Consider the following 55236-nt stretch of genomic DNA (forward strand, 5'->3'; position numbering starts at 1 on the left):
TGCAGATAGTTGCGCTCAATCGTCCGGTCATAGCTGTTGTCGCGCATCGGATCGTCCTCCGCTGGAGCGATCCAATCAGCGAATTAGTGAACATGCACAATTGCGAGGAGCACTTGCGACGAAGCAATCCAGACTGCTTCCGCGGAGGGATTCTGGATTGCTTCGCTGCGCTCGCAATGACGGCAGCGACGACCGTCAATTCGGCATCACATACGCATAGATCTTGCCGCGCGAGACCGGCGCCTCGCGGACGCGGTTGCCATTGTTGCCGGAGATCATGATCGGATTACCCCGCGCATCGATGCCGCTGATGATCCCGACATGGCCGCCGCGGCCGCCGCGCGACATCACCGCGATGGCGCCGACCTGCGGACCGGAGATGCGCGTGCCGTAGCGCGCGAACGAGCTCGCCATATCGGAGCCCGTGCCCTGATGCCCAGTATGTTGCAGCACCATGTTCATGAAGCGTGCGCACCACAGGCTGCCGCGTCCCGTGGGATTGCCGCCGAGATAGCGGCGAGCCTCGGACACGAGGCCCGATCCGCCGCCGAAACCGCCGCTGCTCATGGCGTTATTGGCCAAGCCGCTAGGGGCTATTCCATTAGTGGCCATGCCGCCGCTATTGGCGTTCGGATCATAGCTCGCCTGGGTGTTGGCGAATCCACTCGCCTGCAATCGCGCCGCGCTGCGCTCGAAGCGCGAGCTGCGGGCATGGTGGCGGTAGTGATGATGTCTGGCGTGGTGCACGTAAGCGTGCCGCTCTGCGCTATGGCGATGATGCGGCCGCGCTGAGGCCGGAGAAACGAACGCGACGACCGCCGCGAAGAAGAGCGCCAGCGCGACAACACAACGCGACAGGCGAGACGCAAACAACTCGAACATTCTTCATCCTTCGTTACACCCCCACTTCCCCGATCGGCCCGTGCACGGCCGACATCTACTTTGCGTATCAGAATCCCGATGTGGCGAGATCAAGACACGTCCTGGGAGATTTTGCGCGGAGGTTAACGGTGCTAGAACCCTCATGCGCGAACTGCAGAACGGCATTCCAATGCCGCAGCACTCTCAGGGAGAACCGCATGCCTTACGCCGTGACGAAGGATGATTGCCGTCTGTATTTCGAGGAAGCCGGCGCCGGCACGCCGATGATCTTCCTGCACGAGTTCGCGGCCGACTACACCAATTGGGAGCCGCAGATGCGCTACTTCTCGCGCGGCCATCGCTGCATCACTTACTCTGCGCGCGGCTACACGCCGTCCGACGTGCCCGATGGCGAGGCCTACACCTACACGCATTTCTACACCGACGCGCTCGCGGTGCTCGATCACCTCGGGATCGAGCGCGCGCATCTCGTCGGCCTGTCGATGGGGGCCTACTCCTCGCTTCAGATCGGGCTCAATGCGCCACAGCGCGCATTTTCGATGACGCTGGCCGGCGTCGGCTCGGGCTCCGAGATCGATAATCTCGACGCCTGGCGCAGGCAGTGCCGCGCCAATGCCGAGCAGTTCGAGGCGCTCGGCTCCGCGGAAGTCGCAAAGGTCACGCGCGAGGCGCCGAGCCGGATTCCCTTCCTGGTGAAGGACCCGCGCGGCCATACCGATTTCTACGCTGCCCTTGCTCGCCACGATGCCAAGGGATCGGCGCGCACGATGCGCGGCTTCCAGGGCGGCCGTCCCTCGATCTATACTATGACGGATGCGATCAGAGGCGTTGCAACGCCGGCGCTGATCATCTGTGGCGACGAGGACGATCCGTGCGTCGGACCGAGCCTGTTCCTGAAGAAGCATCTTCCGGCCGCAGGGCTCGCGATGTTTCCGAAGTCGGGCCACGTCCTCAACCTCGAAGAGCCCGCGCTATTCAACGAGAGCGTGGAGCGGTTCGTCACGCTGGTGGAAGCGGGCCGCTGGCCGGTGCGCGATCCGAGGTCGGTGGCAGCGCATTAGCGTATTGACGAAAGCCAATGCGGGCGCGCTGTCATCCCCCGCGAAGGCGGAGAATCCAGTACGCCGCGGCCTATCGTTTAATTACTCCCGTCTCGGCGCACCGGATCGCCCCGGTCCCGGCTCCGCCAAGGCTACGCCGAGGCCCACAGGAGTGCTCGGCCCGCCGAAGCCTTGGCGAAGGCGGCAAGCCGGGCGATGACAGTTGAGCGCGTTGATGGGGCTCGCCCAAATCTCGAATGACGAGAAACTATTTGCCCCCGCCCCTGCTCAGCAGAAACACGCCCTGCTCGCCGAACATGTTCCACACCCACCATGGCAGGTTCAGCGGCACCGGGCGGCCGTAGAGGTCGAGCGCGACCGAGCGCTCCATCTTGACGTTGATCTGGTCGCAGAGCTCGACAAAATCCTTGATGGTGCAGAAGTGGATGTTGGCGGTGTCGTACCAGGTTGCCGGCAGATTCTCCGTACGCGGCATGTGACCGCCGATCAGGAGCTGGAGCCGCATCTTCCAGAAGCCGAAATTCGGAAACGACACGATGGCGCGGCGGCCGATGCGCAGCAGGTTCTCCAGCACCACCCGCGGCTGCCGCGTCGCCTGCAGCGTCTGCGACAGGATCACGTAATCGAAGGCGTCGTCGGGATAGTTGACGAGGTCGGTATCGGCATCGCCCTGCACCACCGCGAGCCCCTTGGCGACGCAGCGGTTGACGCCCTCGCGCGACAGCTCGATGCCGCGGCCGTCGATCCCACGCGTTTCCAGCAGCTGGAGCAGATCGCCCTCGCCGCAGCCGACGTCGAGCACCTTCGAGCCCGGCTTGACCATCTCGGCAACGAGCAGATGATCGGCGCGAAACTGACCGGACGGCCCCGTCGCAACGCCGTTCAGCGGCAGCACCTCCTGTACCGACATCTTAGCCACCTTTGCCGTTGAGACCGCGGGCCTTGCCCGCGGATTGCAGGAAGGCCCGCGAGATGTCGAAGAATTCGGGGACGTCGAGCAGGAAGGCGTCGTGGCCGCGATCGGTCTCGATTTCGGCGAACGACACCCGAGCGCTTGATGCATTCAGCGCGTGCACCAGCGCGCGCGATTCCGATGTCGGGAACAGCCAGTCGCTGGTGAAGGAGACCACGCAGAAGCGGGTCTTGATGCCCACGAACGCCTTTGCCAGCACGCCACCATGATCGGCGGCGATGTCGAAATAATCCATCGCGCGCGTCAGATAGAGATAGGAATTGGCATCGAAGCGCTCGACGAAGGACGAGCCCTGATAGCGCAAATAGGACTCGACCTGAAAGTCGGCGTCGAACGAAAAGGTCGGCAGCTCACGGTCCTGCATGCGGCGGCCGAATTTCCGGTGCAGCGCAGCGTCTGAGAGATAGGTGATGTGCGCCGCCATCCGTGCCACCGCGAGGCCGCGATGCGGGTGGATACCATGGTCGGCATAGCCGCCATTGCGCCAATCGGGATCGGCCATCACGGCCTGGCGGCCGAGCTCGTGGAAGGCGATGTTCTGCGCCGAGTGCCGCGTCGAGCACGCGATCGCCAGCGCGGAGTACACGCGGGCAGGATAGGCCGCGGTCCATTGCAGCACCTGCATGCCTCCCATCGAGCCGCCCACCACCGCGAACAGCGTGTCGATGCCGAGCCGGTCGATCAGCATCGCCTGCGCGCGTACCATGTCGGGAATGGTGATGACGGGGAAATCGAGACCCCAGACCTTGCCCGTCGCGGGATTGATCGAAGCCGGCCCGGTCGAGCCCATGCAGCCGCCGATCACGTTGGAGCAGATGATGAAGTAGTGTTGAGGATCAAGCGGACGGCCGGGGCCGACCAGCGTCTCCCACCAGCCGGGCTTGCCGGTGACCGGATGCACGTTGGCGACATGCTGGTCGCCGGTCAGCGCATGGCAAACCAGAATGGCGTTGGAGCGATCGGCGTTCAGCTCGCCATAGGTCTGGTAGGCGATCTGGAACGGGGAGAGATCGATGCCGCAATCGAGCCGCAGCGGCTGATCGGCGCCGAAATGCATAACCTGCGAACTCGGATGATCTACCTCGTGCGATCGATCGTCGGCGCTGATCGCGGGACTCGGAATCGACTTGACGCTACCCATCTGAGCATCGACCTCGTTTGCGATCAGACTTACGACCGCAGTGACATCAGGCCATGAAAAACCCGGCCTGAACGATAGGTTCGGCCGGGATCGGAAGCGTCCCCGGCCTGTTTAGCGAGTTTTTTAACGTGGCTGCAAGCCGGCCGGCTCAAATGACCACGGAACAGGCAAAAACTTACTGTCTGGAGCGGTCTTCGTCAAGCCGCGGTCCGGATTAACCCAATTCGTCCCTGATACGTCGCCTGAAAAGGCCCAGCTTCTCCTCGCATTTCTCTTTGCTTTCGCGGCCTATCCTGCCTAATCAGGACATCGACCGCAGCGGTGACGGCACTGACCGATCCGCATTGGAACGCCTCTGAACAGCCGTTGTCAGTCATGTCCCAACGTCCGCCCGCGCCGCCATCGCTTCAGGAATTGCGCAAGGAGATCGACGCGATCGACGAGGGCATGCATCGCCTCCTGATGCAGCGCGGCGACATCATCCACCGCCTGATCCAGGTGAAGCAGACCCAAGAGGTCGGCTCCGCATTCCGGCCGGCGCGCGAGGCCGCCATGATGCGCGACCTCGTCCAGCGTCATCGCGGCATCCTGCCGCTCGACACGGTCGAGAGCATCTGGCGCGTCATCATCTCGACCTTCACCTATGTGCAGGCGCCGTTCTCCGTGCATGCCGACATCTCGGTGAGCGAGCCGGCGATGCGCGATTCCGCGCGCTTCCACTTCGGCTTCACCGTGCCCTACGTCGCGCATTTCAGCGCGCAGGCCGCAGTCGAGGCGGTGGCGAAATCCAAGGGCGACCTGGCGCTGGTCTCGGCGACCTCGAGCCGCACGCCGTGGTGGCTGGAGCTGGAAGCCGACGGCGCGCCCAAGATTATCGCGCGGATGCCGTTCGTCGAGCGCGCCGACCATCCGGCTGCACTGCCGGTGTTCGCGATCTCGCGCGTCGCCGACAGCGCGCTGGTGACTGAGGTCGAGACCTTCAGCGTGCGCGTCTCCGGCTGGAACGCCGAGGTCGCGCGCGCCCTGTCGCCGCTTGCCGAAATCGTGGCGGTGCCCGATACTGCCTTCGACGGCGCCGCCCTGCTGGTTTCGGTCACGAGCGCGACCAGCATCGACAAGATCAGGGCTGCCCTGATCGAGGCAGGGGCCTCGGTGCGCTCCACGGCCCTCGTCGGCAGCCACGCAACGCGCTATACGGTGCCCCCGACAGGGCCGAAATCGTAAGTCGCGAGCCGTCCCGCCAATCCGGAGTTGAAGATGTCCCGCCCCGTGCCGAATCCCGGCATTCTCGATATTGCGCCCTACACGCCCGGCAAGAGCCCGGTGCCGGAGCCGGGCCGCAAGGTGTTCAAGCTCTCGGCCAACGAGACGCCGTTCGGGCCCTCGCCGAAGGCGATCGAGGCGTTCAAGCGAGTGGCGGATCATCTGGAGGATTATCCGGAAGGCACCTCGCGCGTGCTGCGCGAAGCGATCGGCCGCAGCTTCGGTCTCGACCCCAACCGCATCATCTGCGGCGCCGGCTCCGATGAGATCCTCAATCTGCTCGCGCACACTTATCTCAGCCAGGGCGACGAGGCGATCTCGACCACCCACGGCTTCCTGGTCTACCCGATCGCGACGATGGCGAACGGGGCCAAGAACGTGGTGGCGCCCGAAACCAACTTCACCGCCGACGTCGACGCCATCCTCAACGCCGTGACACCGCGGACAAAGCTGGTCTGGCTCGCCAATCCCAACAACCCGACCGGCACCTATCTGCCGTTCGACGAGGTCAAGCGCCTGCGCGCCGGACTGCCGTCGCAGGTGCTGCTGGTGCTGGACGCCGCCTATTGCGACTACGTCTCGCGCAACGATTACGAGATGGGAATCGAGCTCGTCGCCACCACCGAGAACACGGTGGTGACGCACACCTTCTCCAAGATCCACGGACTTGCGGCGCTGCGCATCGGCTGGATGTTCGGCCCCGAGCACATCATCGACGCAGTCAACCGCATCCGCGGTCCCTTCAACGTGTCGACGCCGGCGATGTATGCCGCGGTCGCCGCGATCGAGGACACCGCGCACCAGGCGATGTCGAAGCAGTTCACCGAGACCTGGCGCAACCGGCTGACCGAGGAGATCGGCAAGCTCGGGCTGAAGGTGACGCCGAGCGTCGCCAATTTCGTGCTGATCCACTTCCCGACCGACAAGGGCCAGACCGCGGATGATGCCGACGCCTTCCTCACCAAGCGGGGCCTGGTGTTGCGCGCGCTGAAGAATTACGGCCTGCCGCATGCGCTGCGCATGACCATCGGCACCGAGGAGGCCAACCGCCTCGTGGTTGAGGCCTTGCGCGACTTCATGGGCGGCAAATGAGCGCGCAGGCGCACTTCCAGCGCGTCGCGCTGATCGGCTTCGGCCTGATCGGCGGCTCGATCGCGCGCGCTGCGAAGCTCCAGGGCTTGGCGGGTGAGATCGTCACCACCGCGCGCTCGGAAAAGACGCGCGCGCGGGTCGCCGAGCTCGGCATCGTCGACCACGTCGTGGCGACCAACGCGGAAGCGGTGAAGGATGCCGATCTCGTCATCCTCTGCATTCCCGTCGGCGCCTGTGGCGAGGTCGCGCGGGAGATCGCCGCGCATCTCAAGCCGGGTGCGATCATCTCCGATGTCGGCTCGGTCAAGGGCGCGGTGGTCAGGGACATGGCCCCGCATCTGCCGCAGGGCGTTCATTTCGTGCCGGCGCATCCGGTCGCGGGCACCGAGCATTCGGGTCCGGATTCGGGCTTCGCCGAGCTCTTCATCAACCGCTGGTGCATCCTCACGCCACCGGAAGGCGTCGATGCTGCTGCCACCGATCGCCTGCGCGCGTTCTGGGCGGCAATGGGCGCCAAGGTCGAAATCATGACGCCGGATCATCATGATCTCGTGCTCGCGATCACCAGCCATTTGCCGCATCTGATCGCCTACACCATCGTCGGTACCGCCGACGAGCTGGCGCAGGTGACGGAATCCGAGGTGATCAAATTCTCCGCCGGCGGCTTTCGCGATTTCACCCGCATCGCGGCCTCCGACCCGACGATGTGGCGCGACGTCTTCCTCGCCAACAAGGAGGCCGTGCTGGAGATGCTCGGCACCTTCACTGAGGACCTCGCCAAGCTCACCCGCGCGATCCGCCGCGGCGACGGCGAAGCTCTGTTCGACCACTTCACCCGCACCCGCGCCATCCGCCGCGGAATCGTCGAGATCGGCCAGGATTCGGCCGCGCCCGATTTCGGCCGGCCGCACGCTGCGCTGAAGAAGCCGTAGCTTCGCTCCCGTCATTCCGGGGCGCGCGAAGCGCGAACCCGGAATGACGAGATTTGCGGCTCGAGATTCCGGTTCATTCGCTTCGCAAATGCTCCGGAATGACGGCGAGTCAATACAGCGGCGGGATCTGGCCGACCTTGACCGGACCGAGCAGCACGGCGCCGTCGACGAATTTTAGCGGAAAGCTTCTCGCCTTCTTGCCCTCGAGCGTGCTCTCGGTGCCGATCGAATTGATGCCGGCGGCGACGCCGGCATTGGCGTTCTGCTTGATGACCTTGCCGAGGCCCGGAACGGCGCGGTCGAGGGCGCCGAAGAGATTGTTGAGATCCTGCGACTTCACGCCCGGCGCGACGCGGTCGAGCGTTGCCTGCGGTACACCCTCCTCCAGTATCTTCTCGATGCCGAGCGCCGGGATCACGCGCTCGAGGCCCGTCACCGTCATCTGCAATTCGCCGTCGAGCCGGCCACTGGCCGAGAGGCCGAGCGTGCCGGCCGCAACCGCGATCATCTCGCCCTGCTGGATCCGCGACTGCACGATCTCGATATGGCCGCCGGCGGCCTGGATCTCGCGGAAGCGCTGCGGCCAGGGTTTTGGCGTGACGTCCGTAAGGCCCGTGACCTTCGCGCGCGTGTCCGCCTCGAACGGCTCGGCGAGCAAGGGATGAACGCCCTGGATGCTGCCCTGCGCGACATGGAGCACCGTCTCGATGACCGGATGATCGGACGACGATCCGTCCGCGAGGCGGCCGTGCAGCTCGACCTGCTTGGCGCGCGCGAGCGGCACCTGCACGCTGCCGTCGAGACGGTTGAGGCCGGGATCGTCGAACACGATGGAGGCGCGATCCGGCACGGCCGGCAGACCGACCACGCTGGCGCGGCCCTTGCTCCAGTTCACCACGAAGGTGTTTTGCGTGACGCCGTCAGTCAGCGTCGCCGGCGCGGAGAACTCCGCGATGACGAGCTTGGGGTCGTAGACCTGGGCGACGACCAGGATGTTGTCGAGCTTCGCCGTAAACGGCGTCTTGCTCGCATTCTGCGACACCAGGGCGACGCTGGCGCCGGAGCACTGGACCTCGAAGCGGAACGGGAATCCCGCGATCGAGCGCTTGGCGCAATCATAGACGCGTCCGGATTTGGCCTCCTGCGCGCGCCAGGCGTCTGCGGCGATTTCGGCCTGCGACGCCGCGTAGAACCAGAAACAGCTCCAGGCGACCGCGAGGATCAGGACGAGAGCGGGCGCGATGAAAAGGCCCCAACGGGAGCGACGGCCTGTGGCAACGGTCATATTGGACATGCGGCGACCCTTTGACCCCAGATTCAGGCAAATGTAAGCGAGGTCCGCCCCCGACGAAAGGCGGAGAATCCGCTTCGCTTGGGGGCACGGTTCTGCTAAAGCGCGGCGCGATTTGGAAAAATCGTCATCGCGCTTTAGCTCCTTGTTTGAGCATGATCTTTTCGGAAGACCGCTTCACACTTTTCCGGATCATGCTTTAGCCGTGCCCGAAATGTCGGAAATCACCCTCCCCTCCGTCACCACCGCCAAGGGCGACCTCTGGGTGTTCGGCTACGGCTCGCTGATGTGGCGGCCGGGGTTCGAATTCGAGGAGCGCGTCCCGGCGCGGCTGGTCGGCGAGCATCGCGCGCTGTGCGTCTATTCCTTCGTGCACCGCGGCACGCCGGAAAAGCCGGGCCTGGTGCTCGGGCTCGACCGCGGCGGCGCCTGCCGCGGCATCGCCTTCCGCGTCGCCGAGAAGAACCGCAGCGAGGTCGTCGCCAATTTGCGGGCACGCGAGCAGGTCACCTCGGTCTACCGCGAGGTCATGCGCTCAGTATGGCTGGAGAACGATGCGCGGCAGCGCGTCTCCGCACTCACTTATGTCGTCGACCGCGGTCATGTCCAATATGCCGGCCGGCTCTCGCTCACCGAGCAGCACCGCCATGTCATCCAGGGCCATGGCCAGTCCGGCGCCAATCGCGACTACGTCACCGCGACGGTGAAAGCGATCGAGGCCGAAGGCTTTCGCGACACGCAGCTGCACCAGCTTGCGACGATGCTGCACGGCGATGCGCATTCCCTGCACGCGCCGGCGCCGACCGAAGATCGAGAGAACCGCTAACTGTCCGACCGCGCGTAGCTCGGCGCGGAGCCGATCAAGTGCTCCTGCTCTTTCCGGCCGGCTTCGACGAGACGGCCGGTCGCGTCTTCGATCGCCGTCTGCACGCGCGCGCGAAACTCGTCCTTCGGCAGGCCCGACGGCAGTGGATCGAGGAATTCCACCACCAGCGTGCCAGGATAGCGCATGAAGGTGCGGCGCGGCCAGAACAGGCCGGAATTGAGCGCGACCGGCAGGCACTGCACGCCGCAGGAGGAGTAGATCTGCGCAAACCCTGTCTTGTAGGCGGGGGCAGCGCCCGGCGCACGGCGCGTGCCTTCCGGAAAGATCACGAGCTGGCGGCCGCCGCGCACGGCCTCGCGCGCCCGCCGCGTCATGTCCAGCAGCGCCTTCACGCCGGCATTGCGATCGATCGCGATCATGCCGGTCTTGACCAGGAATTGACCAAAGACCGGGATCTGCATGAGCTGGCGCTTGAGGATGAAGATCGGGTGATCGAAAAAGCCGGGTAGCACGAACGTCTCCCAGAACGACTGGTGCTTTGCCACGACCAGCAACGGTCCCTGCGGGATCTTCTCGACCCCGCGGAATTCCACCTTGATGTTGCAGATCACGCGCATCAGGATCAGCGTCGCCTTCGCCCACCATTCCGCGACCGTCAGCATGGCGCGCGGCGGCAATGCGAAGGTCGGCAGCGCCACGATCGCCAGGCACACCAGCACGGCGTAGAACAGCACGTTGAACACGAGCGAGCGCAGGAAAATCAGGAACATCGACGATCCGATCAATTGCCGGTCAATTGGCCTGTGCTGTGGCGGGCCGCTTCGGCTGCACGCCCACAGGCTGCTCCGACACTTCGGGCGAAAGGTCAATCCCGAAATTCTCCAGCCGCACCCTGAGCTCGGCCGCGACGTACTTGGCGTATTCCGACAGCAGCAGCCGCAACGTCGGCGCCGAAGTCCACCACGGCTCCTCGCGCCATTTGTCCCCGACCACCGCGAACGGGATCAATGTGGTCTGCGGCATCGCATGGGAGAATTCCACCAGCGCGCGGGGCATGTGATAGTTCGAGGTGACCACGATCAGCGATTTGAACTGGCGCCCCTCGGCCCAGCGCCGCGCCTCCGCCGCATTGCCGCGCGTCGAGAGCGCGGTGCGGTCGAGGTCGACGCAGCAGGTCATGAAGGAGTGGTTCTCCGGCAGGGTGCGGGAGATGTCGCTCGCCGTCGAAGTCGGATGCACGCCCGATATCAGGAGCCTCCTGCCGTAGCCGGCAGCGAGCAGCTCCATCGCGTCCGACACCCGGGAGGAGCCGCCGGTCAGCACCACGATGCCGTCCGCCTTGCGATCCGGCACCATCTCGGCGCCGCGCAATTGCGACAGGAACGCAACGAAGCCTGCTGCCGCGCCGATGAAGGCAAGCGCGATCGTCGACACGATTGCCGCGCGCAGCCAGCCGCGCGGCAGTTTTGGCGATCGATCGTCGGTCGGCGAGGTCATGCGATGTCGGTGATCCCTTCCCAGAGGTGATTTTAAGACGTTTTGAGGCGAAGTGGAGTCTGGTTATTGGGCTCTGCGAGCGGAAGGCACACCTCCTCTCGCCGCGTCGCCAGTGCGCTCCCGCTCCCCGCCAGCGGCGAGAGGCGAAGAAGCCGCTATCACCCAACACTCAATCGATATCATTCAGCGTCGCGAACAGCGTCTGGCGGGAGGCGACCGCGGTGATGGCGCCGATCAGCACCGCCTGGACCGCGAGCACGATGTAGCCGGATGGCCGCAGCGAGAAGGTGCCGAGCAGCGCGGCGAACTGATCGCCGACAGGGGTGCCGGAGAACCAGCCGGCGATCGACTCGGAGAAGCCGAACACCAGCATGGCGGCGCCGCCCCCGATCACGCCGCCCTCCAGGCCCAGCCTGAGGAAGTGGCGCAGGAAGCGGTTGGCGATGTAACGGTCGCCGGCGCCGACGAAATGCAGGACCTCGACGATCGGGCGGTTCGCCGCCATGGCGCCGCGGGTCGCGAACGAAACCGAGATGATGGTGGCGATGATGACGAGGGCGAGAATGCCGATGCCGGCGAGCACGGTGGCGTTGGTCATCGAGCGCATGCGCTCGATCCAGGCGCGATGATCGTCGACACTCGCGCTCGGCGCCACCTGGGTGACCCGCGCGCGCAGGACGCCGAGATCGAGCGGCGTGCCCGGCTGCACGCGCGCGATGATCATGCGCGGCACCGGCAGATCGTCCATCGACAGGCCGGTGCCGAGCCAGGGCTCGAGCAGCTTGCCGCTTTCGTCCTTGCTGAACGGCTTGACCTCGACGATGCCGGCTTGCGCGCGCATCGCCTCCGTCACCGCCGCGGTATCGCGTTCGAGATCGCGGCCAGCCTGCGGACGGACCTGGATGGTGATTTCGCTCGCGACCTCCGACTGCCATTCGGCGGCGGAAGCGCTGACCAGCAGCACCGTGCCGGTCGTCATCGAGGCGAGGAAGGTCATGATGGCGACGACGGCGACCAGCGCGCGGCCGTGGATCGAGGCACGCGGCACGATCGGCGACATGTTGCGCGCCTGGGCCGGAAGCTGCGGACGCTCCTGCCCGAGGTCAACCAGCACGCCGCGCTCGTCGGTCCTACTCATAGACGTGCAGCCGTCCCTGATGCAGCACCAGGCGCCGCGCCTCGTACTGGTCCATCAGGCCGATGTCATGGGTCGCGATAATGACGGCCGTGCCTGATTTGTTGAGCTCGATGAACAGCCGCAGCAGGCGGCGGCCGAGCGTCGGGTCGACGCTGCCGGTCGGCTCGTCCGCGAGCAGCAGCTGCGGGCGCGAGATCACGGCGCGGGCGATCGCCGCGCGCTGCTTTTCGCCGCCGGACAGGATCGGCGGCAGCGCATCCATGCGATCGCCGAGGCCGACCCAGCGCAGAAGATCGATGACCTCCTTGCGATAGCTCGACTCGCTACGCCCCATGACGCGGAATGGCAGCGCGACGTTTTCATAGGTCGTCATGTGGTCGAGCAGGCGGAAATCCTGGAGCACGATGCCGATGCGCTTGCGCAGGTCGGCGATCTCGTCCTTGCCGAGCCGCGAGATGTCCTGGCCGAACAGATTGACGAGGCCCCGCGTCGGCCGATGCGACAGGAACAACAGGCGCAACAGCGAGGTCTTGCCGGCGCCGGACGGTCCGGTGAGGAACTGGAAGGAATGCGCCGGGATCTGGAAGTTGAGGTCGCGCAGAACCTCCGGCCCCAGACCGTAACGCAATCCGACATTTTCGAACCGAACCAAGCTCAGCTCCGTTCGAGAAGGGGCGCGGGCCACACGGCTGCACCCCGCCAAACGCGACTAACGGGTTTTGCGACCGTTATGGTTTCCGGTTCGTTAACGCTCGCCCGGTAGCATAAGAGCAACCCGGTTCTCCGCGACCGTGACATCGTCAAGACCAGTCCATGCATCAAGGCTCGTCCATGCATATCGTCTGCCCTCATTGTACGACATCCTACGCCATCAAGCCTGCGAGCCTGGGTGCGAACGGCCGGACAGTGCGCTGCTCCCGTTGCAAGGAGACCTGGGTCGCCCATGCCGAGGATGCGATCGAGGAGGCGTCCATCCCGGCCATGGCTGCGGCAAGCCAGGCCGAGGACCAGGCCGACCTCGCCGCGCAGTGGAACTCATACGCCAAGGACGATAGCACCCCCGACACTCCGGTTGTCGAAAGCCCCTCGATCGCCAGCGACTGGCCGACCGAGGACACCAAGGAGATCGAGGACGAGTGGTCGGCGGCGGCCCGGGCCGTCGAGGAGGACGTCGCCGGCGCGCAGCACCAGTCCTGGTTCCGCGGCCTGTTCCGTCGCCGCGGCGCGCGGGTCAGTCGCCCGGCCGCCACCGCGGCGCCGCGAAAATCCCATTTCGGCCTGCCGACCGGCTGCGCCGCCATGGGCGCGCTGGTGCTGGCACTGGTGATCTGGCGCGGCGACATGGTGCGGCTGCTGCCGCAGACGGCGGCGTTCTACAAGATGGTGGGGCTCGAGGTTAATCTGAGAGGGTTGGCCTTCAAGGACGTCAAACTATCCAGCGAGACCGTGGACGGTAAGCAGGTGCTGGTGATCGAGGGCGTGATCGTCGGCGAGGGCAAGAAGCCGCTCGACATCCCGCGCCTGCGCTTCGCCGTGCGCGACGCGCAAGGAGCGGAGATCTACGCCTGGAACACGGTGCTGGAGCAGACCGTGCTGCGGCCCGGCGAGCGCGCCTTCTTCCGCTCGCGCCTGGCCTCGCCGCCGCCGGAAGGCCGCAATATCGACGTTCGCTTCTTCAACCGGCGCGACATTGCCGGCGGCAGCGTATAATCAGCCTCACAAGATCCGCGCGGGAGTTGGTCCCGAGGTTTGTCTGATGCCGAAAATCCTGATCGCCGACGACGAGGATTCGATGCGCACGCTGGTGGCGCGCGCCATCGCCATCGACGGCCACGAGACCGTCACCGCGCAAGACGGCGCCGAGGCGCTGGAGATCCTGACCCGCGAGGACGGGGCGTTCGACCTGCTGCTTACCGACATCCAGATGCCCGTCATGGACGGCATCGCGCTCGCCCTCTCCGCCGCGCGCGATTTCCCCGACCTGACCATTCTCTTGATGACCGGATTTGCCGACCAGCGCGAGCGCGCCTCGAACCTCAATGCGCTGGTGCATGACGTCGTGACAAAACCGTTCTCGGTCGCCGACATCCGCACCGCCGTGGCGGATGCGCTGGCGGCGAGGAAGGGGTAGCGGGCGGCATTAGCCAAGCATACCGCTGTCATGCTCCGCGAAGGCGGGGCATCCAGTACGCTGTCGCCTATCGTTCGGATCACAATTGTGTCGGAATACTGGATGGCCCGCCCCAGTGCGCAAGCGCACAAGGCGGGCGATGACATCGAGTGTGAGGTCAAAAATCCTTGAGCAGGCGCTCGATATAGTCGAGCTCGATCTGCGGGCGCGAGGTATCGCCTAAGCGGCGGCGGAGCTCTTCGAGGATGCGGCGGACACGCTGGGCGTCGATCTCGCCGGGGATCTTGACGGTGTAGTCGTCGCTGAGATCGCGGCCGTGAAGCGGACGGCCCAGCGGATCGGTCTGATTGGCGCCGCTCTGCTGACGGCCGGCCCGATTGCCGGGACCATCGCCCTGCCCGTCGCCGTCGCCCTGCTGCATGGCCTCGGCCATCTTCTGCGCGCCCTTGCGCAAGGCATCGAGGGCCTTGCCCTGCGAATCCACGGCGCCGTCGGCGTTGCCCTCGCCGAGTTTCGACCCGGCATCGCCCATGGCCCCGTCGGCGTCGTCCAGACTGCTGTCTTCGTCGCCCTGGTCGCCGTCCTGATCGCCATTCTGGCCGGGCTGGCCCTGGTCGCCCTGCTGACCCTTCTGCCCTTTCTGACTCTGACCTTTTTGTCCCTTCTGCGCGAGGCCGCGCTTGGCGAGTTCGTCCTGCAACTTCTTCAGACGGTCGCGCAGCGCCTGCTGGTCCTGCTGGAGGTCCGACATCGACTGGTCGCCCTGCTGCTTGCCGCGCGAGCGGTCGCGCCGGGAGTCCTGGCCCTGCTTGAACGTCTTGTCGCGCAATTGCTGCTGCTTGCGGATCATGTCGCTGAGCTCGTTGAGCGCCTGCTCCATGTCGCTGTCGCCGGATTGCCCGGGCTGCGCCATCTGGAGATTTTCCATGATCTGCGCGAGCTGCTCGAGCATGCGCTGGGCCGCCTCGCGGTTGCCTTCGCGCGCCGCCTTCTCGATCTGCCTCAGGAGGTCGTCCAGATCGCGCTGCGTGATGACATTGCGATCGCGGCTGGAGGATTGGCTGCGTTCCGTCGCCCGCTTGTACTCCTCCAGCTTCTGGATGGCGTCAGACTGATTGCTCAGGCTCTTGCCGGATTCCTTCTGCCTGAGGCTGTCGCCGGACTCCTGCATCGCCTTTTCGGCGCTGTCGAGCAGCGCGTCAGGATCCTGATCCAGCTGGGCAGCGACCGGCGAGACGCCGCAGAGCAGCAGGGCGACACATGCGATCGACATCGCCTTTAAGACTGGCACGCGTGCTAGCTTCCGCATTTCCGGTCCCGCGTAAACTGGTTGGTCTTGTCGTCCCCCGTCTTGTTGGCACGGCTGCTTGCCGACTTCCGATAGGCCTGAAGCTGCTCGCGCAATGTGTCCTGCTGCTGCGCCAGCTCTTCGAGCTGCTCGGGCGTCGCATGCTGGGTCTTCTGTCGCAGCTCGATCGCCTTGTCGAGGATGAGCTGGACCTCCGCGGGGAACGGCTGCCGCGCTCCGAGCGGATTTTGCTCGGCGCGCCGGGCGAGGTCGCGTACCTTGCCGGCCATGGCCTCGCGGAGCTTTTGCGTCAGCACCCTGATCTCGTCCTCGCTGGCGCCGCGTTCCAGCGCCGCCTTGAGCGCGTCCTGCGCCGAACGCAGCGCCGCGTTGACGCTGCCGGCGACGCCGTCGTCCTCGATGGTGACCGCGAACGCCCACATGCTCGCCACCACCTCGCGCAGCGCCTCGTCGGTGCGGGCCGCCTCGAGCTGGGACGCCAGGCTGCGCAGGCCGAGATAGCAGCCGGCATCCGGCGTGAACAATTCGGGCGCGATCATCAGCGCGTCGAGCGCGGTGTAGACGTCGGAATTCCTGTTGGCGTCGAGCGCGAGGATGCGGCGCTGCTCGATCAGCGCGCGCGCGAGCGAGTTCGTGAACAGCCGTTCGGGCAGGCGCATGTTGAAGGGCTCGCTTCGCGCCTCGTTGCCGGCCTCGTCCTTGGCGGTGAGCGTCAGCGTGACCTCGGCGCCGGCATAGGGATCCTCGCTGAGGTCCTTCACCGTCTGGCCGACGCCGTTACGGGTGCGCGCGTTCGGCAGCACGAGCGGGAATTGCGGCGGCTGGAACAGCGGCCGCGCCGCGCCTTTGCCGTCGGCGTCCTTGCTGTTGTCCTTGTTATCCTTGGCGGTATCTTTGGCGCCATACTTGCCGGCATCCTTGGCGTCGGCGGGGCGCAGCGCAATGTGCGCGTCGGCACCGGTGACGCCGTAATCGTCCTCGATCTTGTAGGAGAGCTGGAGCGCGCCGCGTGCCTGCCGCTCGGGGTCCTTGGCGAGCGCGATTGTCGGGGGACGGTCCGGTGTCGCCGTGAAGGTCCATTGCGGCTGGCCGGAGGGCGCGCGGACATGCGCGGTGCCGTCGGCGGCGATGGCAAAGTGCTTTTCGTTGGTGCCCTTGGGCGCGGCTTCCACCGGGGCGACCTCCTTGAGGCCGCCGGAGACCGCGACATCGAGGCTGCCGCCGGAGGAGCGCACGATCAGGGTCGAGCCGGCGGGGACGGCAAGCGGTCCGCTGGCCGGCAATGCCGCGGCTTCCTTGTTGGCGGCCGACAGGATGACCGGCGGCTTGCCGGTGTAAAGCGGGGGCGTCACCCAAGCGTCGACGCGAACATTGGTCGGGGCCAGCACGCCATTCCAGTCAAAGGCGGCCCGGAGCCGCATCGCGCGCTCGTCGCCGGCGGCGAAGAAGGTCGCAACCAGCATCACCATGACGAGTGCACGCAGCGCCCAAGGATCGTGAAACGCGAGCCGCGGATGCGGCAGACCGGCGCGGATGCGCTTGAGCGAGGCCAGCGTGCGCTCGCGTTGCGCCTGCCACAGCGCCTTGGCAACCGGGTCTTGTGAGCTCAGCGTGTCCGTGAGCGTGGTGGCCGGGCGGTGACGGATGCCGGAGCCACGGTCGAGCCGGCTCAGCGCCTCATCACGGCCTGGCCAGCGAAAGCGAATCAACGGGAACAGGGCAGCAATCGCGATGCCGGCGAAGATGACGAGACCGATCGCGCGGGCGACAAACGGCAAGGACAGCCAAAGGCCGGCCCAGGACACCACCAGGAAAAGGCCGGCGACAGTCAAAAGCCGCGCCAAATTCGGCCAAGCACGCTCCCACGCGATGGCATAGGTCGCCCGATCGAGGGCCTGCGCCAGCTTCAGCCGCGACAGAGCGTCGCCCTCGCGGATCGGGTCTGACGGGTCGGGGGTGACGCCGTTCAATCAGCTCTCCAGGTTGCCCGGTAGAGCGAAGCCTACCACAACGGCAGCACTGAGGCATCCATTCCGGCACGGGAGACACCCCTTTTCCCGCATAACACGAGGACGTGACTGGCCCGGCGCAACCCCGTAATTTCCGCGACGCCATTCCGAGGAAAACGAAGGAAACGCCATGGACAAGAAGATGCACGACAAGGGCCTGGAAGTCCGCAAAGCAGTGCTGGGCGAGGCCTATGTCAACAACGCCCTGACGAACGTCGACGATTTCAACCGTCCGTTCCAGGAGATGCTCAACGAATATTGCTGGGGCGCGGTGTGGGGCCGCGAGGAACTGCCGCGCAAGACCCGCAGCATGCTCAACATCGCGATGATCGCGATCCTCAACCGCCAGCACGAGCTCCGCGCGCATCTGAAGGGCGCACTGACCAACGGCGTCACCCGGGAGGAGATCCGCGAGATCCTGATGCAGGTCGCGATCTATGGCGGCATGCCGGCCGCCGTCGACAGCTTCCGCATCGCGCGCGAGGTGTTTGCGGAGATCGATGGGAAGGCGTGAGGGCGAGCCACCGCCGCCGTCATCCCGGACAAGCGTCAGCGCAAATCTCGATCGGCGCGCGCTTGAGCCGCGCTTGTCCGGGACGACTCCGAGGGTGGAGTGCGCATCTTTCACGACAACGAATAACAAACCCAAGGAAACAGCATGGACATCGGATTCATCGGGCTCGGAAACATGGGTTTCCCGATGGCGCGACGGCTGATTGAGGCCGGACACCAGCTCGTCGTGTTCGACACGCGCAAGGAGGTCGTCGACAGGCTGATGGCACGCGGCGCGACGGCTGCGACATCACCCAAGGATGTCGCCGACCAGGTCGAGACGGTGATGGCGAGCCTGCCATCGCTGCAGGCCTCGCTCGAGGTCGCGACGGGCGCAAACGGCGTGATCGAGGGCAGGCGCGCGAAACGCTTCGTCGATCTGTCGACGGTCGGCTCGCAAATGGCTTCGAAGATTCACGGCCTGCTCGCCAAACGCAACATCGTGCAGGTCGACTGCCCCGTGTCCGGCGGGGTCGGCGGCGCCGAGAAAGGCACGCTGGCGGTGATGGTCTCCGGCCCGAAAGCCGAGTTCGAGCTGCTCAAGCCGGCGCTCGACGTGATCGGAAAGGTGTTCTTCATCGGCGAGAAGCCGGGCGCAGCGCAGACCATGAAGCTCGCCAACAATTTCCTGTCGGCCACGGCCATCGTGGCAACGTCGGAAGCCGTCGTGATGGGTGTCAAGGCCGGGCTCGATCCCGCCGTGATGATCGACGTCATCAATGCGGGCTCGGGCATGAACACGGCGAGCCGCGACAAGTTTCCGCGTTCGGTTCTGCCGCGCACCTTCGACTTCGGTTTCGCCACGGGATTGATGGTGAAGGACGTGCGGCTGGCGCTGGAGGAGATGAAGCAGCTCGGGCTGTCGATGGAAGTCGCTGATGCCGTAGGACGGTTGTGGGAGACGGTGATCAGCGCGGAAGGCGCCGAGTCCGACTTCACCGCGGCAATCAAGCCGATCGAGAGGAAGGCGGGGGTTGTGGTTGGAGCGAAGGGCGAGTTGACGGGGAAGTAGCGAAGTGCAGATGCAGCACCCGCCACTCGAGGGAGAGGTCTGGCGAAGATTCGTCGTTAGCAGCTTCGCGCGACACGCCCTCGGGGATTATGGATCCTGGCTGTCGCACGACGACACTGAATTTGTGGCGGCCCGCCGTCGTGCTGTCACAGCCAAGGCGCCGGCGTATCCATCGCGATCAGCTGTTCGACCTCGATGCGCGGGCGCACCACGGCGTATTGCTCGCCCTTCACCAGCACCTCCGGCACCAGCGGCCGCGTGTTGTAGGTGCCCGCCTGCACCGCGCCATAGGCGCCGGCGGTCATGATGGCGAGCAGATCGCCCGCCTTTGGCGTCGGCAGCGTGCGGTCGAGGGCGAGATAGTCGCCGGTCTCGCAGACCGGGCCGACGACGTCGGCCGTGATGGTGGCCGCGTCCTTGGCGGGCTGCGTCACCGGCAGGATGTCGTGATGCGCCTCGTACAGCGTCGGGCGGATCAAATCGTTCATGGCAGCGTCGATGATGACGAAATTCTTGCCGTCGCCATGCTTCACGTAGATGACCTTCGTGACCAGGATGCCGGCATTGCCGACGATCATGCGCCCCGGCTCGAACATCAGCGTGCAGCCGAGATTGTGGCTGACGCGCTTGACCATGGCGGCGTACGCGTCGGGTGCCGGCGGCGCCTCGCGATCCATGTAATAGGGAATGCCGAGGCCGCCGCCGAAATCGACATGCGAGATGTTGTGGCCGTCGGCGCGCAGCGTCTGCACGAACTCGGAGAGGATCCGGAACGCGGTCTCCATCTTGGAGAGGTCGGTGATCTGGCTGCCGATATGCACGTCGGTGCCAGTCACCTCGATGCCCGGGAGTCTTGCGGCGCGGGCATAGACCTCGCGGGCATGAGCGATCGGAATGCCGAACTTGTTCTCGGACCTACCGGTGGAGATTTTTGCATGCGTGCCGGCATCGACGTCGGGGTTGACGCGCACGGAGATGCGCGCGGTCTTGCCCATCTCGGTCGCAAGTCGCGACAAGAGCTCGAGCTCGGGCTCGGATTCGACGTTGAGACAGAGGATGTCGGCGGCAAGCGCAGCGCGCAATTCGGTTTCCGTCTTGCCAACGCCCGAGAACAGGATCTTAGCTGGGGGGATGCCCGCGGCCAGCGCACGCTTCAACTCGCCGCCCGAGACGACGTCGGCGCCGGCGCCTAACTTGGCCAGCGTGCGCAGCACCGACTGGTTGGAGTTCGCCTTCATGGCGTAGCAGACCAGCACCTTCTCGCCGGCGAAGGCCTCCGTGAAGACGCGGTAGTGCCGCTCCAGCGTCGCGGTCGAATAGCAATAGAAGGGCGTGCCGACGGTTGCGGCCAGCTCGGACAGGTTCACCGCCTCGGCGTGCAGCACGCCGTTGCGATAGTCGAAATGGTTCATGGCGCAGGCTCGGTTGTCCCGGCTTATTTCCGGCCGGGAGGTTCGTCCAGGAGCGGGTCGAGAATAAACGATTTCTTCCTGCCCTTGGCCGCCGCGGGCGCGGCGTCCACACCGTAGGTGGGATTGAACACGCTCGGCGTCCCCTGGGCTTCGGTCTCGGTGTCGGTCGGCGCCGCACCGTTGGCCGTGGGCGCATTGGAGGCGGTCGGCGGCAGATCCAGCGGACCCTTGCGTCCGCAGCCGGCGAGCGCCAGCGCCGTCAGACTAAGGACAATGATGGCCCACCCCGAGCCGGCCGGGCGAAACTTTGACGTCACGACGAAATCCCCACTACGCGGCGCGCACCATACAGAGATTGGTGCGCTCTGGCGAGAGCCCGCATGACCATGAAAAACAAGCCAAATTTTGCCATTAGCCCGCTTTTCGCTGCTTTTCCAGCCGCTTCGCCCAAGCCTTGGCCTGCGACGCCACGTTCTTCGGCGCGGTGCCGCCAAAGCTGGTCCGGCTCTTCACCGACGATTCGACCGAGAGCACGCCGAGCACGTCTTTGGTGATCTTGGGCTCGATCGCCTGCATCTCCTTCAGCGGCAGCTCGTGCAGCGCGACGCCGCCTTCGGCGGCCTTGGCCACGATCCGGCCGGTGACGTGGTGGGCCTCGCGGAACGGCATCTTCAGCGTCCGCACCAACCAGTCGGCGAGATCGGTCGCGGTGGCGTAACCCTCGCCCGCGGCCGCCTTCATCCTCGCTTCGTCGGGCGCGAGGTCGCGGACCATGCCGGTCATCGCGCGGATCGCCAGCGACAACGCGGCAAAACCTTCCATCGCGCCCTGCTTGTCCTCCTGCATGTCCTTTTGATAGGCGAGCGGCAGGCCCTTCATCACGATCAGAAGACCGTTGAGCGCGCCGATCACGCGGCCGGTCTTGGCGCGCACGAGCTCGGCGGCATCCGGGTTGCGCTTCTGCGGCATGATCGAGGAGCCGGTCGTGAATTTATCGCTGAGGCGGATGAGGCCAACCAGCGGCGAGGTCCAGATCACGATCTCTTCGGCAAAGCGCGACATGTGCACGGCGCAGATCGAGGCTGCCGACAGCGTCTCCAGCACGAAGTCGCGATCGGACACCGCATCGAGCGAGTTCGCCATCGGCCGGTCGAAGAGGAGCGCCTTCGCGGTGGCGTGGCGGTCGATCGGGAACGAGGTGCCGGCCAGGGCGGCCGCGCCCAGAGGCGATTCATTGAGCCGCTTGCGCGCGTCCTGAAAGCGGCCGCGGTCGCGCGCGGCCATCTCGACATAGGCAAGCAGGTGGTGGCCGAAAGTGACGGGCTGCGCAGTCTGCAGATGCGTGAAGCCGGGCATCACGGTCGCGGCGTGCTCCAGCGCGCGCTCCACCAGCGCCTGCTGGAACGCGGCCAGCGCAGCATCGGTCTCGTCGATGACGTCGCGGACGAACAGGCGAAAATCGGTCGCGACCTGGTCGTTGCGCGAGCGCGCCGTGTGCAGCCTTCCGGCGGCGGGGCCGATCAGCTCGGACAGCCGGCTCTCGACATTCATGTGAATGTCCTCGAGCGCGCGCTTGAACGCGAAGCCGCCCTTGCCGATCTCTGACAAAATCGTGTCTAGACCCTTGCCGATATTTTTCGCATCAGAGGCGGTGATGATGCCCTGGCTGGCGAGCATCGCGGCGTGGGCCTTGGACGCGGCAATGTCCTGGGCGAACAGGTGACGATCGACGTCGATAGAAACGTTGATCTCCTCCATGATCTCATCGGGACGTTCCGAGAACCGGCCGCCCCACATCTTGTTGCTCATGATCCCCTGCTCACGCCTTGCCTGTCGCTAGTCACGTTTGCTGGCCGCGGCCAGCCGTATTAAGAGGCCCCTGATAGCCACATCTGCGACCGGATGACAAACGATATGCTCGACAAGACGCCCTCCGCCACGCGCCGAATCCCCCTCGTCATCGCCATTGTGGCGATCGGGGGTCTGGCGGGCTTCGCCGCGCTGTACGGGCTGGGCCTGAGCCGGGCGCCGTCAGGCGATCCGGTCTGCCGGTCCGCGGTGGCGACCGCGCAGAAGATCGCCCCGCTCGCCCATGGCGAGGTGGCGGCGCTGACCATGGCGAGCGTCCCCTTCAAGCTGCCAGACCTCGTCTTCGAGGACGCCGACGGCAAGCCGAAGAAGCTGTCTGATTTCCGCGGCAAGACGCTGCTGGTGAACCTGTGGGCCACCTGGTGCGTGCCCTGCCGCAAGGAGATGCCGGCGCTGGATGAGCTCCAGGGCAAGCTGTCGGGCCCGAATTTCGAGGTGGTGGCGATCAACATCGACACCCGCGATCCCGAGAAGCCCAAGACCTTCCTGAGAGAGGCCAATCTGACCCGGCTCGGCTATTTCAGCGATCAGAAAGCCAAGGTTTTTCAGGATCTTAAAGCTGTAGGCCGGGCCTTGGGGATGCCGACATCGGTGCTGGTCGACCCGCAAGGCTGCGAGATCGCGACGATTGCGGGGCCGGCGGAGTGGGCGAGCGAGGACGCGCTCAAGCTGATCCGGGCGGCGACGGGCAAAGCTGCCGCGTCGCTTTAGAGAATTTAGGCCGTGACGTTGAGATTGCCGCCGACGCCGGGGCCTACATTGGCGAGCGAAGGCTGGCCGGCGCCCATCAGCGTCAGGACGGTGGATTTCTCCATGTCCATGTTCTGCTTGGTCAGCGTCGCCGCGATATTCGATTGCAGCGCGCCTTGCTGAGCGGCCAGCATGGTGCTGACCATTGCCATCATGTCCATTACGCGAACCCTCGTACGGCCCTAACCTAGGCGTGAGGGGTTAATGAGAGGTGAGCGAGTTTCCGTGTCCTGGCTCGGCAGCGCTCCGCGCTGCGCCCGGGGCACGAGAGTACCTTACCGCGTCGGCACCGGCTTGGCGCCGCGATAGTCGTAGAAGCCGCGCTGGGTCTTGCGGCCGAGCCAGCCGGCTTCGACGTATTTCACCAGCAGCGGGCACGGGCGGTACTTGGAGTCGGCCAGCCCCTCATGCAGCACCTGCATGATGGAGAGGCAGGTGTCGAGGCCGATGAAATCGGCGAGCTCTAGCGGGCCCATGGGATGATGGGCCCCTAACTTCATCGCGGCATCGATCGCCTCGACATTGCCGACGCCTTCGTACAGCGTGTAGATCGCCTCGTTGATCATCGGCAGCAGGATGCGGTTGACAATAAAGGCCGGGAAATCCTCGGAGACTGCGACCTGCTTGCCGAGCCTGGCGACGAATTCCTTGGATGCCTCGAAGGTCGCATCATCGGTGGCGATGCCGCGGATCAGCTCGACCAGCTCCATCAGCGGCACCGGATTCATGAAGTGAATGCCGATGAAGCGCTCCGGCCGGTCGGTGGCGGCGGCGAGCCGCGTGATCGAGATCGACGACGTGTCGGAGGCGACGATCGCCTCCGGCTTCAACACCGCGCACAGTTCGTGGAAGATCTTGCGCTTGACCTCTTCCTTCTCGACCGCGGTCTCGATCACGAGGTCGCAGTCGGCGAGGTCGTCCAGCTTCTCGGCAAGCTTGATGCGCGCGAGCGCCTTGGCCTTGTCGTCTTCGGTGACGGCCTTTTTGGAGACCTGTCGCGCCAGATTGCCGTTGATGGTGGCCATGCCCGACTTGAGGCGGTCGGCCGAGACGTCATTGAGCACCACGTCGAAGCCGGCCAGCGCCGCAACATGCGCAATGCCGTTGCCCATCTGACCCGCGCCGATCACGCCGACCTTCTTGATCACTGCCGCCATCATGTCATCCACCGGAACGGCGCGCGACGAGCGCGCCCTGCCTATCCCCTCGAGCCGGGAGATCCGATTTAATCAGAACCCTGGCTCGAAACCTAGATTGGATCGCCTCGAAGGCGTGCCCCACGCCAAAGAATACGCCTCAGAAAAGCAACACCGGCCGGAGTTTATAGCTCCGGCCGGTGTTTTTAGCCCGTTTTACTTGCCGAGCTTGCCGAGTTCGGCCGTCAGCTCCGGAACCGCTTGGTAGAGGTCCGCCACCAGGCCGTAATCGGCGACCTGGAAGATCGGCGCGTCCTCGTCCTTGTTGATCGCGACGATCACCTTGGAGTCCTTCATGCCGGCCAGATGCTGGATCGCGCCGGAAATGCCCACCGCGACATAGAGCTCGGGAGCCACGACCTTGCCGGTTTGGCCGACCTGCCAGTCGTTCGGCGCATAGCCCGCGTCGACCGCCGCGCGCGAGGCACCGACGCCGGCGCCCAGCTTGTCGGCGAGCGGCTCGATGTACTTTGCGAAATTCTCGCGGCTCTGCATGGCGCGGCCACCAGACACGATGATCTTGGCCGAGGTCAGTTCCGGACGGTCGCTCTTGGCGACTTCCTCGCCGACGAACGTCGACAGGCCCGGATCGGCGGCCGCCGCGACGTTCTCGACGGGCGCACTGCCGCCCTCGCCTGCTGCGGCAAAGGTAGAGGTGCGCACCGTGATGACCTTCTTGGCGTCCTTCGACTTCACCGTCTGGATGGCGTTGCCGGCATAGATCGGGCGCTCGAAGGTATCGGGGGCGACCACCTTGATGATCTCCGAGACCTGCATGACGTCGAGCAGGGCTGCTACACGCGGCATCACGTTCTTGAAGCGCGAGGTCGCGGGCGCGACGATCGCGTCATAGCTGGACGCCAGCGACACGACCAGCGCGGCCAGCGGCTCGGCGAGATCGTGCGCGTAGAGCTCGCCATCGGCGAGCAGCACCTTCTTGACGCCGGCAAGCTTGGCGGCGGCATCCGCCGCGGCCTTGGCGTTCAGGCCGGCCACCAGCACCTCGACCTCCGCGCCGAGCGCGGCAGCCGCAGTGAGCGCCTTGTTGGTCGCATCCTTCAACGACGCATTGTCGTGTTCGGCAATCAGAAGCGTCGTCATCAGAGCACCCCGGCTTCGTTCTTGAGTTTCGACACCAGCTCGGCGACGTCCTTGACCTTGACGCCTGCCTTGCGGCCCGCCGGCTCCGTCGTCTTGAGAATCTCGAGGCGCGCAGCGACGTCGACGCCGTAATCGGCGACGGTCTTTTCCGCGATCGGCTTCTTCTTGGCCTTCATGATGTTGGGCAGCGAGGCATAGCGCGGCTCGTTGAGACGCAGATCGGTGGTGACGATCGCCGGTCCCTTCAGCTTCACGGTCTGGAGGCCGCCATCGACTTCGCGCGTGACCTTGAACTCAGAACCTTCGACCTCGAGCTTGGAGGCGAAGGTCGCCTGCGACCAGCCGAGCAGCGCGGCCAGCATCTGGCCGGTCTGATTGGAGTCGTCGTCGATTGCCTGCTTGCCGAGGATGATCAGGCCCGGCTGCTCTTCTTCGGCAACCCTCTTCAGAATCTTGGCCACCGCGAGCGGCTCGACGTTGCCATCGACCTTCACCAGGATGCCGCGGTCGGCGCCCATGGCGAGGCCGGTGCGGATCGTCTCCGACGCCTGTGCGGGTCCGATCGAGACCACCACGATCTCGGTCGCTTTGCCGCCTTCCTTCAGGCGCAGCGCTTCCTCGACCGCGATTTCATCGAACGGGTTCATGGACATTTTGACGTTGGCGAGTTCAACGCCCGATCCATCGCCCTTGACGCGGACCTTGACGTTGTAATCGACCACCCGCTTTACCGGCACTAAGACCTTCATCGATCCTCTTTCACTCAATTTGGGAAGGGGTTATCAACTGGCGCGGAACCTAAAGGCCTGATCAGGCCCGGTCAACGCGCGAAGGGCCAAATTTTAGACCTTAGAAACGCTCCGCCCAAATGGGTCAGCGGTTCTGGCCGGGAACCCAGAGTACGTCGCCGGCACCGTCCCCATTAGCGGCTCGGCTGGCCACGAACAGGAAGTCCGACAATCGGTTCATATATTGGATGCCAGCCGCGCTCACCGGTTCGCTGGGCCGGGCCGCCAGCTCTACCATCACTCGTTCCGCCCTGCGGCATATTGTGCGGGCAACATGGAGATGAGCCGCGGCCGGCGTGCCGCCCGGCAGCACGAAGGAAGTCAGCGGCGCGAGCTTGTCATTGAGTGCGTCGATGTCGCGCTCGAGCCGCTCGACCTGGCTCGCCACCACCCGCAGCCGCTCCGCTTTGCCTTCACGCTCGGGCACCGCAAGGTCGGCGCCGAGATCGAACAAATCGTTCTGGATGCGGCCGAGCATCGCGTCGAGCTCGGGCATATCCGAGGTGTGGAGCCGCACCACGCCGATCGCGGCATTGGTCTCGTCCACGGTGCCATAGGCCTCGATGCGCAGATCGTATTTCGGACGACGCTCGCCCGAGCCGAGCGCTGTCGTGCCGTCGTCACCGGTTTTCGTATAGATGCGATTCAACGTGACCATTTAGCGCCCCATGGCCCAGACTGCGAGCATGGCAATGATGATCGCCACAAACTGAAGCAGCACGCGCCAGCGCATCAGCTTCTGCGAGGTGTTGGGCGAGCCGCCGCGCATCATGTTGACGAGACCGAGCAGCAGCACGAGAGCCACGGCGCCGACCGCGATCGGCAGGATGAAAGTACTCAAGATAGATGCCATCCGAGGGTAGATAACACCGTGCGCGCCGGTCCGCCATGGCATCGCCGATCTGGCTTTTAACCCAATAATATCAGAAGCTAGCTGGATGATCTTGGATTCGATGCAGCCGCCCTTCGCCGCTCCCCGCTTGCGGGGAAAGGTCGAATTCGATCGCAGATCGAATCCGGGTGAGGCGGGCTCTCCGCGAATCCAACTCTCACCGTCCCCGCGAAGGCTCCCCCTCACCCGCCGCGCTCTGGCCCGCAGTTGCGCTGCCGAGGGCGTCGACCTTTCCCCGCAGGCGGGGCGAGGCGAACGACGCCGCGCGCGTAGGCGAAGGTCGACAGCCAATACGGGTGGCACGTGAAAGCGATCCGCTACATCTACGTCGTCGTGATGGACGCCTTCTACACGTTCCTCGCCGACGACGGCTGGGCGATCGCGAGTCACATCGCATTGTCGACGCTGATGGCGCTGTTCCCGTTCCTGATCGTGCTGACCTCGCTCGCCGGCTTCTTCGGCTCCAAGGAACTCGCCGACCAGGCCGCCAGCCTGATGCTCCAGGTCTGGCCAAAGCAGGTCGCCGACTCGATTTCCGGCGAGGTCCACGACGTGCTGACCACGACCCGCACCGGTATTCTGACGATCGGCGCAGCGCTGTCGGTCTATTTCGCCTCCAACGGCGTCGAGGCGCTCCGCGTCGCGCTCAACCGCGCCTATGCGGTGGTGGAGATGCGGCGCTGGTACTGGCTGCGGCTGGAATCGATTGCCTACACGTTGATTGCCGCCTTCACTGCACTCGCCATGGCGTTCCTGATCGTGCTCGGTCCGCTGATCATCGAAGCGGCACGGCGCCACATTCCCTTGTTCGTCGAGTCAAACGAAAGCATTCTCACCTGGCTGCGCTACGGCATCTCCATCAGCGCGCTGGTGGTGGCGCTGCTCATCCTGCACGCCTGGCTGCCGGCGGGACGCCGCAGTTTTCTCCAGATCCTGCCCGGCATCGTCTTCACCATCGTGGCGTCGCTGATCTCGAGCATCGTGTTCGGCCAATATCTCGCGCGCTTCGCCAACAACTATGTGACGATGTATGCTGGGCTGGCCTCGGTGATCATCGCGCTTGTGTTTCTGTATTTCATCGCCGCGATTTTCGTGTACGGCGGCGAGCTCAACGCGGCGATCATCAAGTCGCGACTGCCTCACGGCGTCTCGCTTCAAGCAGCGCAGTCGCTAAGGCCCGCGGGGACACAGGCTTGACTAGGAAGGCGTCGGCACCGGCCTCGCGCGACGCCGCTTCGTCTTCGCCGCGACCTGACACCCCGATAATCGGAATCTGCGCCAGCGGCGGCGCCATGCTGCGTATCCGCCGGATGGCCTCGACGCCGTCGATTCCGGGCAGCACCATGTCCATCAACACCGCATCGAAGGAGCCCTGCGCGAGCCGGTCCACCGCGTCCTCGCCGCGGCCGATGAACTCGGCATGATGGCCGAGCTCGGTCAAAATGGTGTTGAGCACCACGCGGCCGAACGGATTGTCCTCGACGCTGAGCACGCGGAGGGCGGCCATCGCCTCGGGCTCACTACCGTCCTTCGCCTTGCGCGATTTACCCGATACCATCGCATCCAGCGACACCGTCAGTGTGAACGTGGCGCCGCCGCCGCGCCGCGCAGCGACCGTGATGTCGCCGCCCATCGCGCGCGCCAATTGCTTCACCGAGGATAGCCCCAGGCCGGCGCCACCGAAGCGCGAGGCAATGGTGACATTGGCCTGGGTGAACGGGCGGAACAGCCGCTTGATCTCGGCCATGGTAAGGCCGATGCCGCTGTCAGACACGGCGAAGGCGATGCCGACCCTACCTTTACCCTTTGCTTTACCCTTTGCTTTACCCTTTGCTTTACCCTTTGCTTTGCCCTTGCGCTCGTCCTTGACGGGGCGCCAGGGCGCCACCGCAAGCGCCACGCCGCCCTGGTCGGTGAATTTCACGGCATTGTCGATCAGGTTCTCGAGCGCAGCGCGCAGGCGGACCGGATCGCCGACCACCAGCCCCGGCAACTTCTCGGAGATAACGACCTGGGCCCGAAGACCCTTGGCCGCGGCGCGGCCGGCCAGCGAATCGCCGGCGCTGCGGGCAAGCGTCCGCAGGTCGAACAGGTCTTGCCGGAGCGCGTGTCCACCCTTCCCGGCCCGCTTTCCTGTCCGGACCGCGTCCACAAACAGCGTGGCAAGGCTCGCCAGATGTTCGGCGCCGGCCTTGATGGTGTCGGCCCAGCGCCGCTCCCGCTCGCCAAGATCGGAGGTCGCGAGCAGGTCGCTGATTGCCAGTATTCCGGTCAGGGGGGTGCGGACCTCATGGGCAAAGGCGGCGAGCGCGGCCTGGACCACGTCCGGCGCGACCGCCTTGGTGCTGCGCTTGCGCAACCGGCCGCCCGCCCTGGACCGCTTCCGAGGCGGTCGCTTGGACGTCCGCGTGGTGCGCACTGGGCGCGTTTTCGCCGCCATGATCCCCTTCGAACCCCGGGCTATCGGGGGAAGCATGGCACGGCAGAACGCCCGGAGTCACGGCGGCGTTTGGCTAACCCCCAGAGAAACTTAACCTAATCCCACCGATCGGCGGATACTAGCCGGCGTGGCGCCCGCGGCGCGCAAGTCCCGCAGGCCGGTCGAGCGGCTCGATTTCGACAGCTTCCGCCCCTCGCCGTCGCGGATCAGAGCATGGTGGCGATAAGCGGGTTCCGGCAGGCCAAGCAGAACCTGCAGCAGGCGGTGCACCGATGTGGCATGAAACAGGTCCTGACCCCGCACGATCTCGCTGACGCCCTGGAGGGCGTCGTCGACCACGACGGACAGATGGTAGCTGGTTGGCGTCTCCTTGCGGGCGAGAATGACGTCGCCCCAGGCTTCCGGTCGCGCCGGGACGATGCCGCGCTCGCCATCCGGTCCCGCGCCGAGTTCGTTCCAGGTCAGGCCGGCGACGCGCCGAGAGGCGGCCACCATATCGAGCCGCAGCGCATAAGGCGCGCCGGACGTCATCAGTTGCTCGCGCTCGCCGGCCGACAGCAATTTGGCGTCGCCGGGATATAGCGGCGCGCCGTCGGGATCGTGCGGCCACGGCCCATCCACCTCGCGCGCGGCGACGAGCCTTGCGATCTCGGCGCGGCTTTCAAAGGCGGGATAGACGAGACCGAGCGCAGAGAGCTTTTGCAGCGCGGCGCGATAGTCGGCAAGATGCTCCGACTGCCGCCGTGCCGGTGTCTCCCAGGAGATCCCGAGCCAGGCGAGATCGTGGTAGATCGCCGACTCATAGTCCGGACGGCAGCGCGTCGCGTCGATGTCCTCGATCCGCAGCAACAGCCGCCCGCCGGTCTCGCGTGCGCGCTCGAAGTTCAGCAGCGCGGAATAGGCGTGGCCGAGATGCAGGAAGCCGTTCGGGCTCGGGGCAAATCGGAAAACGGGTGGCATGAGTTCTCGGTGTATTCGTCACTGCCGGGCTTGACCCGGCAATGCATCTTCCAGGACTCTTGTGAGGAGATCGATGCGCCGGTCCCGCCTACGCCGAAGGCTTCGGCGGGCTTTACGGCATTGGGCCGGCGTAGCTGTAGCAGAAACGGCGAGCCCGCGCATGACGAGTTGAGCAAAGCAATGGCCATCCACCTCGAATCCCAGTCCGATCTCGAAGAGGCCGTCCATGCGCTCATCAAGCGCGATCCGCGCCTCAAGCCCGTGCTGGAAATTGCCGGCATGCCGGCCTTGCGGCGGCGCGAGCCAGGTTTTGCGGGCCTTGCCCATATCGTGTGCGGGCAGCAGCTGTCGACGGCGAGCGCGGCGGCGATCTGGGGACGGCTGGCCGCCGCCTTCGATCCGTTCGACCATGAGGCGGTCCGGCGCGCCCGCACCGACCGGCTGGGGCGGCTCGGCCTGTCCGCCGCCAAGATCAAGACGCTGAAACACCTCGCGCGCGAGATCGGCGCGCAGCGGCTGAACCTCGAGGTGCTCGCCGAAGAGGATGCCGACGCCGCGCATCACACGCTGATCTCGCTGCCCGGCATCGGGCCCTGGACTGCCGACGTCTACCTGCTGTTTTGCCTCGGCCATGGCGACGCCTGGCCGGCCGGGGACCTCGCTGTGCAGGAGGGGATCAAGATTGGGCTCGGCCTGAAGATGCGGCCGACGGAGAAGCAGATGGCGCCGCTCGCCGAACCCTGGCGTCCGCTGCGCGGCGCCGCGGCGCATCTGTGGTGGAGCTACTATCGCGCGGTGAAGAAGCGCGAAGGCGTGCTCTCGGCCTGACGGGCGTATTCCGCCCGAGCAGGGCCACATGCTTTCGCTGCTCGGGTAAACCGCTTTCGACGAAAGCTCATCCAGTATAGCGTCGAGCTCTATATCAGAGCATGATCTGTTCGGAAAACCGCTACACACCTTTCCGGATCATGCTCGCGAGCAAACGCCGCGAAGACGGCCACGAGGTCGCGCATGCTGGACAGGACGAAGGATATTTCCGTCTCCGCACAGGCTTGGCTCGATGAATTCGAGCGCACATTGGGCCGGCCCGAGCCCGCTGCGCTGGACCGCCTCTTTCTCACCGACAGCTTTTGGCGCGATGTGCTGGCACTGAGCTGGAATCTGCAGACGCTCGCAGGCCGCGATGCTATCGCACGGGAGTTGACCATCGTCGCACCGAAGGCGGCACCGACCGGTTTCAAGATCGCGCCAAACCGAGCGCCGCCGCGCTGGGTCACGCGCGCCGGCACCAACACCATCGAAGCGATCTTCGATTTCGAGACGGCGATCGGACGCGGCAGCGGCATCGTGCGGCTCGTTCCCGATACTGCCAATGGCGACCGCCTGCAGGCGTGGACGCTGCTCACCGCCCTCGACGAGCTCAAGGGGTTCGAGGAGCAGCTCGGCACGTCACGGCCCCGCGGCCAGGCCTATTCGCGCGACTTCCGCGGGCCGAACTGGCTCGACCATCGCAACGCCTCGCGTCACTACGCCGATCGCGACCCGGCCGTGCTGGTGGTCGGCGGCGGCCAGGCCGGGCTCGCCATCGCGGCGCGGTTGAAGCAGTTGAATGTCGACACGTTGATCGTCGATCGCGAGATGAGGATCGGCGACAACTGGCGCAAGCGCTACCATGCGCTGACCCTGCACAACCAGGTGCAGGTCAATCACCTGCCCTACATGCCGTTCCCGCCGACCTGGCCGGTCTATATTCCAAAGGACAAGCTCGCCAATTGGTTCGAAGCTTACGTCGAGGCGATGGAGCTGAATTTCTGGACCGGCACCGAACTCGAGGGCGGCGTCTATGACGAGGCGAAGGGGCGCTGGTTGGTGACGCTGCGCCGCGCCGACGGCAGCAAGCGGACCATGCATCCGCGCCATGTGGTGATGTCGACCGGAGTCAGCGGCATCGCCAACATGCCCGACATTCCGGGCCTTGCCGATTTCAAGGGCACGCTGCTGCATTCCAGCCGCTATGAGGACGGCGAGAGCTGGACGGGCAAGCGCGCCATCGTGATCGGCACCGGCAATAGCGGCCACGACATCGCGCAGGACCTTCACTCCAGCGGCGCGAAGGTGACGCTGGTGCAGCGCTCGCCGACGCTTGTCACCAATATCGAGCCGTCGGCGCAACTGGCTTACGCGACCTACAATGAGGGCACGCTCGAGGACAACGATCTGATCGCGGCCTCGATGCCGACACCGCTCGCGCGGAAGACCCATGTGATGCTGACGGAGCAGTCGAAGGAGCTCGATAAGGAGCTGCTGGACGGCCTGCGGCGCGTCGGCTTCAAGCTCGACTTCGGCGAGGCCGGCACCGGCTGGCAATTCAAATACCTCACCCGCGGCGGCGGCTATTATTTCAACGTCGGCTGCTCCAACCTGATTATCGAGGGCGCGATCAAGCTGAAGCAGTTTACCGACATCGAGAGCTTGGTCGCCGAGGGAGCACGGATGAAGGACGGCTCGATCATTCCGGCCGATCTCATCGTCCTCTCCACCGGCTACAAGCCACAGGAATATCTCGTGCGCAAATTGTTTGGGGACGCCATCGCCGACCGCGTCGGGCCGGTCTGGGGTTTTGGCGATGGCTTCGAGCTGCGCAACATGTACACACGCACGAAGCAGCCGGGTCTCTGGTTCATCGCAGGCAGCCTCGCGCAGTGCCGGATCAACTCGAAATATCTCGCGCTCCAGATCAAGGCGATCGAGGAGGGGATATTGCGGGCGTGAGGTGGTGCCACATGATCCAGCCGTCATTCCGGGGCGCAACGAAGTCGCGAGCCCAAAATCCATTGCGTCGCATATTGGCGGATGGATGGATTCCGGGCTCGCGATAACGCGCGCCCCCGAATGACAGGAGGAGGAACCCATGCCAGCCATTCTCGGCAGCGGCGAGCACCGCTACCGCGTGGTCGAAAACTTCGCCAAGCTGCCGGACAGCTGGCAACTCACCGACGTCGCCTCGGTCGCGGTCGACAGCAAGGACCAGATCTACGTTTTCAACCGCGGCGCTCATCCGATGGTGGTGCTCGACCGCGAAGGCAATTTCCTGCGCAGCTGGGGCGAAGGCCTGTTCTCGCGCGCGCATGGCCTGCATATCGACGCGGAGGACAATCTCTACTGCACCGATGACGGCGACCACACCGTGCGCAAATGCACCACTGAGGGCAAGGTACTGCTGACGATCGGCATTCCCGAGAAGCCAGCGCCGTTCATGAGCGGCGATCCCTTCCACCGCTGCACCCACACCGCGCTGTCGCCGAAGGGCGAGATCTACGTCTCCGACGGCTATGGCAATGCGCGCGTGCACAAGTTCACCCCCGACGGCAAGCTGATGAGGAGCTGGGGCGAGCCGGGGACCGATCCCGGTCAGTTCAACATCGTGCACAATATTGCCACTGACGCCCACGGCTGGGTTTACGTCGCCGACCGCGAGAACCACCGCGTGCAGGTGTTCGATGGAGACGGCAAATACGAGACGCAGTGGAACAACTTGCACCGCCCCTGCGCGCTGTGCTGCTGCGGTGGGGCTAAGAGCCCGACCTTCGTGGTCGGCGAGCTCGGCCCCGGCCTGGCCGTCAACCGCAAGGTGCCCAATCTCGGGCCGCGGCTATCGATCGAGACGCGCAGGGCAGGCGCATCGCGCGGCTTGGCGGCGAGGAAGGGCCCGGCGTGGCCAGCGGAAAGTTTTTGGCGCCGCACGGCATCGCCCTGGATTCGAAGGGCGCCATCTATGTCGGTGAAGTCGGTGTTACCGACTGGAAGACGAGCTTTCCGGACGAGGAGATGCCGCCCGCGGTGCGCGCCACGCGATGTTTGCAGAAGCTCGAGCGGGTGCGGGAGTAGCGAAGATAGAGCTGCAACGCACCGTGAAGGCGGTTCCGGGCCGGCTGCATGGTCCCCGGGGATCGCGGCTTTTTGAGCGCTTTTGCCACCTCGCCGCCGCATTGCTTGCGACTGAATAAGTCGCTCAACGGGCTTCACAATCCCGTCACGCTGCATGTAGTATGTCAGTACTTGCTGCTTCGCAGCGTACATTGGAGGCCGGGAGCGTTACTTGAACGCACATGTCTCGCAAGGCAGTTGGCCGGTGTTGGTGCTGAACGCGGACTTCCGGCCGCTGAGTTACTACCCACTGTCTTTGTGGTCGTGGCAGGACGCGATCAAGGCGGTGTTCCTCGACCGCGTCAACATCGTCGCGCATTACGACCAGGCGGTTCGAAGTCCGACGTTAGAGATGCAATTGCCGAGCGTGGTTTCGCTCAAATCCTTCGTCAAGCCGACCACCCATCCCGCCTTCACCCGTTTCAACGTCTTCCTGCGCGATCGTTTCGCCTGCCAATATTGCGGCTCGCCTGAAGACCTCACCTTCGATCACATCATCCCGCGCAGCAAAGGCGGCCAGACCACCTGGGAGAACGTGGTCGCGGCGTGCTCGCCCTGTAATCTGCGCAAGGGCAATCTCACCCCGGCGCAAGCAAAAATGTTTCCGCGCCAGAGTGCGTTCGCGCCGACCGTACACCAACTCCACCGCAACGGCCGCCTGTTTCCGCCGAACTATCTGCACGACAGCTGGCTGGACTATCTATATTGGGATACGGAGCTGGATCCGTAGAGGCGGGAGCGTGTTGACGATGGCTCTTCGGCTTTCCCCGCGGCGTTCAACTGGCGGTCCTTCTGGTTGCTTTTGGACTTGCGTGGCCCGTCACCGTCCATGAATTGGACTGTGGACTGGGATGGTCGAAGCCGATCGGCACCTTGATGTCGGAGAGCGGGGTGCAGTCGATGAATAGGCCAGGCGGTCCTCTCATCAGGACATCGCTGTCTGTGCGCCTGCTCCATGTCGATCTGATTGGCTGAAATCCAGTCGATCTCGAATGCGACACTTAATGGCGTTTCCGCACCGACCGGATGGACGCCGAGAAGGAATTTCTCGGGGCGATTTTGAAAGCACCGGAGAGGCACCCGCTGGAATCAGCCAAGATGTCCTATGCGACGGCCTTTGCGGGGCAACCGAGCGGGATCTCGGATCCACCGGCATCGGCTTCGGCCGCACCAATGCGACCTTTTGCTTGAATTCTGCGACAGTCCTTACTCTCCCTTAAACCTCTGGTGGCAATTTGGCCGGGGATCGGCGGAACCGCGTACCCGGCCGCGATCTATCAGGGTTCGAGGTCGTCGCCGATGTTTGCCGAGACGCTGGAAGCGGTTCAATCCTCACCGTCGAAGCGGACGATCTATGTCCGCTTCGTGCTTGCGACGCTCGCTGTGATGGTCCTGTTCAAGACGTTCAGGTTCGGCCGCTGGAGCGCCTGGCAAGTCCGCGAACTGTCAGATTTCGACGCCTTCTACATCGTCGCACAGCAGATCTGCTACGGTCAGCTCGATCTGGTCTACCGGTTCGAGACGCTGGTCAAGCTTCAGCAGGCATTTGCCGGTTCAACCAGCTTCATGCCCTGGACTTATCCGCCGCAGTTCGATCTTCTGGTGGCGCCATTCGCGCTGCTGCCGGCCGGCATCGCCTATCTGCTGTTCATCACGGCCACGCTGGTTGCCTACCTCCTGACGCTTCGGGCCATCGCCGGGCAGAATTTCGCGCTCGTCTTGGTCGTGCTGTTTCCTGCGCTGGCGATCACGGTCGGCTGCGGCCAGAACGGCTTCCTGACCGGCACCCTAATCGGCATCGTCTGCCTCAACGTCGAGCGGCGTCAGATCATCGCTGGTCTTGCTCTGGGGGCAATGGTGATCAAGCCGCACCTGGCCATCGCCGCCGGAGTCTACATGCTGGCGACGCGCCGCTGGGGGGCGCTCGCGACCGCCGCTGCAGTCGTGCTCGCAAGCTCGCTCGTCTGCACGCTCGTGTTCGGATGGCAGATCTGGACCGCATGGCTCGGCGCAATCCGGGAATCGGCTATCTTCCTGGAGCGCGGCTTCTATCCGCTGTTCCGCATGGTCTCGACCTACGCTGCGCTTGGCCGGGCCGGCCTTCCCTCAAGCGTTGCCTTCTGGATGCAGGCGGCTGCGGCGAGCCTCGCCCTGTTTGCGGTCGTGCTTGCGGTCTGGCTTGGAACGGCGCGCAGGGCCTCACCCAATTTCGCGTTCGGTGTCGCTGCCATGGTGTCGGTGATGATCAGCCCCTACGCCTATGATTACGACCTGCCGATCATCGGAATCGGCCTTGCGTTGATGCTTCCTGATCTTGCACAAGTGGCGAACGCCCGGGAGCGCAGTTTCCTCTACGGATTGATCCTGCTTGCCGGCGCCTATGGAATGCTGCAATCGGCCAGACTCGCAGCGCAGTTCGGCAATGAAGCGGATCTGACTGGGATGGACGACAAATTTGTACCTTCCATCGGCGGCTTCGCGATGATGGTGCTGCTGGCCCTGCTGCTGCGCCTGCTCTGGCGAGCCACTCAACCTGCGCCCATCGTGCAGCAGGCTGCAGATAGCCTGCGTCCACCGCATCGCCAGCCTGACGCCGCCGAGTGTGAGCGCTACGTCCTGTCGCGCCGCGCGGAATCCGTGGGCAGCGCTTAGCAGGAGGAGACTGCCCCCTCCACCACCGGGCGTATGCCGGCCATCGCAAGACGGAACCTGAAGCATTGGCGCTCGTTCAGATCAGAGCGCAAGCGATGCATGCCGCAGCGCAACCGAGGGAGGCTCATCATGCCCACAGCCGAACATGATCACGTCTATAAGATCCTGGAACTGGTCGGATCATCCGAGACCTCCATCGAGGATGCGATCCAGAACGCGATCGGGCGCGCCGCCAAGACCGTTCGCGAGATGAAATGGTTCGAGGTTGTGCAGACGCGCGGCCACATCGAGAACGGCACTGTCCGTCACTATCAGGTCACGCTGCGCGTCGGCTTCACGCTGGAGGGATGACGCAGCGGACGCAGGATGAGGCTGTCACGCTGCGGCGAGGTGGTTAACAACCGCCGAGCAGAGTCGGTCAAGATCTCGTCGACCCGTCCGGTTGACTACGGACGCACAAAATCATCGCAGAAGTTGCAACAGGCCGTTAAGGCCAAAGTGAGAGGTTTGCACCGATTTGGAGCAAGCCTGATGGTCACGAGCCGCGAACTCGGCAAGACGCGCCTTCCGCTTTGGGCGGCGGGCTTCGTCGCGCTGACTTGCGTGGCGATCCTCGGCTTGAGCGCCTGGCGTGAATGGGAAGCGCGCAATGCCGATCTCAGGGCAGCCGAAGTCGACGTCACCAATCTGGCGCATTCGCTGATCCAGCACGCGGACGATACATTCGAACTGGTCGACACGATCCTGGTCGGGTTGGTCCATCGGCTCGAAATCGACGGGACGGGTCCGGACACGATTGCGAAACTCCAGGCTTATCTGCCGACACGCAAATCATCGGACCGCATCCGCGGCATCTTCGTCTACGACGCGACCGGCCGCTGGCTTGCCACGACTGAACGCCTCGACTTCTCCAACCTTAACAACAGCGATCGCGGTTATTTCCGCCACCATCGCGACTCGCCTGCAACCGGCACGCTGATCGGACCGCCCGTCAAGAGCAGAGCCGGCGGCCAATGGATCATCACCGCATCCCGCCGGATCAACGATTCCGACGGCGGCTTCGCCGGCGTTGCCCTGCTCACGATCGACGTCAGCTATTTCGTCAAGTTCTACGAGCGGTTCGACATCGGTCCGAACGGCTCGGCATCGCTGCTCAACAATAGCGGCATCATGCTGGCGCGCAGTCGCGACGAGAGCGGCGCCTTCGTTGGACGCGACCTGTCCAATGCGCCCCTGTTCAGAAGCTGGAAAAGCCGCCCCGCCGCCTCGGTCTACTATTTCAAATCGCCGCTCGATGGCGTGGAGCGGCTGAGCTACTACCAGCGCAGCAGCCGCTATCCGCTGATGGTGCTGGCGAGCAAGTCGCAAGACGACGTGCTGGCGCCCTGGCGACGCGCGGCGGCCGCGCGCATGACCTTCGTCCTCGGCCTCGTTCTGCTGATCGCGGTGATCGGCTTCTACTTGGTCCGTCAGTTGGTGCAGCGGCAGCTCATGGCCCAGGCCTTGGTTGCCAAGGAAGCGAATTTCCGCCTGCTGGCCGAGCAATCCAGCGACATGGTGACCCGGATCGGGCTCGATAACCGGCTGCTCTACGTCTCTCCCTCATGCGCGCGCATCACCGGCTGGTCCGCCGAGGAACTGCTGGACACGTCGGCTTTGGCCGGCATTCACACGGACGACATGCAACGGGTCGAGCAGGCGATCATTGCGCTGAAGAATGGCGAAGCCGAGGAAGCGCGGTTCGTCTATCGCCAGCGTCATCGCGACAAGGGCGAGATCTGGGCCGAGGCGGCGCTGCACGTGACCCTTGCCTCGGACAGCGGTGCCATCGACGGCGTCGTCGCGGTGGTGCGCGACATGACCGAGCAGAAGGACCTTCAGGACAAACTCGCCTCGCTCGCAACGACCGACGGCCTTACCGGCCTCGCCAACCGACGCACATTCGACGAACGTCTCGCCGATGAGTGGGCGCGCGCCCGGCGCGACGGCACGCAGCTCTCGCTGCTGCTGGTCGATGTCGATCATTTCAAGAAGTTCAACGATCATTACGGACATCAGGCGGGCGACGCCTGCCTGCGCGCGCTCGGCAGGATCCTGTCCGCCCAGGCCAAGCGCCCGGCCGACCTCGCCGCGCGCTACGGCGGCGAGGAATTCGCCGTGCTGTTGCCGAACACCGGCCCGGATGGCTGCACCGAGATCGGCGAAGGGATTCGCCAGGCGCTGCACGGTCTCGGCATGCTGCATGCACAGAATCCACCTTCCCGGCTGGTGACTGCGAGCGTTGGCGGCGCGACGGCTCTTCCGTCCCAGACCGCGATGGACTGCAGCACGCTGGTCGCGGCCGCCGACCGCGCGCTCTACGCGGCCAAGGACAGCGGCCGTGACCGGCTGGTGATGTCGGGACAGGTCGTTCCGTGGCCGGCCAAGAGCGCGTGACGACCTCTCCTCTGGATTTGTCCGTCGGGTCCGGACGGGATATGATTTGCACCGCGGCCGGATGTTCGGCCGATCCGAGAGTGCTGCGGTGACTGGCGAGATTAAGCTCGTCCTTTTCGATATGGACAACGTCCTCTGTGACTACGAGAGGGAAAAGCGCGTCGCCTTTCTTGCGGAGCTGGCCGGGATCACGAGTGAAGCCGTCTACAAGGCGATCTGGGCATCCGGATTCGAATTTCTCGGCGACACTGGCGCGCTCGATGCCTCAGACTATCTGCGCGGGTTCGGCGAGCGCATCGGTTATTCCCTATCGCTCGACGAATGGGTCGAGGCGCGGCGCCGTTCAATGCAGGCCAAACGCGCGATGCTGGAGATTGCCGACAGCTTGCGCAAGACCGTCGACATTGCCGTCCTTACCAACAACACCACGCTGGTCGCTGACCATATCGACACCCTGCTGCCGGACTTGCGCCCGCTGTTCGGCTCTCAAATCTACACCTCGGCCCAGTTCAAGACGGCGAAGCCGGACCCGCGCTGCTACCGCCGCTGCCTGTCCGAGCTCAACGTGAGGCCGGAGATGGCCCTGTTCGTCGACGATGTCGCGGCCAATGTTGCCGGCGCGCGCGAGGCGGGTCTCTCCGCGCATCACCATACGTCGGTGCAGGCTTTCAAGCAGGCCCTTTCGGAGCACGGCCTGCTTCACGAATGACTCGCGCTCCGCTTTCCGCCGGCATCAAGCCAGATGGCACGCCACAAAGTGCCCGCCCGCCCCTTCCCTCAGCTCCGGCGCGCTTTCCGCACAGCGCGGCTGGGCGATCGGACAACGGGTGTGGAAGTGGCAGCCGGATGGCGGTTTCATCGGGCTCGGCACGTCGCCCTTGAGGCGGATGCGTTCGCGCTTGAACTTGGGATCGGGCACCGGCACCGCGGACAGGAGCGCCCTGGTGTAGGGATGCTGCGGGTTGCGGTAGAGATCACTCGCCTTCGCGAGTTCGACGATGCGGCCGAGATACATCACCGCGACGCGATCGGAGATGTGCTCGACGACAGAGAGATCGTGCGCGACGAACAAATAGGTGAGGTTCAGCTCGGCCTGGAGATCTTCCAACAGGTTGATCACTTGCGCCTGAATCGACACGTCGAGCGCGGAGACCGGCTCGTCGCAGACGATCAGCTTCGGTTCGACCGCGAGCGCCCGCGCGATCACGATGCGCTGGCGCTGGCCGCCGGAGAACTCGTGCGGGTAGCGCCGCATGTGCTCGGCCTTGAGCCCAACCTTGACCAGGAGACCTGCGACGCGCTCCTCGCGCTCTTTCGCGGACGAGGCGAGATTGTGGATGGTGAAGGCTTCGCCGAGGATCGCACCGACCGTCATGCGCGGATTGAGCGAGGCGAACGGATCCTGGAATACGAGCTGCATGTTCCGCCGCATCGCGCGCAGATCGTTGCCGCCGAGCTTACGCACGTCCTGGCCGTCGAAGGTGACCTCGCCGTCGGTCGGCTCGATCAGGCGCAGCACGCAACGCCCCGTCGTGGACTTGCCGCAGCCGGACTCGCCGACGAGGCCGAGCGTCTCGCCGCGATTCACGGAGAAAGACACGCCGTCGACCGCGTAGACGGTCCCAACTTGGCGCGACAGCAGACCGCCGAGCACGGGAAAATGTTTCTTCAGGCCGCTGACGCGCAGCAACGGTTGGCTCATGCCGCGCCTCCCAGACTGGTATCTCCCAAGTGACAGGCCACGCGATGCCCGGGCGCGATCTCGCGCAGCAGCGGCTCCTTCCCGGTGCACACGTTCATGGCGAACTTGCAGCGCGGGGCAAAGCGGCAGCCGACCGGCGGATTGATCAGGATCGGCACCGAGCCGCCGATCGCCTCCAGCCGCGTCTTGTGCTCGCTGTCGAGATCGATGCGCGGGATCGAGCGGATCAACCCTTGCGTATAGGGATGGCGGGGATCGCCGAAGAGATCGTCGACGAGCGCCTCCTCCACCACCTTGCCGGCATACATTACGACGACACGCTGCGCGGTTTCGGCGACGACACCCATCGCATGGGTGATCAGCATCACCGCCATGCCGAAGCGGTCCTTCATGTCCTGGAGCAGGTCGAGAATCTGGGCCTGGATGGTGACGTCCAGCGCGGTTGTCGGCTCGTCGGCGATGATCAGCTTCGGCTTGCAGGCGAGCGCCATCGCGATCATCACGCGCTGGCGCATGCCGCCGGAGAACTGGTGCGGATAGTTGTGCACGCGGCCTTCGGCGTTCGGGATCTGCACCAGCTTCAGCATCTCGATGGTGCGCTCGAGCGCCTGCTTCTTGGTTACCGCTTCGTGCCGCCGCAGGCTCTCGGCGATCTGCTCGCCAATGGTGAGCACCGGATTGAGCGAGGTCATCGGCTCCTGGAAGATGAAGCCGATCTCCTTGGCGCGGACCTCGTCAAGCTGATTGCTCGTCAAAGGAACGAGATCGCGACCCTCGAACATGATCTGGCCCGCCGCGATCCGGCCCGGCGGCATAGCGATCAGCTTCAGGATCGACATCGCCGTCACGGTCTTACCGCAGCCAGACTCGCCGACGACGCACAGCGTCTCGCCGCGATTGACGGAGATGTCGACGCCGTCGACGGCCTGGAGGATGCCGTCGTCGGTGGAGAAGTGGGTTTTTAGACCCTTGATTTCGAGCAGTGGCGCCATCAGATCACCCGTCGCGCATCGAGCGCGTCACGCAAGCCGTCACCGATGAAGTTGATGGCTACCACCGCGATGAAGATCGCGCCGCCCGGGAACAGCGCCCAATGCGGGCCGATGTCGAGAAAATCCTTGGCGTCGTACAGCAGCCGCCCCCAAGTCGGGGTATCCGGCGGAAAGCCGAGGCCGAGGAACGACAACGTCGATTCGGCGATGATGGCGGCAGCGACGTCGATGGTGCCGGCGATGATCACGGGGCCGAGCGCATTGGGCAGGATGTGGCGCACCACCTGCCGCACTGGACTGGCGCCGAGCGCCCGCGCGGCCTCGACGAATTCTTTCTCGCGGATCGACAGGAACTGCGCGCGCACGAGGCGCGCCACCGGCATCCAGCGGAGGCCGCCGATCACGAGCACGATCAGGATAAAGATGCCGCCCTCCGGGCCGAACGCGGCTTTCAGCCCGTCGCGGAAGAGATAAATGAGCAACAGCAGGAGCGGCAATTGCGGCAGCGACAAAAAGAGATCGGTGAGCCACATCAGCCCATGACCGAGCGCACCGCGCGACATGCCGGCGAGCGCACCGATCAGCACACCGACAAAGACCGAGACCAGCATTGCGGCGAGACCGACCGCGAGCGAGATGCGCCCGCCATAGATCATGCGGGCCAGGATGTCCTGGCCGAGATCGTCGGTGCCGAAAGGATGGGCCAGCGATGGGCCCTGCATACCCGCGACGATGTCGATGTCGTCGATCTTGACCCGCCAGACGAAGGGGCCAATCACCACCGCCAGGATCAGAACGAGAAGCAGGAACGCACTGACCACAGCGAGCTTGTGGCGACTATAGCGCCGCCACGTCTCGCGCCAGGGCGAGTAGACGCGCCGCTCAGCGGAAGGAGATGCGAGGGTCAAGCCAGCCATAAAGGATGTCCGCGATGAGATTGAACAGCACGACGAGGCACGCGAACACGAAGGTGACGGCCATCACCACCGGCGTGTCGTTGGACAGGATCGAGGAGATCAGCAGCGAGCCGATACCAGGAATGCGGAAGATCTGCTCGGTGACGATGGCGCCCCCGAACACCGCCGGCATCTGCAACGCAATGAGCGTCACGACCGGGATCATGGCGTTGCGCATCACGTGCTTGACGATAACTTTGGTTTGTCCGAGGCCCTTGGCGCGCGCCGTGGTGACATAGTCGAGCCGGATCACGTCGAGCATCGCCGAGCGCACGAAGCGCGTCATCGACGCCGCCTGGAACAGGCCGAGCACCGCCACCGGCATGATCGCCTGGCGGATCATCTCCAGCACCCAGTGGATTCCCGTGCCCTTGATGTCGGTGGTGTAGACGAAGGGCAGCCAGTCGAGCGTGACCGAGAAGATCAGGATGAACAGGATGCCCGTGAAGAAGGTCGGCAGCGAGAAGCCGACGAAGGCGAGCGTATTCGCGATCTGGTCGAATAGCGAATATGGCCTGGTCGCCGCGTACACGCCGACGGGAATCGCGATCAGGAGCGCAAGGATCTGCGCCGAGCCGATCACGTAGAGGGTCGCGGGCAGGCGCTGGAGGATCAGCGTGTCGACGTTCATCCGGCTGACGAAGGAGAAGCCCCAGTCGCCGTGCAGCATGGCGTTGAGCCAATGCAGGTAGCGAAGGTGAATCGGATCGTCGAGGCCGAACTTGGCCCGAAGTGCCGCCTGCACTTCGGGCGGCACGTTCGGATTGGTCGCCAGCTCGGAGAACGGATCGCCGGGGGCGAGCGCGAGCACGACGAACAGCACGACCGAGATTCCGAGCAGGCTCGGAATCGCGATCAGCAGGCGACGCAGGACGTATTGGCTCATAGGGAAATCCGTCTACGCCCTCGGGATCATGCCTCCCGGTACCAGTCGAACAGGTTGTCGGTCTCGTTGGCCCAACCGCTGACGATGCAGACAAGGTTGTTGGCCGCGGCTTCCACCTTGAGGCGATGCTGCACTGGGATGAATACGACCTCCTGAATCAAGAGATCATTGGCCTTGATGTACAGCGCGGCGCGCTTGATCGGGTCCATTTCGGCTTCTGCCGCTGCGATGATCGCGTCGTAGTCCTTGTTGACCCAACGCGGAAAATTGGTGCCCTGCCACTTGTTCTCCTTGGTTGACACCCTGTCCGACGTATAGCGGCGCATGTGCTGCGAAGGATCCGGCTGGCTCATGGGAATCTGGAACATCTCCAGGTCCGCATAGAACTTCGGATAAGTGTCGGGATTGCCGACGTCCGAGGAGAAGAACACGGAGGCGACAACGGATTTGAGTTCGACATCGATGCCAGCCTTCTGGCAGGCTTGCTTGACGATCGCCTGAGTCTTCTGGCGCGGTCCGTTGATCGAGGTCTGGTACAGCAGCTTCAGCTTCTTGCCGTCCTTCTCGCGGATGCCGTCCGCGCCGGGCTTCCAGCCGGCGTCATCAAGAAGTTTCGCCGCCTTCTCGACGCTGAACTCCCAAGTGTTGTTCTTGGACACGAATTTCTCGGGACCGTTGAGGAAATTAGCGGTCGTGCGGCCGGCGCGGCCGTAGATGGCCTTTTTGACCGACTCGCGATCGACCAGCATGGACAGCGCCTTGCGCACGGCCGGATCGGAGAACAGCGGGTGCTTGGTCTTCATCGAAGAGCGTTCGCCATCGATCTCGGTGTTTGGATCGGTGAAATTGAGCGCGATGAACTCGGTGTCACCCCCCACGGCGTAGACTGCTTTGCCCTTGCCGCCCTTTTCCAGGCGCAGCAGCACGTCATCTTCGACCTGGATGTTGTAACCGAAATCGTATTCGCCGGTCTGGATCACCGCGCGCGCCGCCGAAACGGCATCGCCGCCGCCCTTCATCTCAAGCGTATCAAAGTAGGGGCGGTTGGGCATGTGGTAGTCGGAATTGATCACACCGCGCACGAGATCGCCGGGCTTGAATTCCACGAACTTGTAGGGACCGGTGCCGACGGGTGACAGGTTGTTCGGCGCCTCGCGGGATTTGGCGCCCTTGTAGTCCGCAAATAGATGTTTGGGGATGATGCAATTCGGTGCACCGACGAAAGCATCGGCCCAGAAGGGGGTCGGCTTGGCGAAAAGGAGGCGTACCGTGAGATCATCGATCTTTTCGACCTTGATGTCGCGGTAGGTGCCGATGGTGACTGCTGCGGTGGCAGGATCGCTTGCATATTCCCAGTTGAACACAACGTCGTCGGCAGTGAACGGCTTGCCATCGTGCCATTTGACGCCGGGCTTGAGCTTCCAGGTCACCGATTTGCCGTCGGCGGCGAGCCCGCCGTTCTGGATCGAGGGAATTTCTGCCGCAAGAACCAGCTTCATGTTGCCGTCGGGGTCCCAGGAGGCGAGCGGCTCGTAGAACAGGCGCGAGCCGTCCTGGTCCTTGGTGCCGGTGGCGAAGTGCGGATTGAGCAGGGTCGGGCCCTGCCACCACAGCAGCTTCAGCGCACCACCGCCGCCGCGCTTCGTCGGCTTGTAAGTCGAGGCGCCCTCGGCCATGGCGACGCCGCCGAGCGCGAGGATCTGATTGGCCAGAGGAGCGGTGAGACCGACCGCGGCCATGTGCTTGATGAAGCCGCGGCGATCCATCCGCCCGTCCTTCACCTGGCCGATCATCGAACGCAGTTCTTTATCCAGCATGGTTGTCCCCCGTCTGGTTCCTATCGTGATGACGACGGCCGTCAGAGCTGCCGCCCAATTAGCTGGCAGTAGATGGCACACCGAATGGGGGGCGCGTCAACTGGGACCGTATGTATGCAAACGGTCTTCTGGCTGTCCGTTGGGCAGAACTGCCTTCCGTGAGCCCATCCATTCGGCAATCCAGCATCAAAACACGCTGGATTGCGCGCTGCACTGCGGAAAATTTGTTCGTCGGATCAGACTTAAGTATCGACGCTCTACGTCACCGACATATCGAGCGGCGGCGCGACGTGATCCGGCAACGGACAGACGTAAGGCATCTTGGCCGTCCGCTTCTGAAGATCCGCCTTGGCAGACTTGATCAGCTCCGGTTCCGTCAGCGCCTTGATACCGAGCCCGGCCATCGCCTTGGCGGCCTGCACCATCGCCTTGTGGGCATGCGGGCTCTTGCCCTGCGCCACTACCTGCCAAGTGTGGAAGGGCGTGCCGATTGCAACCGTCGGTGCGTGAACCTGCACGGTCGGGACCACCCAGCTCACGTCGCCCACGTCGGTCGAACCGACCAGCGGGTTGCGCTTGGCATCCAGCGGCACCAGGAAGTCGGCCAGCGGCCGATCGGTGGGCTCCATGCCGATCGCGTAGTAAACCGACGAAATGTCCTTGTCGCTCAGCGTCGCACGAATCTGGCTGGCAAAGCCCTTGTCCGCCTCGTCGAAATGCGGCGGTCCGAGGTCTTCCATGATACGGTGTAGCGCCTGCTCCAGCGGGGTATTCGGCAGGATGTTGGAGACCGCGGAGATGATCTTCATTTCCATCTTGGTCTCGGTCATCAGCGCCGCGCCCTGCGCGATCTTGGACACGCGCTCGACCAGCTCGTTCATGCCGGGAAGATCGCGGGCACGGATCGAATAGCGCACCCGTGCATGGGCCTGCACCACGTTGGGCGCGATGCCGCCGGTGTCGAGCAAGGCGTAGTGCACGCGCGCATCGCTCGGCATGTGCTCGCGCATGTAGTTCACGCCGACGTTCATCAATTCCACCGCGTCGAGCGCAGAACGGCCGAGATGCGGCGAGGCCGCCGCATGTGAGGTGCGACCGGTGAAGATGAAATCCGCGCGCGTGTTGGCGAGCGAGGGCGTGACCGCCACTTCCCAGAAGCTGTGCGGATGCCAGGTGATGGCGATGTCGGCATCTTCGAACGCACCCGAGCGCACCATGAAGGCCTTTGCCGCGCCACCTTCCTCTGCGGGGCAGCCGTAATAGCGCACGCGGCCGGGCACTTTGTTCTCGGCGAGCCAGTCCTTCACCGCCGTCGCGGCGAGCAGCGCAGCGGAACCGAGCAGATTGTGACCGCAGCCATGGCCATGGCCACCGACCTCGATCGGACGGTGCTCGGCGACACCTGCCTCCTGGCTCAATCCCGGCAGCGCGTCATATTCACCCATGAAGGCAATGACCGGACCGCCTTCGCCCCACTCGCCCATCAGCGCAGTCGGGATGCCGGCGAGATTCTCGGTGATGCGGAAACCCTGATGACGCAGCTCGGCGAGATGCTCGGCGGCGGACCGCGCCTCGGTGTAGCACACCTCGGGCGTGCCCCAGATCTTATCGCTGAGGTCGATGAAACGCGCCTTGATCGTGTCGACGCCACGCCAGATGTCGCTGCGGTTATCCATGCTTCGATCCGTGATCCCTGGTCAAACGAAGCGGCAATGGTTAGCAGCTTCATTGCACCGCGCCTAGCACCTCGCCGGACACCAGCCATGCGACGGCTGCCGGGTCGAAGGGCCGGCTGTCACCTGCCACCTGCGCACGAACCGTCGTTATGCCTTTCGAAGATTTCACGCGGCGTTCTCTGGAATAGTTGGGAACGAGGCTTTCAAGACGGCGTCCTCCGGCCTAAATTATCCGTGCTTCGCGCCTCGTTCCGCCGGCGACGGCGGAGCGATGCTCTCAGCCAGGAGAACTCCATGCCCGCACTGACCGAATGGAGAGTGCCACCGGCCAATCAGCCGCGTGCAAGCGATTATGGTTTCGATCTCGACCGCGCGCTCGCGTCCGTCGTCGGCCTGCACGCCATCACCCCGCCAGACGCCTTCAGCGCCGAGACGCTGGGCACCGAACGCGCCGGCAACGGCGTCGTGATCGACGACGGGCTGGTGCTCACAATCGGCTACCTCATCACCGAGGCGGAATCCGTATGGCTGCACCTGGCCGACGGACGCGTGGTCGAAGGCCATGCGCTCGGCTTCGATTCCGTCACCGGCTTCGGCCTCGTGCAGGCGCTCGGCCAGCTCGACGTCGAACCCTTGCCGCTCGGCACCTCGGCGGAATCGCGGATCGGCGATCGCGTCGTGGTCGGCGGCGCCGGCGGCCGCACGCGCTCGGTTGCGAGCCAGATCGTGGCCAAGCAGGAATTCGCCGGCTATTGGGAATATCTGCTGGATGAGGCCATCTTTACCTATCCCGCACATCCGAACTGGGGCGGCACCGCGCTTCTCAACGAACGCGGTGAGTTGATCGGCATCGGCTCGCTCCAGCTCGAGCGCGAACGCGACGGCAAGGGCGAGCACGTCAACATGATCGTGCCCATCGACCTCTTGAAGCCGATCCTCGACGACCTGCGCAAGTTCGGCCGCGTCAACAAGCCGGCGCGGCCCTGGCTCGGGCTCTACTCGACCGAGATCGACAACCGCGTGGTGGTGATCGGCATCTCCGCCAACGGCCCGGCCGCGCGCGCCGAGCTCAAGACTGGCGATGTCATCCTCGCCGTGAACGGCGAGAAGGTCACGAGCCAGACCGGCTTCTATCGGAAAATGTGGGCGCTCGGCGCCGCCGGCGTCGACGTGCCGCTCACCGTGCATCATGAAGGCGTCACCTTCGACGTCACGGTGACCTCGACCGACCGCTTCAAGCTCCTGAAGGCGCCGCAGCTGCACTGACGCAAGGCTTGAGGAAGCGGCAATGACCGAGGCCGTCGTGGACGACATCGTGGCCGTGCTGCCGCCGCTGCTCAATGCGCTGGAGGCGCTCGGCTTCTTCCAGCGGCATCTGCACCCGCCAGCCTTCGCCTCGGTGATGAACGCGATCGGCTCGCCGGACGAGGCGCTGCAAGCGGCGCGGGCAGCGATCGGCGACTGGCCGGAGCAGTTCGCCGGGCTGCGCGAGCGGCTCGATCGCGCTTGCAACGAGACGCTCGCCGCCTTTGCCGGGATCCGCGAGGTCGAGCGCGGCAATGGCGACCTCGTCGCCGTGTTCCGCGCGCTGCGCCACCTGCCGCGCGCGCAAGAGGCGCTCTATCCGCTGGCGGTGCAGTTTCCTCCCGTGAGCAGCTTCTTTCTCAACGCTGCCAATCGCGGAAATGCCGAGCTGTTGTCCCGGCTCGAAGGTGGCGCTAGCGAAAATACCGGCATCTTCCATGATCACAACGAGCCGGGCAGCCGCGGCGGCTTCTCGGTCTATGTGCCCGAATATTACACGCCCGATCGGACCATGCCGCTGGTGATGGCGCTGCATGGCGGCAGCGGCAACGGGCGCGGTTTCCTGTGGAGCTGGTTGCGCGATGCGCGCAGCCTCGGCGCAATCCTGGTAGCGCCGACCGCAATCGGCCCGACCTGGGCGCTAATGGGCGATGACGCCGATACGCCGAATCTCATGCGCATCCTCGAGACCGTGCGCAGCCGCTGGAGCATAGATGCCTCGCGCATGCTGCTGACCGGCATGAGCGACGGCGGCACCTTCTGCTACGTCACCGGGCTCGACGGTGCTTCGCCCTTCACCCATCTTGCGCCGGTGTCGGCGACCTTCCATCCGCTGATGGCGGAGGTGGCGAACGCCAAGCGCCTCCAGCGCCTGCCGGTCTTCATCACCCACGGCAAGCTCGACTGGATGTTTCCGGTGCAGACCGCACGGCAGACGCAGGCGACGCTCTCTACCGCCGGCGCCGACGTGACCTATCGGGAGATCGACGACCTCAGTCACACCTATCCGCGCGAGATCAACGCGGAGCTGCTGGATTGGCTGAATAGGAGATGAACGATCCGTCCTTACCCGCGCCGCACCGCCGCGGGAACAATCGCTCCGCACCGACGTTATCGCTCGTCACCGGAGGTTCGCCATGCAGACTTTTTTCGGAATGATCCTCGGCGCGCTGCTGCTTGCGGGCGGGGTCTACGTCTATGATTCCATGCAGACGTCGTCGGTCGCCAATGGCGAGGTCGCGATCACCAATCGCACCATCGTGAACTGGGATGTCGCCAAGGCCGATTGGGACGCGCTGCGGGACCGCGCGCACAAGGACTGGGTCCGGATCTCGTCGAAGTAGCGACGCGGTATCATGAACAAGGCGCCGTCGCGAACTCCGCGGCGGCGCCTTTGTGTTAGGTGATGACTATCGCCTGGCTCAGTTCATCTTGGCCTTGCGTGCGTCGGCAATAACCTGCTCGAACTCGTTCATGCTCAGCACGCCGGGTACGCGGTATTTGCCGACGATGAAGGACGGCGTGCCTCGGAAGCCGAAGGCTTCGGCCTGCTCGTTGTTGCGCTTGAGGATGGCGTCGATGTCCTTGGCGTGGCCGGCGAGATCGCGCTTCAGCCGGTCCATGTCGACGCCTGCGCCAGCAAGAATCTCGTTGATGCGCGGCTCGGTCAGGCGCGAGCTGACGCCCATCATGGCGTCGTGGGCCTGATGGTATTTGTCCTGGAATTTCGCCGCCAGCGCGGTCCGCGCCGCCGTGACCGAGACCGGCCCGAGGATCGGCCAATCCTTCATCACCAGCCTCACCTTGCCGTCGTCCTGGACGACCTGGCGCAGCTCAGGCTCGAGCTTGCGGCAATAGGGACAATTGTAATCGGACCATTCGACGATGGTGATGTTGCCGTCGGGATTGCCGGCAACCGGCGTCTCGGGATCACGCAACACCTTGGATTCGGTCAGCACCTCGTCGCCATCGGCGGCGGCGCGGGCGAAAGTGATCCCACCAGCCGCCAAGACGCCTGCCCCGATCAACGTCAACGCCGCGCGCCGCGTCGTCACTAGGCCCTTATTGCCAGATCCAGCCATATCTCGTCCCGTTTCGGTCCCATCGCTGCAAATACGATTCGGGACCGAGAAGTGTTACCGCTCATATAGAGCGTCGCGGGCGCGATGTCATCGCCATGCTATGAGCGGATTGCGGCCGGCGCCGGCGAAGCCGCACCGCGCGGCAGCATCGCCATCAGCGTGCCGGTCATGGACGCGATCAGCGTCGCCTTGCCCTCATGCTCGGCAAAAGCCCTGGCTTCGCAGAAGGTCAGCGTGCGACCGGGTTTGACCACCGCGGCCTTGAAGACAAAGCGCGCGCCGCGAGCAGGTGCGAGCAGCGTGGTCTTGAACTCGACGGTGAGGATGTCCGCTTCACGCGGCATCAGGGTGAAGGCGGCGACTCCGCAGGCATTGTCGAGGCCTGCCGTAATGATACCGGCATGGACAAATCCGTTCTGCTGCGTGAAGGCAGCCGAATGCGGCATCGCCAGCTCCACCTCGCCCGGGGCGAGATGGATGATCGAAATACCGAGCGTGTGCATTGCCGGCTGGGCCGCGAACATCGCCGTGGCCGCAGCGCGGTAATCCGGGTTTTTTGGCTCGAATGCCATCATCGTTCACGCCTTCCGCCCTATTCTTTTTCTACCGCCTTTGTTGATACGGTAGCGTATCAGAGCTGCGTCGCGCTAGCAATACGGCACCGTATCAAGAACCGGCGAGGCTTCCTTCATGAGCGACGGCAAGGGCGATGTCTGGGTCGAGGCAGGGTTTACCGAACTCGCCCGCTCGGGCGTCGAGGGCGTGCGGGTGGAGGTGCTCGCCAAGAACCTCGGCGTCACCAAGGGCGGCTTCTACCGCCGCTTCGCCGACCGGCCCGCACTGCTCAAAGCAATTCTGGAACGCTGGCGCGAGGGACGCGCTGCGGCGATCGCGCAGCAGACGAGTCTCGACGGACAAGAGCCCCGCGAGCGGCTGAAAGCGTTGATCCAGCTCTATTCCGAGCGGGTCAATCCGGAGGGCATGGCGATCGAGCTCGCGATCCGGCAATGGGCCCGTTCGGATGAGGGCGCGGCGGCGGCGGTGGCGAGCGTGGATGCCGCGCGGCTCAAGCACGTCGCAGAGCTCTATCGCGCGACCGGCCTTGCCGCCGAGGAGGCCGAGGCGCAGGCCTTCCTGTTCTACTGCTTCATCTTCGGGCAAAGCCTCTTGTTCGTCGAGCGCGGGCCGCGCAAGCGGTCGCAGCTTGTGGCCAAATCGGCCGAGAAGCTGCTCGACTAAGCGAAATGGCCGGAGCTTTGCCCCGGCCATCGCATTGCTTTCGAAGCTCAGGCGGCTGCGCCCTTCAGCTTCTTGGTGCATTCGCTGTAATAGCCGCCGCCCTTCTGGATCCATTTCAAGCCGCCATTGCCGTTGGTGGCCTTGTTGGCATTGTACTGGTCGACGCAGGTGTGGAGCCGCGCCTTGCCGGGCGTCTCCTTGGCGTATTTCGGATCGACCGCGTTCGGATAGATCGCAGGTCCAGCCGGCAGCGTCGGCGCAGCGGCGGGCGCGGCTTCCTTCTTCGCCTGCTTCGGTTCGGCAGGAGCGGCGGGCGCAGCCGGAGCAGCCGCGGTGGGCGCAGCGGCGGGGGTTGCGTCTGCACCGCATTGGGCCTTGCGGAAGTCATTCCACTTCATGGTGCCGAGCGAGCCGTCCTTCTTGGCCGCCTGATATTTTGCGCTGCACTCCTGCGCGGTCAGTGCCTGCGCCGGCGCGCTCGCCACCAATGCCGCGACACACGCCGCTGCAATCGCACACAACAATTTTGCCTGAATGGTCATCCCTGGGTCTCCTCCTTGGTCTTCCCGACGAAAGTGAAACGAGGATTGCTATCCTAGCGTGTCGGTGGCTTGCGACAAGGATGCGATGGGTTGCGCCGGCAAAATTTAGTGGTGCCGCCGTTCGACTCATTCATGTCGCGTTCAGCAACGCGGGCCGACGTTCCCAGCCCCTCGCAATTCAAGAAGAGTGCAACACATGACCGTCACCTCCCGCCTTGCCGCCCTCGCTCTCGTCTCCTTGCTCGCCACCGGCACTGCCTTCGCCCAGACCGCCGCGCCGGCCGCCAAGACCGATACAAAGACCGACACTGCTGCAACCGCCGACAAGAAGGCGCCGAAGGAGCGCTCGGCCGAATCGCTTGAATGCTCCAAGCAGGCGGACGCCAAGGGACTGAAGGGCAAGGAGCGCAAGAAATTTCGCCGCGAATGCATGAAGGAAGCGAAGGCCGGCACTGCCGCCCCCGCCACCGCCGACAAGAAGTAAGCCCATCACGATCCTCCGCCAGCATCAGTGAGAGACATGCGCATTGCGGCATGACGAGCCTGCAATTGTGCGCCTCTCGCTGATTTGCGATAAGGTGGCGTGAAGCAAATCGTCGCCTCCCTGCCGTTCGAATGGCCGAGCCGTGCCAACGTCTTGAGCACGATAGAGACGCTTGTCGTCGGCACCGCCGGCGGCCTCGTATTTCTCGTCGCCGGCCTTCCCGGCGGGCTGATCTCGGGCTCGATGATCGCGGTCGGGATCGCGGCAATTGCCGGTCGTCAGCTGATGCTGCCGCCCATCCTGACCCAGACCGTGCTGGTGCTGCTCGGCATCTCGCTGGGCTCGGTGGTCTCGCGCCATCTGATCCAGCAGGTCAGCGCCTATCCCGTCACCATCGGCCTGCTTGCGCTCGCGACGTTCTGCTCGACCTTCGGCTCGAGCTATTACCTCCAGCGCGTCCATGGCTGGGACCGCACCTCGGCTTTCCTCGCCGGCAGCCCCGGCGCGCTGTCGCAGATCACGATCCTGGCGGTCGAGCGCGGCGCCGACCTGCCGGGCATCGCGGTGGTGCAGACCATGCGGGTCATCATCCTCACCGCGGCGCTGCCGATGGTGCTGGCGATCGCGGGCGTGGCGCCCTCGGCCGCACCGTCGCTGACGGCGACGATCGCCTCGCCGCTCGACCTGGTGGCGCTGGCCGCAGCCTCGCTGGCGCTGGCTCTGTTTCTGCGGCTGATCAAATTTCCGGCGAGCTGGATGTTCGGCGCGATGATCGCCTCCGGCGTGTTGCATGGCGCCGGCTGGGTCGAGGGCGGCCTGCCGGACTGGGTGCGCGGCGTGGCGCTGGTCGGCATCGGCGCCCTGATCGGCAGCCGCTTTGCGCGGATGCGGATCAAGACTTTGGCCGGCCATATCAACGCCGCGCTGGGCTCGTTCGCGGTCGCAATTGCCGTTTCCGCCATCTTCGTCGGCATCGTCGCGCTCACCACGCAGGTGAAATTCTCCGATGTCGTCGTTGCTTTCGCTCCGGGCGCGATGGACGCGATGCTGGCGCTGGCCCTGACACTGCACATCGACCCGATCTTCGTCGGCGCCCATCACCTGTCGCGCTTCGTCTTCGTGACGATCGCGACACCCGGCATCGTGCACTTGTTCGGGCGCACGCAGGATGACGTGGATGATTGAGCTCAGCGCTTCGCCGTCCGCACAAATCCCCATGCGGCGATCGCGGCCATCAGCAGCGAGATCAGCACGTTGTAGCCGGCGAGCGAGAGGCCGAGGAAGCGCCACTGCACCTCGTCGCAGCGCACCACCTTCACGGTGTCGAGCCGCGAGAAAAGGTCGCCGGCGTTACCGAGATTGACGACGGGACCGGAGCAATCGGTCGGCCCCTTCCAAAATCCCCATTCGACGCCGGAGTGATAGGCGCCGAGACCGGCATTGGCGAGCGTCGCCAGCACCAGAATCGCTAGCGCAACGAGCAGCAGCGGCCGCGGCGCGCCGCTTCTGGCCCCGAGCGCCGTGAGGGCACCGAGCGGGATCGCGAGGTAATAAGCGTAGCGCTGCTCCAGGCAGAGCGGACAGGGCAGGATCTCCAGCACGAGCTGGAAGAACCAGGCGCCCGCGATCGTGGCCGCGGCGATCAATGTGACGAGCAGCGAGGCGGTCAGCGCGGGACCGGCGCTGGCCGACTTGAACGCTGGTATTGCGGCACTCTGGATCGTCACGGCAGCCTCTCTCCGATGGGTCGCGCTCCAAGCCTCTAACTCCGGCTTATGTGGCTGTCGAGAACGGCGGGGATCACTTTGGCGCGGGTTGACCCCGTCCTGTCCATGGCTATAGTCCGCCGGCTTCGCGACGCCCTCATCCGAGCGGCCGACCGAGGGCCCCTGTGGCGGAACTGGTAGACGCGCTCGACTCAAAATCGAGTTCCGCAAGGAGTGCTGGTTCGATTCCGGCCAGGGGCACCAGCCTTCGCTGCTTCGCACCTACGGCTAGGCGAGCGAGGCGCCGGTCTATCCACG

The 55236-nt window shown here is 64.8% G+C and carries 55 protein-coding genes, 1 tRNA gene, 1 pseudogene and 1 riboswitch; of the genes and pseudogenes, 26 read left to right on the forward strand and 31 right to left on the reverse strand.

Annotated elements, in window-relative coordinates:
• Positions 1 to 195: 195 nt before the first annotated feature.
• Positions 196 to 882, reverse strand: a complete 687-nt coding sequence (locus tag IVA92_RS09095; protein WP_247279680.1) for a TIGR02594 family protein — start codon at positions 880 to 882, stop codon at positions 196 to 198.
• 197 nt (positions 883 to 1079) lie between these two features.
• On the opposite strand from IVA92_RS09095, the gene IVA92_RS09100 reads away from it, so the two are divergent.
• Positions 1080 to 1943: an alpha/beta hydrolase gene (locus tag IVA92_RS09100; protein WP_247279681.1), complete on the forward strand. Its 864-nt coding sequence runs from the start codon at positions 1080 to 1082 to the stop codon at positions 1941 to 1943.
• Positions 1944 to 2190: 247 nt separating this feature from the next.
• Here IVA92_RS09100 and metW read toward each other — a convergent pair whose 3' ends face one another.
• Positions 2191 to 2853, reverse strand: coding sequence for a methionine biosynthesis protein MetW (gene metW / locus IVA92_RS09105; protein ID WP_247279682.1), 663 nt, complete (start codon positions 2851 to 2853; stop codon positions 2191 to 2193).
• A gap of 1 nt (position 2854) precedes the next feature.
• The gene (locus IVA92_RS09110; RefSeq protein ID WP_247279683.1) at positions 2855 to 4057 is read right to left on the reverse strand and encodes a homoserine O-acetyltransferase; all 1203 of its coding nucleotides are present in this window, start codon (positions 4055 to 4057) and stop codon (positions 2855 to 2857) included.
• A gap of 90 nt (positions 4058 to 4147) precedes the next feature.
• A riboswitch (SAM riboswitch) is annotated at positions 4148 to 4227 on the reverse strand.
• Between the two features lie 205 nt (positions 4228 to 4432).
• On the opposite strand from IVA92_RS09110, the gene IVA92_RS09115 reads away from it, so the two are divergent.
• From IVA92_RS09115 to IVA92_RS09125, 3 genes are read left to right on the forward strand one after another with little or no spacing between them, the layout of a single operon-like run.
• A complete protein-coding gene (locus IVA92_RS09115) occupies positions 4433 to 5281 on the forward strand; it encodes a chorismate mutase (protein ID WP_247279684.1) in 849 nt (282 codons plus the stop codon).
• A 33-nt stretch (positions 5282 to 5314) separates the two neighbouring features.
• Positions 5315 to 6412 carry a histidinol-phosphate transaminase gene (gene hisC, locus IVA92_RS09120; protein ID WP_247279685.1) on the forward strand — a complete coding sequence of 366 codons (1098 nt, stop codon included), beginning with the start codon at positions 5315 to 5317 and terminating at the stop codon, positions 6410 to 6412.
• Entirely contained in the window at positions 6409 to 7344 is a 936-nt protein-coding gene (locus tag IVA92_RS09125; protein ID WP_247279686.1) for a prephenate/arogenate dehydrogenase family protein, read from the forward strand. Before hisC ends, IVA92_RS09125 begins: the two co-directional genes overlap by 4 nt.
• 109 nt (positions 7345 to 7453) lie before the next feature.
• On the opposite strand, the gene IVA92_RS09130 is transcribed toward IVA92_RS09125, so the two are convergent.
• A complete protein-coding gene (locus IVA92_RS09130; RefSeq protein ID WP_247279687.1) occupies positions 7454 to 8638 on the reverse strand; it encodes a DUF2125 domain-containing protein in 1185 nt (394 codons plus the stop codon).
• 211 nt (positions 8639 to 8849) lie between these two features.
• On the opposite strand from IVA92_RS09130, the gene IVA92_RS09135 reads away from it, so the two are divergent.
• A complete protein-coding gene (locus IVA92_RS09135) occupies positions 8850 to 9461 on the forward strand; it encodes a gamma-glutamylcyclotransferase (RefSeq protein ID WP_247279688.1) in 612 nt (203 codons plus the stop codon).
• Here the strand turns inward: IVA92_RS09135 and IVA92_RS09140 are convergent.
• The 4 genes from IVA92_RS09140 to ftsE all read right to left on the reverse strand — a co-directional run bounded on the left by IVA92_RS09140 (position 9458) and on the right by ftsE (position 12748).
• Positions 9458 to 10231: a lysophospholipid acyltransferase family protein gene (locus IVA92_RS09140; RefSeq protein ID WP_247279689.1), complete on the reverse strand. Its 774-nt coding sequence runs from the start codon at positions 10229 to 10231 to the stop codon at positions 9458 to 9460. The two genes, IVA92_RS09135 and IVA92_RS09140, sit on opposite strands and share 4 nt — an antisense overlap.
• Before the next feature lie 22 nt (positions 10232 to 10253).
• Positions 10254 to 10958 (reverse strand): YdcF family protein, encoded by a 705-nt coding sequence (locus tag IVA92_RS09145; RefSeq protein WP_247279690.1) that lies wholly within the window; start codon positions 10956 to 10958, stop codon positions 10254 to 10256.
• Positions 10959 to 11127: 169 nt separating this feature from the next.
• Complete coding sequence (locus tag IVA92_RS09150) at positions 11128 to 12096, reverse strand: ABC transporter permease (RefSeq protein ID WP_247279691.1); 969 nt, start codon at positions 12094 to 12096, stop codon at positions 11128 to 11130.
• Positions 12089 to 12748, reverse strand: a complete 660-nt coding sequence (gene ftsE, locus IVA92_RS09155) for a cell division ATP-binding protein FtsE (RefSeq protein ID WP_247279692.1) — start codon at positions 12746 to 12748, stop codon at positions 12089 to 12091. The genes IVA92_RS09150 and ftsE overlap by 8 nt, the downstream gene beginning before the upstream one ends.
• A gap of 179 nt (positions 12749 to 12927) precedes the next feature.
• Here ftsE and IVA92_RS09160 point away from each other — a divergent pair, with 179 nt between their 5' ends.
• The gene (locus IVA92_RS09160) at positions 12928 to 13806 is read left to right on the forward strand and encodes an MJ0042-type zinc finger domain-containing protein (protein ID WP_247279736.1); all 879 of its coding nucleotides are present in this window, start codon (positions 12928 to 12930) and stop codon (positions 13804 to 13806) included.
• 46 nt (positions 13807 to 13852) lie between these two features.
• Positions 13853 to 14227: a response regulator gene (locus IVA92_RS09165; protein WP_247279693.1), complete on the forward strand. Its 375-nt coding sequence runs from the start codon at positions 13853 to 13855 to the stop codon at positions 14225 to 14227.
• A 157-nt stretch (positions 14228 to 14384) separates the two neighbouring features.
• Here the strand turns inward: IVA92_RS09165 and IVA92_RS09170 are convergent, their stop codons facing one another.
• Both IVA92_RS09170 and IVA92_RS09175 read right to left on the reverse strand, forming a co-directional pair.
• A complete protein-coding gene (locus tag IVA92_RS09170) occupies positions 14385 to 15536 on the reverse strand; it encodes a DUF4175 family protein (RefSeq protein ID WP_247279694.1) in 1152 nt (383 codons plus the stop codon).
• Positions 15524 to 17506: a TIGR02302 family protein gene (locus IVA92_RS09175; RefSeq protein ID WP_247279695.1), complete on the reverse strand. Its 1983-nt coding sequence runs from the start codon at positions 17504 to 17506 to the stop codon at positions 15524 to 15526. Before IVA92_RS09175 ends, IVA92_RS09170 begins: the two co-directional genes overlap by 13 nt.
• A gap of 169 nt (positions 17507 to 17675) precedes the next feature.
• On the opposite strand from IVA92_RS09175, the gene IVA92_RS09180 reads away from it, so the two are divergent.
• Both IVA92_RS09180 and IVA92_RS09185 read left to right on the forward strand, forming a co-directional pair.
• Positions 17676 to 18059, forward strand: a complete 384-nt coding sequence (locus tag IVA92_RS09180; RefSeq protein ID WP_247279696.1) for a carboxymuconolactone decarboxylase family protein — start codon at positions 17676 to 17678, stop codon at positions 18057 to 18059.
• A 144-nt stretch (positions 18060 to 18203) separates the two neighbouring features.
• Entirely contained in the window at positions 18204 to 19109 is a 906-nt protein-coding gene (locus tag IVA92_RS09185; protein WP_247279697.1) for an NAD(P)-dependent oxidoreductase, read from the forward strand.
• A gap of 146 nt (positions 19110 to 19255) precedes the next feature.
• On the opposite strand, the gene lysA is transcribed toward IVA92_RS09185, so the two are convergent.
• The 3 genes from lysA to argH form a co-directional block, all read right to left on the reverse strand.
• Entirely contained in the window at positions 19256 to 20521 is a 1266-nt protein-coding gene (gene lysA / locus IVA92_RS09190; RefSeq protein WP_247279698.1) for a diaminopimelate decarboxylase, read from the reverse strand.
• Positions 20522 to 20544: 23 nt separating this feature from the next.
• On the reverse strand, positions 20545 to 20838 hold the full coding sequence (locus IVA92_RS09195) for a lipoprotein (RefSeq protein WP_247279699.1): 294 nt from the start codon (positions 20836 to 20838) through the stop codon (positions 20545 to 20547).
• A gap of 94 nt (positions 20839 to 20932) precedes the next feature.
• Positions 20933 to 22330, reverse strand: a complete 1398-nt coding sequence (gene argH / locus IVA92_RS09200) for an argininosuccinate lyase (protein ID WP_247279700.1) — start codon at positions 22328 to 22330, stop codon at positions 20933 to 20935.
• Between the two features lie 105 nt (positions 22331 to 22435).
• Between argH and IVA92_RS09205 the strand changes: the two genes are divergently transcribed.
• Positions 22436 to 23101: a TlpA disulfide reductase family protein gene (locus IVA92_RS09205; RefSeq protein WP_247279701.1), complete on the forward strand. Its 666-nt coding sequence runs from the start codon at positions 22436 to 22438 to the stop codon at positions 23099 to 23101.
• Positions 23102 to 23106: 5 nt separating this feature from the next.
• Here the strand turns inward: IVA92_RS09205 and IVA92_RS09210 are convergent, their stop codons facing one another.
• From IVA92_RS09210 to IVA92_RS09235, 6 genes are all read right to left on the reverse strand, one after another.
• Positions 23107 to 23301, reverse strand: coding sequence for a hypothetical protein (locus IVA92_RS09210; RefSeq protein ID WP_028182113.1), 195 nt, complete (start codon positions 23299 to 23301; stop codon positions 23107 to 23109).
• Positions 23302 to 23415: 114 nt separating this feature from the next.
• Positions 23416 to 24297 carry a 3-hydroxybutyryl-CoA dehydrogenase gene (locus IVA92_RS09215; protein WP_247279737.1) on the reverse strand — a complete coding sequence of 294 codons (882 nt, stop codon included), beginning with the start codon at positions 24295 to 24297 and terminating at the stop codon, positions 23416 to 23418.
• Positions 24298 to 24492: 195 nt separating this feature from the next.
• Positions 24493 to 25437, reverse strand: coding sequence for an FAD-binding protein (locus IVA92_RS09220; RefSeq protein ID WP_247279702.1), 945 nt, complete (start codon positions 25435 to 25437; stop codon positions 24493 to 24495).
• Complete coding sequence (locus IVA92_RS09225) at positions 25437 to 26186, reverse strand: electron transfer flavoprotein subunit beta/FixA family protein (protein WP_247279703.1); 750 nt, start codon at positions 26184 to 26186, stop codon at positions 25437 to 25439. Before IVA92_RS09225 ends, IVA92_RS09220 begins: the two co-directional genes overlap by 1 nt.
• Before the next feature lie 124 nt (positions 26187 to 26310).
• Positions 26311 to 26883 (reverse strand): cob(I)yrinic acid a,c-diamide adenosyltransferase, encoded by a 573-nt coding sequence (locus tag IVA92_RS09230; RefSeq protein WP_247279704.1) that lies wholly within the window; start codon positions 26881 to 26883, stop codon positions 26311 to 26313.
• Positions 26884 to 27078: a twin transmembrane helix small protein gene (locus IVA92_RS09235; protein ID WP_247279705.1), complete on the reverse strand. Its 195-nt coding sequence runs from the start codon at positions 27076 to 27078 to the stop codon at positions 26884 to 26886.
• Positions 27079 to 27420: 342 nt separating this feature from the next.
• On the opposite strand from IVA92_RS09235, the gene IVA92_RS09240 reads away from it, so the two are divergent.
• Positions 27421 to 28314, forward strand: a complete 894-nt coding sequence (locus IVA92_RS09240; protein ID WP_247279706.1) for a YihY/virulence factor BrkB family protein — start codon at positions 27421 to 27423, stop codon at positions 28312 to 28314.
• Here the strand turns inward: IVA92_RS09240 and IVA92_RS09245 are convergent.
• Both IVA92_RS09245 and gluQRS read right to left on the reverse strand, forming a co-directional pair.
• Positions 28241 to 29557, reverse strand: coding sequence for an ATP-binding protein (locus IVA92_RS09245; RefSeq protein WP_247279707.1), 1317 nt, complete (start codon positions 29555 to 29557; stop codon positions 28241 to 28243). The genes IVA92_RS09240 and IVA92_RS09245 overlap by 74 nt on opposite strands.
• Positions 29558 to 29647: 90 nt before the next feature.
• On the reverse strand, positions 29648 to 30517 hold the full coding sequence (gene gluQRS, locus IVA92_RS09250; RefSeq protein WP_247279708.1) for a tRNA glutamyl-Q(34) synthetase GluQRS: 870 nt from the start codon (positions 30515 to 30517) through the stop codon (positions 29648 to 29650).
• A 180-nt stretch (positions 30518 to 30697) separates the two neighbouring features.
• Here gluQRS and IVA92_RS09255 point away from each other — a divergent pair, with 180 nt between their 5' ends.
• The 8 genes and pseudogenes from IVA92_RS09255 to IVA92_RS09290 all read left to right on the forward strand — a co-directional run bounded on the left by IVA92_RS09255 (position 30698) and on the right by IVA92_RS09290 (position 40241).
• Positions 30698 to 31345 (forward strand): DNA-3-methyladenine glycosylase 2 family protein, encoded by a 648-nt coding sequence (locus IVA92_RS09255; RefSeq protein WP_247279709.1) that lies wholly within the window; start codon positions 30698 to 30700, stop codon positions 31343 to 31345.
• A gap of 183 nt (positions 31346 to 31528) precedes the next feature.
• On the forward strand, positions 31529 to 33289 hold the full coding sequence (locus IVA92_RS09260; protein ID WP_247279710.1) for an NAD(P)/FAD-dependent oxidoreductase: 1761 nt from the start codon (positions 31529 to 31531) through the stop codon (positions 33287 to 33289).
• A 139-nt stretch (positions 33290 to 33428) separates the two neighbouring features.
• A pseudogene (locus tag IVA92_RS09265) lies at positions 33429 to 34405 on the forward strand (peptidyl-alpha-hydroxyglycine alpha-amidating lyase family protein).
• A 211-nt stretch (positions 34406 to 34616) separates the two neighbouring features.
• On the forward strand, positions 34617 to 35174 hold the full coding sequence (locus IVA92_RS09270; RefSeq protein WP_008543309.1) for an HNH endonuclease: 558 nt from the start codon (positions 34617 to 34619) through the stop codon (positions 35172 to 35174).
• Positions 35175 to 35743: 569 nt separating this feature from the next.
• Positions 35744 to 37096, forward strand: a complete 1353-nt coding sequence (locus IVA92_RS09275) for a glycosyltransferase family 87 protein (protein ID WP_247279711.1) — start codon at positions 35744 to 35746, stop codon at positions 37094 to 37096.
• A gap of 129 nt (positions 37097 to 37225) precedes the next feature.
• Positions 37226 to 37447: a dodecin gene (locus tag IVA92_RS09280; protein ID WP_247279712.1), complete on the forward strand. Its 222-nt coding sequence runs from the start codon at positions 37226 to 37228 to the stop codon at positions 37445 to 37447.
• A 180-nt stretch (positions 37448 to 37627) separates the two neighbouring features.
• Positions 37628 to 39532 (forward strand): sensor domain-containing diguanylate cyclase, encoded by a 1905-nt coding sequence (locus IVA92_RS09285; RefSeq protein ID WP_247279713.1) that lies wholly within the window; start codon positions 37628 to 37630, stop codon positions 39530 to 39532.
• 61 nt (positions 39533 to 39593) lie between these two features.
• The gene (locus IVA92_RS09290) at positions 39594 to 40241 is read left to right on the forward strand and encodes an HAD family phosphatase (RefSeq protein ID WP_247279714.1); all 648 of its coding nucleotides are present in this window, start codon (positions 39594 to 39596) and stop codon (positions 40239 to 40241) included.
• 24 nt (positions 40242 to 40265) lie between these two features.
• Here IVA92_RS09290 and IVA92_RS09295 read toward each other — a convergent pair whose 3' ends face one another.
• The 6 genes from IVA92_RS09295 to IVA92_RS09320 form a co-directional block, all read right to left on the reverse strand.
• Entirely contained in the window at positions 40266 to 41234 is a 969-nt protein-coding gene (locus tag IVA92_RS09295; RefSeq protein ID WP_247279715.1) for a dipeptide ABC transporter ATP-binding protein, read from the reverse strand.
• Positions 41231 to 42226 (reverse strand): ABC transporter ATP-binding protein, encoded by a 996-nt coding sequence (locus IVA92_RS09300; protein ID WP_247279716.1) that lies wholly within the window; start codon positions 42224 to 42226, stop codon positions 41231 to 41233. Before IVA92_RS09300 ends, IVA92_RS09295 begins: the two co-directional genes overlap by 4 nt.
• Positions 42226 to 43143: an ABC transporter permease gene (locus tag IVA92_RS09305; RefSeq protein WP_247279717.1), complete on the reverse strand. Its 918-nt coding sequence runs from the start codon at positions 43141 to 43143 to the stop codon at positions 42226 to 42228. Before IVA92_RS09305 ends, IVA92_RS09300 begins: the two co-directional genes overlap by 1 nt.
• Positions 43109 to 44068 carry an ABC transporter permease gene (locus IVA92_RS09310; RefSeq protein WP_247279718.1) on the reverse strand — a complete coding sequence of 320 codons (960 nt, stop codon included), beginning with the start codon at positions 44066 to 44068 and terminating at the stop codon, positions 43109 to 43111. Before IVA92_RS09310 ends, IVA92_RS09305 begins: the two co-directional genes overlap by 35 nt.
• A gap of 26 nt (positions 44069 to 44094) precedes the next feature.
• A complete protein-coding gene (locus IVA92_RS09315; protein WP_247279719.1) occupies positions 44095 to 45885 on the reverse strand; it encodes a peptide ABC transporter substrate-binding protein in 1791 nt (596 codons plus the stop codon).
• Between the two features lie 257 nt (positions 45886 to 46142).
• Positions 46143 to 47561: a M20 family metallopeptidase gene (locus IVA92_RS09320; RefSeq protein WP_247279720.1), complete on the reverse strand. Its 1419-nt coding sequence runs from the start codon at positions 47559 to 47561 to the stop codon at positions 46143 to 46145.
• Positions 47562 to 47855: 294 nt separating this feature from the next.
• Here IVA92_RS09320 and IVA92_RS09325 point away from each other — a divergent pair, with 294 nt between their 5' ends.
• The 3 genes from IVA92_RS09325 to IVA92_RS09335 all read left to right on the forward strand — a co-directional run bounded on the left by IVA92_RS09325 (position 47856) and on the right by IVA92_RS09335 (position 50209).
• A complete protein-coding gene (locus IVA92_RS09325; RefSeq protein WP_247279721.1) occupies positions 47856 to 48827 on the forward strand; it encodes a S1C family serine protease in 972 nt (323 codons plus the stop codon).
• A 22-nt stretch (positions 48828 to 48849) separates the two neighbouring features.
• Positions 48850 to 49920, forward strand: a complete 1071-nt coding sequence (locus tag IVA92_RS09330; protein ID WP_247279722.1) for a phospholipase — start codon at positions 48850 to 48852, stop codon at positions 49918 to 49920.
• Between the two features lie 82 nt (positions 49921 to 50002).
• Positions 50003 to 50209, forward strand: coding sequence for a hypothetical protein (locus IVA92_RS09335; RefSeq protein ID WP_027573305.1), 207 nt, complete (start codon positions 50003 to 50005; stop codon positions 50207 to 50209).
• Between the two features lie 78 nt (positions 50210 to 50287).
• Here IVA92_RS09335 and IVA92_RS09340 read toward each other — a convergent pair whose 3' ends face one another.
• Positions 50288 to 50947 (reverse strand): DsbA family protein, encoded by a 660-nt coding sequence (locus IVA92_RS09340; protein ID WP_247279723.1) that lies wholly within the window; start codon positions 50945 to 50947, stop codon positions 50288 to 50290.
• A 98-nt stretch (positions 50948 to 51045) separates the two neighbouring features.
• A complete protein-coding gene (locus IVA92_RS09345) occupies positions 51046 to 51522 on the reverse strand; it encodes a PaaI family thioesterase (protein ID WP_247279724.1) in 477 nt (158 codons plus the stop codon).
• Positions 51523 to 51637: 115 nt separating this feature from the next.
• Between IVA92_RS09345 and IVA92_RS09350 the strand changes: the two genes are divergently transcribed.
• Entirely contained in the window at positions 51638 to 52186 is a 549-nt protein-coding gene (locus tag IVA92_RS09350) for a TetR/AcrR family transcriptional regulator (protein WP_247279725.1), read from the forward strand.
• A gap of 47 nt (positions 52187 to 52233) precedes the next feature.
• Here IVA92_RS09350 and IVA92_RS09355 read toward each other — a convergent pair whose 3' ends face one another.
• The gene (locus IVA92_RS09355; protein ID WP_247279726.1) at positions 52234 to 52728 is read right to left on the reverse strand and encodes a hypothetical protein; all 495 of its coding nucleotides are present in this window, start codon (positions 52726 to 52728) and stop codon (positions 52234 to 52236) included.
• A 196-nt stretch (positions 52729 to 52924) separates the two neighbouring features.
• On the opposite strand from IVA92_RS09355, the gene IVA92_RS09360 reads away from it, so the two are divergent.
• Entirely contained in the window at positions 52925 to 53212 is a 288-nt protein-coding gene (locus IVA92_RS09360) for a PsiF family protein (protein WP_247279727.1), read from the forward strand.
• 99 nt (positions 53213 to 53311) lie between these two features.
• The gene (locus IVA92_RS09365; protein WP_247279728.1) at positions 53312 to 54397 is read left to right on the forward strand and encodes an AbrB family transcriptional regulator; all 1086 of its coding nucleotides are present in this window, start codon (positions 53312 to 53314) and stop codon (positions 54395 to 54397) included.
• Between the two features lie 2 nt (positions 54398 to 54399).
• Here IVA92_RS09365 and IVA92_RS09370 read toward each other — a convergent pair whose 3' ends face one another.
• Positions 54400 to 54939 (reverse strand): disulfide bond formation protein B, encoded by a 540-nt coding sequence (locus IVA92_RS09370; RefSeq protein WP_247279729.1) that lies wholly within the window; start codon positions 54937 to 54939, stop codon positions 54400 to 54402.
• A 158-nt stretch (positions 54940 to 55097) separates the two neighbouring features.
• On the opposite strand from IVA92_RS09370, the gene IVA92_RS09375 reads away from it, so the two are divergent.
• Positions 55098 to 55182: transfer RNA gene (locus IVA92_RS09375), tRNA-Leu, on the forward strand.
• Positions 55183 to 55236 lie beyond the last annotated feature (54 nt).

This window comes from Bradyrhizobium sp. 154 (genome assembly GCF_023073875.1).
In the GTDB taxonomy this organism is placed as follows: Bacteria; Pseudomonadota; Alphaproteobacteria; order Rhizobiales; family Xanthobacteraceae; genus Bradyrhizobium.

Excerpts from the sequence above, each read along its gene's own strand:
- IVA92_RS09360 (WP_247279727.1), top strand. The coding sequence starts at position 52,925 with ATGACCGTCACCTCCCGCCTTGCCGCCCTCGCTCTCGTCTCCTTGCTC.
- IVA92_RS09320 (WP_247279720.1), bottom strand. The coding sequence starts at position 47,561 with ATGGATAACCGCAGCGACATCTGGCGTGGCGTCGACACGATCAAGGCG.
- IVA92_RS09340 (WP_247279723.1), bottom strand. The coding sequence starts at position 50,947 with ATGGCTGGATCTGGCAATAAGGGCCTAGTGACGACGCGGCGCGCGGCG.
- IVA92_RS09335 (WP_027573305.1), top strand. The coding sequence starts at position 50,003 with ATGCAGACTTTTTTCGGAATGATCCTCGGCGCGCTGCTGCTTGCGGGC.
- IVA92_RS09135 (WP_247279688.1), top strand. The coding sequence starts at position 8,850 with ATGTCGGAAATCACCCTCCCCTCCGTCACCACCGCCAAGGGCGACCTC.
- IVA92_RS09095 (WP_247279680.1), bottom strand. The coding sequence starts at position 882 with ATGTTCGAGTTGTTTGCGTCTCGCCTGTCGCGTTGTGTTGTCGCGCTG.
- IVA92_RS09275 (WP_247279711.1), top strand. The coding sequence starts at position 35,744 with ATGTTTGCCGAGACGCTGGAAGCGGTTCAATCCTCACCGTCGAAGCGG.
- IVA92_RS09220 (WP_247279702.1), bottom strand. The coding sequence starts at position 25,437 with ATGACGACGCTTCTGATTGCCGAACACGACAATGCGTCGTTGAAGGAT.
- IVA92_RS09170 (WP_247279694.1), bottom strand. The coding sequence starts at position 15,536 with ATGCGGAAGCTAGCACGCGTGCCAGTCTTAAAGGCGATGTCGATCGCA.
- argH (WP_247279700.1), bottom strand. The coding sequence starts at position 22,330 with ATGAGCAACAAGATGTGGGGCGGCCGGTTCTCGGAACGTCCCGATGAG.
- metW (WP_247279682.1), bottom strand. The coding sequence starts at position 2,853 with ATGTCGGTACAGGAGGTGCTGCCGCTGAACGGCGTTGCGACGGGGCCG.
- IVA92_RS09230 (WP_247279704.1), bottom strand. The coding sequence starts at position 26,883 with ATGGTCACGTTGAATCGCATCTATACGAAAACCGGTGACGACGGCACG.
- IVA92_RS09315 (WP_247279719.1), bottom strand. The coding sequence starts at position 45,885 with ATGCTGGATAAAGAACTGCGTTCGATGATCGGCCAGGTGAAGGACGGG.
- IVA92_RS09210 (WP_028182113.1), bottom strand. The coding sequence starts at position 23,301 with ATGGACATGATGGCAATGGTCAGCACCATGCTGGCCGCTCAGCAAGGC.
- IVA92_RS09295 (WP_247279715.1), bottom strand. The coding sequence starts at position 41,234 with ATGAGCCAACCGTTGCTGCGCGTCAGCGGCCTGAAGAAACATTTTCCC.
- IVA92_RS09300 (WP_247279716.1), bottom strand. The coding sequence starts at position 42,226 with ATGGCGCCACTGCTCGAAATCAAGGGTCTAAAAACCCACTTCTCCACC.
- IVA92_RS09145 (WP_247279690.1), bottom strand. The coding sequence starts at position 10,958 with ATGACCTCGCCGACCGACGATCGATCGCCAAAACTGCCGCGCGGCTGG.
- IVA92_RS09165 (WP_247279693.1), top strand. The coding sequence starts at position 13,853 with ATGCCGAAAATCCTGATCGCCGACGACGAGGATTCGATGCGCACGCTG.
- lysA (WP_247279698.1), bottom strand. The coding sequence starts at position 20,521 with ATGAACCATTTCGACTATCGCAACGGCGTGCTGCACGCCGAGGCGGTG.
- IVA92_RS09215 (WP_247279737.1), bottom strand. The coding sequence starts at position 24,297 with ATGGCGGCAGTGATCAAGAAGGTCGGCGTGATCGGCGCGGGTCAGATG.
- IVA92_RS09290 (WP_247279714.1), top strand. The coding sequence starts at position 39,594 with ATGTTCGGCCGATCCGAGAGTGCTGCGGTGACTGGCGAGATTAAGCTC.
- IVA92_RS09100 (WP_247279681.1), top strand. The coding sequence starts at position 1,080 with ATGCCTTACGCCGTGACGAAGGATGATTGCCGTCTGTATTTCGAGGAA.
- IVA92_RS09305 (WP_247279717.1), bottom strand. The coding sequence starts at position 43,143 with ATGGCTGGCTTGACCCTCGCATCTCCTTCCGCTGAGCGGCGCGTCTAC.
- IVA92_RS09115 (WP_247279684.1), top strand. The coding sequence starts at position 4,433 with ATGTCCCAACGTCCGCCCGCGCCGCCATCGCTTCAGGAATTGCGCAAG.
- IVA92_RS09330 (WP_247279722.1), top strand. The coding sequence starts at position 48,850 with ATGACCGAGGCCGTCGTGGACGACATCGTGGCCGTGCTGCCGCCGCTG.
- IVA92_RS09140 (WP_247279689.1), bottom strand. The coding sequence starts at position 10,231 with ATGTTCCTGATTTTCCTGCGCTCGCTCGTGTTCAACGTGCTGTTCTAC.
- hisC (WP_247279685.1), top strand. The coding sequence starts at position 5,315 with ATGTCCCGCCCCGTGCCGAATCCCGGCATTCTCGATATTGCGCCCTAC.
- IVA92_RS09185 (WP_247279697.1), top strand. The coding sequence starts at position 18,204 with ATGGACATCGGATTCATCGGGCTCGGAAACATGGGTTTCCCGATGGCG.
- IVA92_RS09260 (WP_247279710.1), top strand. The coding sequence starts at position 31,529 with ATGCTGGACAGGACGAAGGATATTTCCGTCTCCGCACAGGCTTGGCTC.
- IVA92_RS09280 (WP_247279712.1), top strand. The coding sequence starts at position 37,226 with ATGCCCACAGCCGAACATGATCACGTCTATAAGATCCTGGAACTGGTC.
- IVA92_RS09150 (WP_247279691.1), bottom strand. The coding sequence starts at position 12,096 with ATGAGTAGGACCGACGAGCGCGGCGTGCTGGTTGACCTCGGGCAGGAG.
- IVA92_RS09285 (WP_247279713.1), top strand. The coding sequence starts at position 37,628 with ATGGTCACGAGCCGCGAACTCGGCAAGACGCGCCTTCCGCTTTGGGCG.
- gluQRS (WP_247279708.1), bottom strand. The coding sequence starts at position 30,517 with ATGCCACCCGTTTTCCGATTTGCCCCGAGCCCGAACGGCTTCCTGCAT.
- IVA92_RS09125 (WP_247279686.1), top strand. The coding sequence starts at position 6,409 with ATGAGCGCGCAGGCGCACTTCCAGCGCGTCGCGCTGATCGGCTTCGGC.
- IVA92_RS09310 (WP_247279718.1), bottom strand. The coding sequence starts at position 44,068 with ATGAGCCAATACGTCCTGCGTCGCCTGCTGATCGCGATTCCGAGCCTG.
- IVA92_RS09245 (WP_247279707.1), bottom strand. The coding sequence starts at position 29,557 with ATGGCGGCGAAAACGCGCCCAGTGCGCACCACGCGGACGTCCAAGCGA.
- IVA92_RS09255 (WP_247279709.1), top strand. The coding sequence starts at position 30,698 with ATGGCCATCCACCTCGAATCCCAGTCCGATCTCGAAGAGGCCGTCCAT.
- IVA92_RS09160 (WP_247279736.1), top strand. The coding sequence starts at position 12,928 with ATGCATATCGTCTGCCCTCATTGTACGACATCCTACGCCATCAAGCCT.
- IVA92_RS09325 (WP_247279721.1), top strand. The coding sequence starts at position 47,856 with ATGCCCGCACTGACCGAATGGAGAGTGCCACCGGCCAATCAGCCGCGT.
- IVA92_RS09205 (WP_247279701.1), top strand. The coding sequence starts at position 22,436 with ATGCTCGACAAGACGCCCTCCGCCACGCGCCGAATCCCCCTCGTCATC.
- IVA92_RS09180 (WP_247279696.1), top strand. The coding sequence starts at position 17,676 with ATGGACAAGAAGATGCACGACAAGGGCCTGGAAGTCCGCAAAGCAGTG.
- IVA92_RS09110 (WP_247279683.1), bottom strand. The coding sequence starts at position 4,057 with ATGGGTAGCGTCAAGTCGATTCCGAGTCCCGCGATCAGCGCCGACGAT.
- IVA92_RS09345 (WP_247279724.1), bottom strand. The coding sequence starts at position 51,522 with ATGATGGCATTCGAGCCAAAAAACCCGGATTACCGCGCTGCGGCCACG.
- IVA92_RS09235 (WP_247279705.1), bottom strand. The coding sequence starts at position 27,078 with ATGGCATCTATCTTGAGTACTTTCATCCTGCCGATCGCGGTCGGCGCC.
- IVA92_RS09225 (WP_247279703.1), bottom strand. The coding sequence starts at position 26,186 with ATGAAGGTCTTAGTGCCGGTAAAGCGGGTGGTCGATTACAACGTCAAG.
- IVA92_RS09130 (WP_247279687.1), bottom strand. The coding sequence starts at position 8,638 with ATGTCCAATATGACCGTTGCCACAGGCCGTCGCTCCCGTTGGGGCCTT.
- IVA92_RS09355 (WP_247279726.1), bottom strand. The coding sequence starts at position 52,728 with ATGACCATTCAGGCAAAATTGTTGTGTGCGATTGCAGCGGCGTGTGTC.
- IVA92_RS09350 (WP_247279725.1), top strand. The coding sequence starts at position 51,638 with ATGAGCGACGGCAAGGGCGATGTCTGGGTCGAGGCAGGGTTTACCGAA.